The organism is Vibrio sp. R15-SG3-ISO1B (assembly GCF_059833835.1).
On the sequence record NZ_JCBDGG010000055.1, the window covers coordinates 57,672 to 115,342 of the forward strand.

51 protein-coding genes (2 of these 51 cut by a window edge) are annotated in these 57,671 nt (G+C 49.9%); 38 read left to right on the plus strand and 13 right to left on the minus strand.

Translation table 11 applies throughout. From position 1 onward, the window contains the following. The 10 genes from AC6R0S_RS17590 to deoD all read left to right on the plus strand — a co-directional run. A protein-coding gene (locus AC6R0S_RS17590) for an alanine/glycine:cation symporter family protein (RefSeq protein ID WP_500638455.1) crosses the window boundary here: on the plus strand, positions 1-18 show its 3' portion. The gene continues 1,416 nt to the left of window position 1, outside the view; 18 of the gene's 1,434 nt are visible here — the last part of the coding sequence; its start codon lies beyond the left edge, outside the window; its stop codon occupies positions 16-18. Positions 19-111: 93 nt separating this feature from the next. After that, positions 112-885, plus strand: coding sequence for a peroxide stress protein YaaA (yaaA, locus tag AC6R0S_RS17595; RefSeq protein WP_500633729.1), 774 nt, complete (start codon positions 112-114; stop codon positions 883-885). Between the two features lie 49 nt (positions 886-934). Next, positions 935-1,102: a DUF5363 family protein gene (locus AC6R0S_RS17600; RefSeq protein ID WP_500638456.1), complete on the plus strand. Its 168-nt coding sequence runs from the start codon at positions 935-937 to the stop codon at positions 1,100-1,102. Continuing rightward, on the plus strand, positions 1,102-1,875 hold the full coding sequence (locus AC6R0S_RS17605) for a TatD family hydrolase (protein WP_500638457.1): 774 nt from the start codon (positions 1,102-1,104) through the stop codon (positions 1,873-1,875). Before AC6R0S_RS17600 ends, AC6R0S_RS17605 begins: the two co-directional genes overlap by 1 nt. A 205-nt stretch (positions 1,876-2,080) precedes the next feature. Beyond that, entirely contained in the window at positions 2,081-3,343 is a 1,263-nt protein-coding gene (locus AC6R0S_RS17610; protein WP_334551393.1) for a NupC/NupG family nucleoside CNT transporter, read from the plus strand. A 265-nt stretch (positions 3,344-3,608) separates the two neighbouring features. Next, a complete protein-coding gene (locus AC6R0S_RS17615) occupies positions 3,609-3,776 on the plus strand; it encodes a XapX domain-containing protein (protein ID WP_500638458.1) in 168 nt (55 codons plus the stop codon). A gap of 266 nt (positions 3,777-4,042) precedes the next feature. Continuing rightward, complete coding sequence (deoC, locus tag AC6R0S_RS17620; RefSeq protein ID WP_500626996.1) at positions 4,043-4,819, plus strand: deoxyribose-phosphate aldolase; 777 nt, start codon at positions 4,043-4,045, stop codon at positions 4,817-4,819. A gap of 87 nt (positions 4,820-4,906) precedes the next feature. Beyond that, positions 4,907-6,235, plus strand: coding sequence for a thymidine phosphorylase (deoA, locus tag AC6R0S_RS17625; RefSeq protein WP_500631527.1), 1,329 nt, complete (start codon positions 4,907-4,909; stop codon positions 6,233-6,235). A 66-nt stretch (positions 6,236-6,301) separates the two neighbouring features. Beyond that, the gene (locus AC6R0S_RS17630; protein WP_500629208.1) at positions 6,302-7,522 is read left to right on the plus strand and encodes a phosphopentomutase; all 1,221 of its coding nucleotides are present in this window, start codon (positions 6,302-6,304) and stop codon (positions 7,520-7,522) included. A 96-nt stretch (positions 7,523-7,618) separates the two neighbouring features. After that, positions 7,619-8,338, plus strand: coding sequence for a purine-nucleoside phosphorylase (deoD, locus tag AC6R0S_RS17635; protein ID WP_334551387.1), 720 nt, complete (start codon positions 7,619-7,621; stop codon positions 8,336-8,338). A gap of 90 nt (positions 8,339-8,428) precedes the next feature. Here deoD and AC6R0S_RS17640 read toward each other — a convergent pair whose 3' ends face one another. Beyond that, entirely contained in the window at positions 8,429-9,034 is a 606-nt protein-coding gene (locus AC6R0S_RS17640) for a YtjB family periplasmic protein (RefSeq protein ID WP_500626999.1), read from the minus strand. Positions 9,035-9,135: 101 nt separating this feature from the next. On the opposite strand from AC6R0S_RS17640, the gene serB reads away from it, so the two are divergent. Then, positions 9,136-10,137: a phosphoserine phosphatase gene (gene serB, locus AC6R0S_RS17645; RefSeq protein WP_500638459.1), complete on the plus strand. Its 1,002-nt coding sequence runs from the start codon at positions 9,136-9,138 to the stop codon at positions 10,135-10,137. A gap of 107 nt (positions 10,138-10,244) precedes the next feature. On the opposite strand, the gene AC6R0S_RS17650 is transcribed toward serB, so the two are convergent. Beyond that, positions 10,245-10,685, minus strand: coding sequence for a CBS domain-containing protein (locus AC6R0S_RS17650; protein ID WP_334551382.1), 441 nt, complete (start codon positions 10,683-10,685; stop codon positions 10,245-10,247). Between the two features lie 337 nt (positions 10,686-11,022). Here AC6R0S_RS17650 and queA point away from each other — a divergent pair, with 337 nt between their 5' ends. The 10 genes from queA (at position 11,023) to AC6R0S_RS17700 (ending at position 21,012) form a co-directional block, all read left to right on the plus strand. Further along, positions 11,023-12,087, plus strand: a complete 1,065-nt coding sequence (gene queA, locus AC6R0S_RS17655; protein ID WP_500638460.1) for a tRNA preQ1(34) S-adenosylmethionine ribosyltransferase-isomerase QueA — start codon at positions 11,023-11,025, stop codon at positions 12,085-12,087. 55 nt (positions 12,088-12,142) lie between these two features. Then, positions 12,143-13,276, plus strand: a complete 1,134-nt coding sequence (gene tgt, locus AC6R0S_RS17660) for a tRNA guanosine(34) transglycosylase Tgt (protein ID WP_334551378.1) — start codon at positions 12,143-12,145, stop codon at positions 13,274-13,276. Positions 13,277-13,439: 163 nt separating this feature from the next. Then, entirely contained in the window at positions 13,440-13,769 is a 330-nt protein-coding gene (gene yajC / locus AC6R0S_RS17665) for a preprotein translocase subunit YajC (protein ID WP_334568317.1), read from the plus strand. Positions 13,770-13,789: 20 nt separating this feature from the next. After that, on the plus strand, positions 13,790-15,646 hold the full coding sequence (gene secD / locus AC6R0S_RS17670; protein ID WP_334551376.1) for a protein translocase subunit SecD: 1,857 nt from the start codon (positions 13,790-13,792) through the stop codon (positions 15,644-15,646). Between the two features lie 14 nt (positions 15,647-15,660). Then, the gene (secF, locus tag AC6R0S_RS17675; protein WP_500638461.1) at positions 15,661-16,608 is read left to right on the plus strand and encodes a protein translocase subunit SecF; all 948 of its coding nucleotides are present in this window, start codon (positions 15,661-15,663) and stop codon (positions 16,606-16,608) included. A 100-nt stretch (positions 16,609-16,708) separates the two neighbouring features. Continuing rightward, the gene (locus tag AC6R0S_RS17680; protein ID WP_500638462.1) at positions 16,709-17,203 is read left to right on the plus strand and encodes a hypothetical protein; all 495 of its coding nucleotides are present in this window, start codon (positions 16,709-16,711) and stop codon (positions 17,201-17,203) included. Positions 17,204-17,290: 87 nt separating this feature from the next. Beyond that, entirely contained in the window at positions 17,291-17,623 is a 333-nt protein-coding gene (locus AC6R0S_RS17685; protein ID WP_334551370.1) for a DUF1904 domain-containing protein, read from the plus strand. A 40-nt stretch (positions 17,624-17,663) separates the two neighbouring features. Next, positions 17,664-18,527: a penicillin-insensitive murein endopeptidase gene (gene mepA / locus AC6R0S_RS17690; protein ID WP_500638463.1), complete on the plus strand. Its 864-nt coding sequence runs from the start codon at positions 17,664-17,666 to the stop codon at positions 18,525-18,527. A 155-nt stretch (positions 18,528-18,682) separates the two neighbouring features. Further along, complete coding sequence (locus AC6R0S_RS17695; protein ID WP_500638464.1) at positions 18,683-20,020, plus strand: cytochrome ubiquinol oxidase subunit I; 1,338 nt, start codon at positions 18,683-18,685, stop codon at positions 20,018-20,020. After that, complete coding sequence (locus AC6R0S_RS17700; RefSeq protein WP_500633736.1) at positions 20,020-21,012, plus strand: cytochrome d ubiquinol oxidase subunit II; 993 nt, start codon at positions 20,020-20,022, stop codon at positions 21,010-21,012. The genes AC6R0S_RS17695 and AC6R0S_RS17700 overlap by 1 nt, the downstream gene beginning before the upstream one ends. A gap of 50 nt (positions 21,013-21,062) precedes the next feature. Here the strand turns inward: AC6R0S_RS17700 and AC6R0S_RS17705 are convergent, their stop codons facing one another. The 3 genes from AC6R0S_RS17705 to rdgC all read right to left on the minus strand — a co-directional run bounded on the left by AC6R0S_RS17705 (position 21,063) and on the right by rdgC (position 23,797). Continuing rightward, complete coding sequence (locus AC6R0S_RS17705) at positions 21,063-21,317, minus strand: YfhL family 4Fe-4S dicluster ferredoxin (protein ID WP_334551367.1); 255 nt, start codon at positions 21,315-21,317, stop codon at positions 21,063-21,065. A gap of 2 nt (positions 21,318-21,319) precedes the next feature. Further along, positions 21,320-22,720, minus strand: coding sequence for a prephenate-dependent tRNA uridine(34) hydroxylase TrhP (gene trhP / locus AC6R0S_RS17710; protein WP_334551365.1), 1,401 nt, complete (start codon positions 22,718-22,720; stop codon positions 21,320-21,322). A 162-nt stretch (positions 22,721-22,882) separates the two neighbouring features. Next, positions 22,883-23,797 (minus strand): recombination-associated protein RdgC, encoded by a 915-nt coding sequence (gene rdgC, locus AC6R0S_RS17715; protein ID WP_500638465.1) that lies wholly within the window; start codon positions 23,795-23,797, stop codon positions 22,883-22,885. Positions 23,798-24,029: 232 nt separating this feature from the next. Between rdgC and phoB the strand changes: the two genes are divergently transcribed. Genes phoB through AC6R0S_RS17730 form a run of 3 tightly spaced genes read left to right on the plus strand, consistent with a single transcriptional unit; the run spans position 24,030 to position 27,045 of the window. Next, positions 24,030-24,719 (plus strand): phosphate regulon transcriptional regulator PhoB, encoded by a 690-nt coding sequence (gene phoB / locus AC6R0S_RS17720; RefSeq protein WP_334551363.1) that lies wholly within the window; start codon positions 24,030-24,032, stop codon positions 24,717-24,719. Between the two features lie 47 nt (positions 24,720-24,766). Continuing rightward, positions 24,767-26,065, plus strand: coding sequence for a phosphate regulon sensor histidine kinase PhoR (gene phoR / locus AC6R0S_RS17725; protein ID WP_500638466.1), 1,299 nt, complete (start codon positions 24,767-24,769; stop codon positions 26,063-26,065). Further along, on the plus strand, positions 26,065-27,045 hold the full coding sequence (locus tag AC6R0S_RS17730) for a PstS family phosphate ABC transporter substrate-binding protein (RefSeq protein WP_500638467.1): 981 nt from the start codon (positions 26,065-26,067) through the stop codon (positions 27,043-27,045). The genes phoR and AC6R0S_RS17730 overlap by 1 nt, the downstream gene beginning before the upstream one ends. Before the next feature lie 89 nt (positions 27,046-27,134). Here the strand turns inward: AC6R0S_RS17730 and ppx are convergent, their stop codons facing one another. Both ppx and ppk1 read right to left on the minus strand, forming a co-directional pair. Continuing rightward, positions 27,135-28,634 carry an exopolyphosphatase gene (gene ppx, locus AC6R0S_RS17735; RefSeq protein WP_500631516.1) on the minus strand — a complete coding sequence of 500 codons (1,500 nt, stop codon included), beginning with the start codon at positions 28,632-28,634 and terminating at the stop codon, positions 27,135-27,137. Further along, positions 28,609-30,720: a polyphosphate kinase 1 gene (gene ppk1, locus AC6R0S_RS17740; RefSeq protein ID WP_500627008.1), complete on the minus strand. Its 2,112-nt coding sequence runs from the start codon at positions 30,718-30,720 to the stop codon at positions 28,609-28,611. The genes ppx and ppk1 overlap by 26 nt, the downstream gene beginning before the upstream one ends. 209 nt (positions 30,721-30,929) lie before the next feature. Between ppk1 and AC6R0S_RS17745 the strand changes: the two genes are divergently transcribed. From AC6R0S_RS17745 to phoU, 4 genes are read left to right on the plus strand one after another with little or no spacing between them, the layout of a single operon-like run. Continuing rightward, positions 30,930-33,143: an ABC transporter permease subunit gene (locus tag AC6R0S_RS17745; protein ID WP_500638468.1), complete on the plus strand. Its 2,214-nt coding sequence runs from the start codon at positions 30,930-30,932 to the stop codon at positions 33,141-33,143. Between the two features lie 29 nt (positions 33,144-33,172). After that, positions 33,173-34,837, plus strand: coding sequence for a phosphate ABC transporter permease PstA (pstA, locus tag AC6R0S_RS17750; RefSeq protein ID WP_500638469.1), 1,665 nt, complete (start codon positions 33,173-33,175; stop codon positions 34,835-34,837). A gap of 2 nt (positions 34,838-34,839) precedes the next feature. Further along, entirely contained in the window at positions 34,840-35,658 is an 819-nt protein-coding gene (pstB, locus tag AC6R0S_RS17755; protein WP_334551352.1) for a phosphate ABC transporter ATP-binding protein PstB, read from the plus strand. Positions 35,659-35,682: 24 nt separating this feature from the next. After that, entirely contained in the window at positions 35,683-36,396 is a 714-nt protein-coding gene (gene phoU, locus AC6R0S_RS17760) for a phosphate signaling complex protein PhoU (RefSeq protein ID WP_487901695.1), read from the plus strand. Here phoU and ppk2 read toward each other — a convergent pair. The 4 genes from ppk2 to AC6R0S_RS17780 form a co-directional block, all read right to left on the minus strand. Beyond that, positions 36,393-37,175, minus strand: a complete 783-nt coding sequence (gene ppk2, locus AC6R0S_RS17765) for a polyphosphate kinase 2 (protein WP_500629225.1) — start codon at positions 37,173-37,175, stop codon at positions 36,393-36,395. The genes phoU and ppk2 overlap by 4 nt on opposite strands. 36 nt (positions 37,176-37,211) lie before the next feature. Beyond that, the gene (locus tag AC6R0S_RS17770; protein WP_500631512.1) at positions 37,212-38,042 is read right to left on the minus strand and encodes a copper homeostasis protein CutC; all 831 of its coding nucleotides are present in this window, start codon (positions 38,040-38,042) and stop codon (positions 37,212-37,214) included. A gap of 202 nt (positions 38,043-38,244) precedes the next feature. Beyond that, entirely contained in the window at positions 38,245-38,550 is a 306-nt protein-coding gene (locus AC6R0S_RS17775) for a YebG family protein (protein WP_334551342.1), read from the minus strand. A gap of 103 nt (positions 38,551-38,653) precedes the next feature. Beyond that, positions 38,654-39,544, minus strand: a complete 891-nt coding sequence (locus AC6R0S_RS17780) for a LysR substrate-binding domain-containing protein (RefSeq protein WP_334551492.1) — start codon at positions 39,542-39,544, stop codon at positions 38,654-38,656. A 160-nt stretch (positions 39,545-39,704) separates the two neighbouring features. Between AC6R0S_RS17780 and recC the strand changes: the two genes are divergently transcribed. The 3 genes from recC (at position 39,705) to recD (ending at position 49,286) form a co-directional block, all read left to right on the plus strand. Beyond that, positions 39,705-43,163, plus strand: a complete 3,459-nt coding sequence (recC, locus tag AC6R0S_RS17785) for an exodeoxyribonuclease V subunit gamma (RefSeq protein WP_500638470.1) — start codon at positions 39,705-39,707, stop codon at positions 43,161-43,163. A 373-nt stretch (positions 43,164-43,536) separates the two neighbouring features. Further along, on the plus strand, positions 43,537-47,184 hold the full coding sequence (gene recB, locus AC6R0S_RS17790) for an exodeoxyribonuclease V subunit beta (RefSeq protein WP_500638471.1): 3,648 nt from the start codon (positions 43,537-43,539) through the stop codon (positions 47,182-47,184). A 2-nt stretch (positions 47,185-47,186) separates the two neighbouring features. Next, positions 47,187-49,286 carry an exodeoxyribonuclease V subunit alpha gene (gene recD / locus AC6R0S_RS17795; protein WP_500638472.1) on the plus strand — a complete coding sequence of 700 codons (2,100 nt, stop codon included), beginning with the start codon at positions 47,187-47,189 and terminating at the stop codon, positions 49,284-49,286. Positions 49,287-49,354: 68 nt separating this feature from the next. On the opposite strand, the gene AC6R0S_RS17800 is transcribed toward recD, so the two are convergent. Both AC6R0S_RS17800 and argA read right to left on the minus strand, forming a co-directional pair. Further along, positions 49,355-49,531, minus strand: a complete 177-nt coding sequence (locus tag AC6R0S_RS17800; protein WP_334551325.1) for a hypothetical protein — start codon at positions 49,529-49,531, stop codon at positions 49,355-49,357. A gap of 274 nt (positions 49,532-49,805) precedes the next feature. Continuing rightward, on the minus strand, positions 49,806-51,143 hold the full coding sequence (gene argA, locus AC6R0S_RS17805; RefSeq protein WP_500631507.1) for an amino-acid N-acetyltransferase: 1,338 nt from the start codon (positions 51,141-51,143) through the stop codon (positions 49,806-49,808). A gap of 190 nt (positions 51,144-51,333) precedes the next feature. Between argA and AC6R0S_RS17810 the strand changes: the two genes are divergently transcribed. The 7 genes from AC6R0S_RS17810 to ispG form a co-directional block, all read left to right on the plus strand. Beyond that, positions 51,334-51,750 carry a DUF2850 domain-containing protein gene (locus AC6R0S_RS17810; protein WP_334551322.1) on the plus strand — a complete coding sequence of 139 codons (417 nt, stop codon included), beginning with the start codon at positions 51,334-51,336 and terminating at the stop codon, positions 51,748-51,750. Positions 51,751-51,819: 69 nt separating this feature from the next. Next, positions 51,820-52,923: a murein transglycosylase A gene (gene mltA / locus AC6R0S_RS17815; protein ID WP_500638473.1), complete on the plus strand. Its 1,104-nt coding sequence runs from the start codon at positions 51,820-51,822 to the stop codon at positions 52,921-52,923. Between the two features lie 140 nt (positions 52,924-53,063). Then, on the plus strand, positions 53,064-53,870 hold the full coding sequence (gene tcdA / locus AC6R0S_RS17820; RefSeq protein WP_500631505.1) for a tRNA cyclic N6-threonylcarbamoyladenosine(37) synthase TcdA: 807 nt from the start codon (positions 53,064-53,066) through the stop codon (positions 53,868-53,870). 14 nt (positions 53,871-53,884) lie between these two features. Next, positions 53,885-54,316, plus strand: a complete 432-nt coding sequence (csdE, locus tag AC6R0S_RS17825) for a cysteine desulfurase sulfur acceptor subunit CsdE (RefSeq protein ID WP_500631504.1) — start codon at positions 53,885-53,887, stop codon at positions 54,314-54,316. 133 nt (positions 54,317-54,449) lie between these two features. Then, a complete protein-coding gene (gene rlmN / locus AC6R0S_RS17830) occupies positions 54,450-55,574 on the plus strand; it encodes a dual-specificity RNA methyltransferase RlmN (RefSeq protein WP_487901679.1) in 1,125 nt (374 codons plus the stop codon). A 345-nt stretch (positions 55,575-55,919) separates the two neighbouring features. After that, the gene (rodZ, locus tag AC6R0S_RS17835) at positions 55,920-56,927 is read left to right on the plus strand and encodes a cytoskeleton protein RodZ (protein WP_500633753.1); all 1,008 of its coding nucleotides are present in this window, start codon (positions 55,920-55,922) and stop codon (positions 56,925-56,927) included. Between the two features lie 8 nt (positions 56,928-56,935). After that, positions 56,936-57,671, plus strand: the 5' portion of a protein-coding gene (gene ispG / locus AC6R0S_RS17840; RefSeq protein ID WP_334551312.1) for a flavodoxin-dependent (E)-4-hydroxy-3-methylbut-2-enyl-diphosphate synthase. It continues 383 nt past the right edge of the window; 736 of the gene's 1,119 nt are visible here — the first part of the coding sequence; it begins with the start codon at positions 56,936-56,938; its stop codon lies beyond the right edge, outside the window.

The window sequence follows — 57,671 nt, forward strand, 5'->3', positions numbered from 1 at the left end:
CAAAAAGAAAAGAATTGATAGCTGAATACTATTGAAATGATTCATAAAGCCGTGCAGACATTGCACGGCTTTTTTTGTACCCTAAGGTAAACAATCAATAAGAGTAAAGTCATGTTAATCGTCGTTTCTCCAGCGAAAACCTTAGATTACGAATCACCCTTGGTGACCGAAACCTACACACAGCCTGAGTTAATTGACTACTCCAAGCAGTTGATTGAGGTGTGCCGTAAACTGACGCCAGCCGATGTGGCGAGTTTGATGAAGGTCAGTGACAAAATCGCCGATCTGAACGTTGGCCGCTTCCAAGAGTGGAGCGAGACATTCACACTCGACAATGCCCGCCAAGCGATTTTGGCGTTCAAAGGCGATGTCTATACAGGTCTTGATGCCCAGACACTCACAGAGGCGGATTTCGAGTACGCTCAGCGCCATTTACGTATGCTGTCTGGCCTTTATGGTCTGCTTAAGCCGCTTGACCTGATGCAACCATACCGTCTTGAAATGGGGACTAAGCTTGCCAATGAGAAAGGCACCAACTTGTATCAGTTCTGGGGGAATGTGATTACCGACAAGCTCAATCAAGCGATCACCGAACAAGGGGACAACGTCTTGGTCAACCTAGCCTCCAATGAGTATTTTAAGGCGGTTAAGCAAAAGAACTTGGATGCGCAGGTGATTACGCCGGTGTTTAAAGACTGCAAAAACGGCCAATATAAAGTGATCAGCTTTTATGCCAAAAAAGCGCGCGGCATGATGGCGCGTTTTATTATCGAAAACCGCATCGAGAGTGTCGCGGATTTGACCCAGTTCAACACGGCGGGGTACACCTTTGCTGAGGATGAGTCGAGCGCGACTGAGTTAGTCTTCAAACGTGAAGAGCAGTAGTGAAGGCGAGTGGTCATCGTTGCTAGCATCGGGCAGGGGAGTCATGCACATGTGGAAGAGATTAAAACATTGGCTTGAGCGCTACGACGCTTGGTGCCACTCGATGGGCCTTACTCCTGGGCAAAAGCGCAGTTGCGTGCCGTACCGATCTGAGGATGCAAGGCAGAGCGACGCTGCCACTTCGTCCTCATCACCCACTTCAAAGGCGCAGCAGTAATGCGCCTTTTTGATACTCACTGTCATCTCGATTTTGCCCCATTTAAGGCTCAATTGGGGGCAACATTGCAAGAAGCCAGTGAGCAAGGAGTCGAGCGTTTTCTTGTTCCTGCGATTGGCGAAAGCAATTGGAGCGATCTTATTGCGCTATCTCACCAGCACACGAGCTTGTACGTCAGTTTGGGGTGCCATCCCTATTTTGTTCACACCGACTCATTGATTGAGGTCAGTCGCCTAGAAGCTCAATGTGAGTCGGCAGGCTCAGTGTGTGTCGCGGTCGGAGAGTGCGGCTTAGACGCCATGATCGATGTCGACGCTCTGCGACAAGAAGCGGTGTTTGAGGCGCAGATCAGCGTGGCCAAGAACCTGCGGCGGCCCTTGATTCTTCACGGGCGAAAAACCTATCACCGCTTGTTGCAACTGCTTAAGCAGCACCGTTTTCACTACGGTGGGATTTTGCATGGGTTTTCCGGCAGCTATCAACAAGCGATGCAATTTGTTGAGCACGGTTTCTACATCGGTGTGGGCGGAGTGATTACCTACCCAAGAGCGAATAAGACGCGTCAAGCGGTGACGCAGGTGCCCATCGACCATCTTGTTTTGGAAACCGACGCGCCCGACATGCCGTTGTCAGGGTATCAAGGCCAAGCCAATCATCCTAAGCGTTTACCCCAAGTGTTAACGACATTGGCGCAACTGAAGCAGAGTTGTGAGCAAACGGTTGCGGAAAACGTTTGGAAAAACAGCTTTTTGGCACTGTCTATTTGTGAATGAATTCTAAATAAAATGTGCTTTTTATGATTCCTATGAACTTTAGTTGCGATCTTTGTCACACTTACGAGTGAACGAGTGGTGAATCTTATCAGAAACTGTGAACGCGGCATTACTTTATCGGTGGACGGATGAGTATAATTGCTCGTGCTTTTGAGCTCCATTTTGTAACACGCCAACAAATAACTTAATAAGGAAGTCATAAACTATGAGCCTGTTTATGAGCCTAGTCGGTATGGCAGTTTTGATCGCTATCGCGCTTCTACTGTCTGATAACCGCAAAGCTATCAATCTAAGAACTGTGGGTGGCGCTTTTGCTATCCAATTCATCATCGGTGGTTTCGTTCTGTACGTACCATGGGGTCGTGATCTTCTAGCTGGTTTCTCAGCTGGTGTACAAAACGTGATCGACTACGGTAAAGACGGTACTGGTTTCCTATTCGGCAGCCTAGTTAACTTCTCAGTTGACGGTATCGGTTTCATCTTTGCTTTCCAAGTACTACCGACGCTAATCTTCTTCTCTGCGCTAATTTCTGTACTTTACTACATCGGTGTGATGCAGTGGGTTATCAAGATTCTTGGTGGCGGTCTACAAAAAGCACTGGGTACATCACGTGCCGAGTCTATGTCTGCAGCAGCGAACATTTTCGTAGGTCAAACTGAGGCACCACTTGTGGTTCGTCCGTTTGTACCTAAAATGACTCAGTCTGAGCTATTTGCAGTGATGTGTGGTGGTCTAGCGTCTGTAGCAGGTGGTGTACTTGCTGGTTACGCTTCAATGGGTGTACCTCTAGAGTACCTTGTTGCTGCATCATTCATGGCAGCACCAGGTGGTCTACTGTTCGCTAAAATCATCAAACCTGAAACTGACACGCCAAATGACGATCTAGGCGCGGACATCGACGGTGGTGACGACAAGCCTGCTAACGTTATCGATGCAGCAGCTGGCGGTGCGTCTGTCGGTCTACAGCTTGCGCTTAACGTTGGTGCAATGCTACTTGCGTTCATCGGCCTTATTGCTCTTATCAACGGCATCCTAGGTGGCGTTGGCGGTTGGTTCGGTATGCCTGAACTGACACTAGAAATTCTTCTAGGTTACATCTTCTCACCACTTGCATTCCTAATTGGTGTGCCTTGGGAAGAAGCGACGCTAGCGGGTTCATTCATCGGTCAGAAACTGGTGGTGAACGAATTCGTTGCTTACCTAAACTTCGTTCCTTACGTTGGTGATGCAGCTCAAGTTGTACCAGCAACCGGTGAAGTGATGTCGACTAAGACAGCCGCTATCATCTCGTTCGCGCTATGTGGTTTCGCAAACCTTTCTTCAATTGCGATTCTACTAGGTGGTCTAGGTGGTCTAGCGCCAAACCGTCGTCACGACATCGCTCGTATGGGTGTGAAAGCGGTCGCAGCAGGTACTCTGTCTAACTTGATGGCAGCAACCATCGCTGGCTTCTTCCTATCTTTCTAATTTAAGAAGCGATAGATTATATAGACGCCGTTTTATAAGACCCCGTAGTTGCATAGCTTGCTATGTACTACGGGGTTTTTTCGTTGTTTAAAGGTCTGGAGTGTGTCCAGACAACAAGATTCATAACGTTTGTGCAGTGGATAAAACTCAGCAATCGTTAAGCCGGATCTTTTTTGAGATACAAACCGTTTGCGCTCTGTGTGCGACTACAGTTTTGCGATAAATATCTATACTGTATAGGTGTAAAGAAAATAGGCCTAAACTGATGAATGATGTGATTCTCGCGACCTTAGCGGGCTTTGTTGTCGGAATCCTGTTTTCCGCCATCAAGCTGCCCATTCCAGCACCTCCAGTATTACCGGGAGTGATGGGAATTGTGGGCGTTTATCTTGGTGGTGTAACCTTTCAATGGTTCATTGAGCGGTTTTTTTAGTTAACGCTAATTAATACAAGGAGTATGATTAGCGCGGCAACATCGGTTGCCTGAGGCGTCACAAAGCGCCTAGACACGTTAGACACCGCAATCGCAGATTGTTGTGCCATAGACCAAATTGGTACTGTGCGGTGACAAGGATAGCAATTGGTACATGTTCGCTGTATGTAGCAAGTCTTCAAGGAACCAAGTCCGTTCATTAATGATTACACCTTAATCATAGGGATTAAGGCGGTGAAATTTTTGAATATTGATCGGAGATAGAAATGAGCGATTTAAAAGCAGCTGCACTACGTGCACTAAAACTTATGGACCTAACTACGCTGAATGACGATGACACTGACGCGAAAGTTATTTCACTGTGTCATGATGCAAAATCAGCGGTAGGTAACACAGCTGCCATCTGTATTTACCCTCGCTTTATTCCTATTGCTAAGAAGACCCTTCGTGAGCAAGGCACACCTGACGTTCGTATCGCAACGGTAACGAACTTCCCACACGGCAATGACGATATCGAGATTGCGGTAGCGGAAACCAAAGCTGCTGTGGCTTATGGTGCTGATGAGGTCGATGTGGTGTTCCCATACCGCGCACTAATGGCGGGCAATGAGGAAGTGGGCTTCGAATTGGTGAAGCAATGTAAAGCAGCGTGTGGCGATATCTTGCTCAAAGTGATCATCGAAACTGGTGAGCTGAAAGAAGAAGCGCTAATCAAGAAAGCGTCAGAAATCTGCATCAAAGCAGGCGCTGATTTTATTAAAACCTCAACAGGCAAAGTGCCGGTGAACGCAACACCTGAATACGCTCGCATGATGCTCGAAGTGATTCGCGATATGGGTGTGGCTGAGACCGTTGGCTTCAAACCTGCAGGCGGCGTACGTACCGCAGAAGATGCTGCCGCGTACCTAGCGATGGCCGATGAGATCCTAGGCGACAACTGGGTCGATGCGCGTCACTACCGCTTTGGTGCGTCTAGCCTGCTGACAAACCTACTCAATACATTAGAAGTAACAGACGAAACGGCGGATCCAAGCGCTTACTAAGCGACGTCGGTTTGTTCGGTGGCGCGTTGTTGCGCCACCTTACCTCTTTACCTTATTACCACCGCATTCAATGCGTGGGAGGCTCTAATGTACTTACCACAAGAAATTATTCGTAAAAAACGTGACGGTGAAGTGCTCACCGCAGACGAAATTAACTTTTTTATCCAAGGCGTTGCAAACGACAGCGTATCTGAAGGTCAGATAGCGGCGTTTGCGATGGCGGTTTTCTTCAATGAAATGACCATGCCCGAGCGCATTGCACTGACTTGTGCGATGCGTGACTCTGGCATGGTGATCGACTGGAGCCACATGAACTTTGATGGCCCGATTGTCGATAAGCATTCCACCGGTGGTGTGGGTGATGTGACCTCGCTGATGTTAGGGCCAATGGTCGCTGCCTGTGGCGGTTTTGTTCCTATGATCTCGGGGCGAGGCCTCGGTCATACCGGTGGCACACTGGACAAACTGGAATCGATTCCCGGCTACAACATCACGCCAAGCAATGAGGTGTTTGGTCAAGTGACCAAAGAGGCAGGGGTGGCGATCATCGGTCAGACCGGCGATCTAGCGCCGGCTGATAAGCGCGTTTACGCGACGCGTGACATCACTGCGACGGTCGATAACATCTCCTTGATCACAGCCTCCATCCTGTCTAAGAAACTCGCAGCGGGTCTTGAGTCTTTGGTGATGGACGTGAAGGTTGGCTCGGGCGCCTTTATGCCAACGTATGAAGCGTCAGAAGAGTTGGCTAAGTCTATTGTCGCGGTGGCCAATGGTGCGGGCACCAAAACCACCGCAATTTTGACGGACATGAACCAGGTCCTCGCCTCGTCTGCTGGCAACGCCGTGGAAGTGCGCGAAGCGGTGCGCTTCCTAACGGGTGAATATCGCAATCCACGCCTTCTTGAAGTGACGCTGGCCTCTTGTGCAGAAATGCTGGTGCTCGGCAAATTAGCCGACGACACACAAGACGCGCGCGCTAAATTAATGAAAGTACTCGATAACGGTAAAGCGGCAGAGTGTTTTGGCAAAATGGTGGCAGGCCTGGGTGGCCCAGCGGATTTTGTTGAGAACTATGAGCAATACCTAGAAAAAGCGGACATCATTAAACCGGTTTACGCGCAAGAGTCCGGTGTCGTTTCGGCGATGGATACACGCGCGATTGGGATGGCGGTGGTTGCCATGGGCGGCGGACGCCGCGTGGCCAGCGACAAGATTGATTACGCCGTGGGCTTTGATCAATTCATTCGCCTCGGTGAGATCGCTAGCAGCGAACAACCTCTTGCCGTGATCCATGCACGCAATGAGGCTCAGTGGGAAGAGGCCGCGCAGGCGCTGCGCAGTGCAATCAAAATTGGTGGTGAATACACCCCAACCCCTGAGGTTTACCGTCAGATTCGCGCAGAAGACATTTAATCGACGACATCATTACATTAGGCCCATTCAGGCACACAGCGGCTGAGTGGGCGAAAGGAATACGCAATGAAAAGAGCATTTATTTTAGTCCTAGACTCATTCGGTATCGGCGCGACGGCGGATGCGGATAAGTTTGGCGATGTGGGCTCCGACACACTGGGTCATATTGCGGATCAGTGTGAGCAAGGCCTAGCGGACAACGAGCAACGCCAAGGTGCGTTGCGCTTGCCGAACCTGTCTAAGCTTGGCTTGGCGATGGCGCATAAAGAATCAACCGGGCGCTTTGCACCGGGGCTTGATGCTAACGCAGAGATTATCGGTGCCTACGGTCATGCGGCAGAGCTCTCTTCCGGTAAAGATACCCCATCGGGTCACTGGGAGATCGCAGGTGTGCCCGTTCTGTTTGATTGGGGCTACTTTAGCGACAAATCGAACAGCTTCCCGTCAGCGCTGACGGATCGCATTCTTGAGCGTGCGGGTTTAGATGGATTTCTTGGTAACTGCCATGCATCAGGCACGCAAGTGCTCGATGATCTTGGTGAAGAGCACATGAAAACCGGCAAACCTATCTTCTATACGTCGGCTGATTCGGTATTCCAAATCGCCTGTCATGAAGAGACGTTTGGTCTTGATAGATTGCTTGAGCTGTGCCAAATCGCTCGTGAAGAGCTTGAAGATTACAACATTGGTCGCGTTATTGCGCGTCCATTTATTGGCTCGGGTAAAGGTCAATTTGAGCGTACGGGTAATCGTCGCGATCTCTCTGTTGAGCCGCCATCTGCGACCGTGTTGCAAAAACTGGTTGAAGAGAAGCAAGGAGAAGTGGTCTCGATTGGTAAGATTGCCGACATCTACGCCAACTGTGGCATCACCAAAAAAGTGAAAGCCACGGGTATTCCTGCTTTGTTTGAAGCGACTCTTGAGCAAATCAAAGCCGCACAGGACAACACCATAGTGTTCACCAACTTCGTTGACTTTGATTCTGCCTACGGCCACCGCCGTGATGTTGCAGGTTATGCGGCGGCATTGGAATACTTTGATGGTCGCATCAACGAAGTGATGGCACTGATGCAGGAAGATGATGTGCTGATTCTGACGGCGGACCACGGCTGCGATCCCACTTGGCCAGGAACCGATCATACCCGTGAGCACATTCCTGTGATTGTCTACGGGCAAAAAGTGCCGGCTGGGTCATTGGGTCGCCGCGAGTCATTTGCCGATATCGGCCAAACGCTCGCGAGCTATTTTGGCACTTCGCCAATGGATTACGGTAAGAACTTCCTCTAAAAGAGGCGGTTTTTCCCTGACTCTCACGCAGAGGTTGCAAGCGATAGCTGCTCACCTCTGCTTTATTTCATTCGTTTCAACTAAGGACATTGAATTATGGCAACTCCACATATTAACGCAGAAATGGGGGCATTTGCTGACGTCGTATTGATGCCAGGTGACCCACTACGTGCAAAATACATCGCGGAAACCTTCCTCGATGATGTCGTTCAAGTGTGTGATGTGCGTAATATGTTCGGTTACACGGGCACGTATAAAGGCCGCAAAGTTTCAGTAATGGGACACGGCATGGGCATTCCTTCTTGCTCCATTTACGCCACTGAGCTTATCAAAGACTTCGGTGTGAAAAAGATCATTCGTGTGGGTAGCTGCGGCGCGGTGAGCACCGATATCAAAGTGCGCGACGTCGTGATCGGCATGGGAGCTTGTACCGATTCGAAAGTGAACCGCATCCGCTTCAAAGGTCATGACTTCGCAGCGATTGCAGATTACAAAATGGTGCGCGCGGCAGAAGAAGCTGCAAAGGCACGTGGTATTGACGTTAAAGTCGGTAACCTGTTCTCGGCTGAGTTGTTCTACACGCCAGATCCAGAGATGTTTGATGTGATGGATAAGTACGGCATCGTGGGTGTGGAAATGGAAGCGGCAGGCATCTACGGTGTGTGTGCCGAGTACGGCGCGAAAGCACTGACCATCTGTACCGTTTCTGACCACATCAAAACTGGCGAGCAAACCACATCCGATGAGCGTCAAACGACCTTCAATGACATGATGGTGGTCGCACTCGATTCTGTACTGATTGGCGATACTCTGTAAGTATTCTTGCTTTGTTGTACAAAGAGCCCCGCAATCGCGGGGCTCTTTTTTTGAATGCTTACTTGTGGCTTAGCGTGTGGGTGAGGAGGGTTAACTCATCTCTTTGAGCAGTAAATTCTCTTGTTTCACTTTTGGCTTTCTGCGGATGATGAGCGCAAGCAGGAGGCCGGCAATAAAGCTCATCGCAACCATGGTGACCATGTAGCGGTCACTTTTTCGGTAGTAGTGATCGGAAAACGCTGTTAAGCGCCCTGTTTCGAACGTGATGCGCACAAAGCCAATCACCACACCGTCGTTGTAGATAGGCTCGACCAGTTGCTGTTTGCCAATGCTGGCGGTTTGCAGTGGGGTGTCCAGCCCCAATGTTTCCCGCACCGATTTGGCTTGATCGCTGGCCGCAAGACGAATGCCTTCGGCATCATAAATGGTCGCATCATACACCAAACGGTCGTTGGCCAATTGGTTAGCCAGTGCCAACAGCCGCTCTTGGTCGTCGTTTAAAATCATATCGCTGGAAGAGAGTGAGGCTTGCGAGATCAAGATCTTGGTCAATGTCTCAAGCTGGTTGGCTTGGATTTCCTCATTACCCTGAGTAATTTTGACACTGTTGACACCAATCGTCACCACCATTGCAATCAAGGCTAAGATCGCGACGGCGCGAATGGCCATCCGAAATGAGAAGAGTGAGGTGTCCATGAAAGCCCCGCGAGTTTAATTCCACCAATCGGCATATTGATACTTGCACAGATAAATTGCAATAGGTTAACGTGTGGAGAGAAATTCTAGGGAAGTGATACATGGACACGTTCAACACCGATATACACGCTGCTCTCTCGGTCAGCAAACCGCTTTCAATTCGTAAGCACATCCCACTGTGCAATCGTATACCAGAAACCCGACACACCAGCCGCTTTGATATCAATAAAGCCAATTGGATTGTTTTCGGTCACTACTTAAGCGCCAATCTCTTTGAAGATATCGATTTTTACACCGGGCAGTACAATGCGATTGTCGAAGTGTGGAAAGTCGGTCAATACGAAGTAGCTTTAATGGCCGGCGAGCTCACCACTGAGCATGAAGAAATTCTCCAAGCGATTGAGCTGGATTACGCTCGCCTGAACGACATTCCAGAGCTGAGCAAACCCGGATTGGTGGTGATGGACATGGACTCCACCGCGATTCAAATTGAATGCATTGATGAAATCGCCAAACTAGCCGGAGTGGGCGAAGAGGTCGCCGAGGTGACCGAGCGCGCGATGCAAGGAGAACTGGATTTTGAACAGAGCCTTCGTCAGCGTGTCGGCAAGTTAAAAGGGGCCGACGAGTCCATTTTAGGCTCGGTACTCGCTGAGTTGCCACTGATGCCTGATTTACCCGAGCTGGTGGCGACCTTCAAAGCGTTTGGTTGGAAAACCGCTATTGCCTCTGGTGGCTTTACCTACTTCTCGGACTACTTGAAAGAGACGCTAGCGCTTGATCATGCTCAGTCAAACCAATTGGAGATTGTGCAGGGCAAGTTGACCGGCAATGTCCTTGGCGACATCGTCGGCGCACAAACCAAAGCGGACATCGTGGATAGGCTAGCCGAGCAGTATGATATCGAACCACACAACACCATAGCCATTGGTGATGGCGCGAACGATCTTGTGATGATGGAGCGGGCGGGGCTCGGTATTGCTTATCACGCCAAACCTAAAGTGGAGCAGCAAGCCCAGTGCGCGGTGCGTTATGTTGGCCTTGGTGGTGTGATCTGTATTCTTTCGGCGCTACTGGTGAAGCAAAAGCGCGTCAGTTTTTGACGGCTTGCCTCGGGCGCTCTTCAAGCCTAAGCCCGACCTTTAAAAAAGAGTGAGCCGCCAGTGCGTCTCACTCTTTTGTTTATCATCCCTATTTCATCGATATGGACTTATTCCATCTCCTCCGGCTCAGACTCTTCTTGCAGCTCAAGCAAATTGATGGCGATAGAAACAAAGTCACTGTCGGTAATGATGCCGACCAAGTGGCCTTTGTGCACCACGGGCAAGCAGCCCACTTTGTGTTTTTGCATGTAGACGGCGCTCTCTTTGAGCCCTGCTTGTGGATCAACCGTCATCACGCTGGTTTTCATCACTTCGTATAGCGGCGTTTGTAGCGTATAAGATTGGCTCTCTGGTAGGGCTTGTAAGCTTGATTCTTGGGCGGCTAACACATCGCGATGTGACACCACACCAAGCAGTTTTTTATTCGCATCGACAATGGGAATGTGGCGGATGTCCAGTGCGGTCATCATGTTCTTTGCGTCGCCAAGATTGTGAGAGCGGAGAAGCGTGTGTGGATTACGCGTCATCATGTCTTCGACCTTGATCATGGCTGCCTCCTGAGTTGTTATTTTTTACTCTTTAAATATAGTCACTTTCCGGCGTTGAATGTGAGAGCCCGACCTATTTTTATGCTCTTTGACGCAGCGAATTGATGCGGCGTGACAAGGTGCAAAACTTGCGCTTTTGCTTAACCTTATTCCGGCACGGATCGGAATAAATCCACTCTCTTTTCTTGCTATTGACCGTGCGGCGCATATACTAGTCGGCTGCGAAAAACTTGTCGTCTGTTTGTGACAGAATCAGAGCGAGCAAGCATTTGAATCTAACCCTGAATTGGGGCGCCTTCTTTGCGGCCTCATTCATGCACTGCGATAGACTAGTAATATGCAAGTATCCGATTTTCATTTTGACCTGCCTGATGAGCTGATTGCTCGCTACCCACAACCAGAGCGTACGGCGAGCCGTTTACTGCAATTGGATGGCAACAGCGGTGAATTGGTTGATGGCACATTTACCGATGTTCTCGACAAGATTCAGCCTGGCGACTTAGTGGTGTTTAACAATACTCGAGTGATTCCCGCGCGCCTCTTTGGGCGTAAAGCATCGGGCGGCAAACTTGAGGTGTTGGTTGAGCGAGTGCTCGACGAAACGCGCATTCTCGCCCATGTGCGCTGCTCAAAATCACCCAAGCCGGGCTCGACCATTTTTGTCGGCGACAATGATGAATTTTCTGCCCTGATGGTCGCGCGTCATGACGCCTTGTTCGAACTCGATTTTCAATCCGATCTCAATGTGCTCTCCATCTTAGAGCAGATAGGGCATATGCCGCTGCCACCTTACATTGATCGCCCAGACGAAGACTCAGACAAAGAGCGTTATCAAACGGTTTACAACCAAAAACCTGGCGCAGTTGCGGCGCCGACAGCAGGCTTGCACTTTGACCAGCCTCTACTGGATAAAATCGCTCAGAAAGGGGCAGAATTTGCTTACGTGACGTTGCACGTTGGGGCGGGGACATTCCAGCCAGTGAAGGTTGAGAACATCAATGACCACCACATGCACGCTGAATACGTCGAAGTACCACAAGAGGTGGTCGAGGCGATTGAAGCGACTCGGGCACGCGGCGGTCGAGTGATTGCGGTCGGTACCACGTCGGTACGCTCTTTAGAAAGTGCCGCGCAAGATGCGTTGAAAAAAGGCACGCCACTGGCGCCATTTTTCGGTGATACGGAAATCTTCATCTACCCTGGCTATGAGTACCAATTGGTGGATGCGCTTATCACCAATTTCCATCTCCCAGAGTCGACGCTCATCATGCTGGTGAGTGCATTTGCGGGCTACGACAATACGATGAACGCTTACCGCCACGCGGTGGAGAAGCAATATCGCTTTTTCTCTTACGGCGATGCCATGTTCATCTCCAAAAAGATTCAGAGCGCTAACGCGTAATTGGCGTTGGTGCGATATTAAACCGTCAGACTGTTTCTCTGACACTGGAGGCTTCGTGAAGTTAACATTTGAACTTAAGAAAAAAGATGGCGTTGCGCGCCGTGGTCAATTGACCTTTGAGCGCGGAACCGTGCAAACGCCAGCGTTTATGCCTGTGGGTACCTATGGTACGGTGAAAGGCATGACCCCTGAAGAAGTAAAAGGGATCGGCGCCGAGATCTTGCTTGGTAACACTTTCCATCTGTGGTTACGCCCGGGGCAAGAAGTGATGAAGCTGCATGGTGACCTGCATGACTTTATGAACTGGCAAGGGCCGATTTTGACTGACTCTGGTGGCTTCCAGGTCTTCAGTCTTGGCGATATTCGAAAGATCACCGAAGAGGGGGTTCACTTTCGTAACCCGGTGAACGGTGACAAAATTTTCATGGACGCTGAAAAGTCGATGGAAATTCAATACGATCTGGGCTCGGATATTGTGATGATCTTTGACGAGTGTACGCCATACCCAGCGACACACGATGAAGCGAAGAAGTCGATGGAAATGTCACTGCGTTGGGCGCAGCGTTCACGCGATCATTTTGATAAGCTCGAAAACCCGAACAGTCTATTTGGTATTGTTCAGGGCGGCGTGTACGAAGACTTGCGTGATGTGTCAGTGAAAGGTCTGACAGACATAGGCTTTGATGGTTACGCTGTGGGTGGTTTGGCCGTGGGTGAGCCAAAAGAAGACATGCACCGCATTCTTGAGCACACCTGTCCGCAACTGCCTGAAGACAAACCTCGTTACTTAATGGGGGTTGGCAAACCGGAAGATTTGGTAGAAGGTGTTCGCCGTGGCATCGACATGTTTGACTGTGTGATGCCAACGCGCAACGCTCGTAATGGCCACCTGTTTGTCACTGGCGGTGTGATCAAGATCCGTAATGCAAAACACAAAACGGATACGACGCCATTGGATCCACACTGTGACTGTTACACTTGCCAAAACTACTCGAAGTCCTATTTGCATCACCTAGAGCGCTGCAATGAGATTTTGGGCGCGCGTTTGAACACGATTCACAATTTGCGCTACTACCAACGCTTGATGGCAAGCATCCGAAAGGCGATTGATGAAGACCGCTTTGACGCGTTTGTGGAAGAGTTCTATGCACGTCGTGACCGCGAAGTGCCGCCACTGACGAAAGCATAACGATTGAAAGCCTTTGACCTATGGTCAGAGGCTTTTGCTAATAAAATAGGCAAACAGCGTGCATTTTTGAGAGGGTGATCTCTATTGTTTAATCTGACCCTTGAAAGTGTTTGGCTAAAGCCCAATTTGGATATCAATAAAATATAAATAGAGGATTATTTTAATGTTTATTTCTCAAGCTCACGCAGCCGCTGAAGGCGCACCAGCAGGTGGCGGTTTCGAAATGTTGATCATGCTAGGTATGTTCGCGGTTATCTTTTACTTCATGATCTACCGCCCACAGTCTAAGCGTGTGAAAGAGCACAAGAACCTAATGGCTTCTATGGGCAAAGGTGACGAAGTGCTGACGAGCGGTGGTCTAGTGGGTAAGATCACTAAGATTGCAGAAGACAACGATTACATCTCAATCGAACTTAACGCGAACAACGAAGTTGTGATCAAGAAAGACTTCGTGACTGCAGTGCTACCAAAAGGTACGCTGAAATCTCTATAAACAGCTAGAGGATCCTCGCTGTGCTTAACCGCTATCCGTTATGGAAGTATTTGATGGTGGTGCTAACCATCGCTATCGCTGCGTTGTACGCACTTCCGAATTTATACGGTGAAGATCCGGCAATTCAAGTGACAGGGGCGCGCGGCGCCTCTGTTGATCTGTCAACGCTGGACTCTGTCACTCAAGCTCTTGAAAAAGAGGGCTTATCTCATAAATCCATTGCTCTAGAAAATGGATCCATCCTTGTACGCTTTACGAGTACCGATACGCAAATCAGTGCGCGCGACGTCATCAGCGAAGCGCTCGGTAACGATACTATTGTCGCACTTAACCTTGCACCATCCACACCGGACTGGCTAGAAGCGATTGGCGCTGCGCCAATGAAGTTAGGTCTAGACTTGCGTGGTGGTGTTCACTTCCTGATGGAAGTGGATATGGACGCGGCGATGGAAAAACTCGTCGGCCAGCAAGAAGAAGCGTTTCGTAGTGAGCTTCGCGAAGAGAAAATTCGTTACCGCGCCATTCGCCCACTGGGCAAAGATGCGGTCGAAGTGCTGCTTCGTGATGGCGAGCAGCTAGCGCAAGCAAAACGTGTTCTCGAAGGTCTACACCCTGACATGTTGTTTGTGGAGTCAGGCAGCGAGAGCCGCTTTGCACTCAAAGCAACCTTTACCGAGCAACGCCTCACCGAAATTCGCAACTACGCGGTCGAGCAGAACATTACGATTTTGCGTAACCGTGTGAACGAACTAGGTGTTGCGGAGCCATTGGTTCAGCGTCAAGGTGCAAGCCGCATTGTGGTCGAGCTTCCCGGCGTACAAGACACCGCTCGCGCGAAAGAAATTCTCGGTGCGACGGCGACGCTTGAGTTCCGTGAAGTGGATGCGAGCGCTGACCTTGCTGCTGCTGCCAGTGGCCGCGCGCCAGCGGGCAGTGAAATCAAGCAAGATCGTGATGGTCGCCCTGTCGTGCTGAAAAAGCGTGTCATTCTTGGTGGTTCAAGCATCACGGATGCGAGCTCCAGCGTGGATGAGTACGGTCGCCCACAGGTGAACATCTCACTCGACAGTGAAGGTGGCAACAAGATGTCGGCGTTCTCGCGTCAAAATATCGGTAAGCTGATGGCAACGGTATTTGCAGAGTACAAAGACAGCGGTAAACGCACTCCTGAAGGCAAAGTGATTCTGTCTAAGCATGAAGAAGTGATCAACCAGGCGACCATTCAATCGGCACTTGGACGTAACTTCCGCATCACAGGTATCGATTCTGCCGCCGAAGCGCACAACCTTGCGTTGCTACTACGTGCGGGGGCTCTGATTGCGCCAATCTCGATTGTTGAAGAGCGTACCATTGGTCCATCAATGGGACAGCAGAACATCGATATGGGTGTCCAAGCGTGTATTTGGGGTATGGTCGCAGTCATGTTGTTTACCTTGCTCTACTACCGCAAGTTTGGCTTGATTGCCAACATGGCGCTGATGGCGAACTTGGTGCTTATTATCGGGGTAATGTCGATGATTCCAGGGGCAACCATGACGCTGCCAGGGATTGCCGGTATTGTCTTGACGGTCGGTATGGCGGTGGATGCCAACGTGCTGATTTTTGAGCGTATCCGAGAAGAGCTGCGTGATGGACGCAATCCACAACAAGCGATTCACCAAGGTTACGCCAACGCGTTCAGCACTATTGCGGATGCAAACATCACGACGCTGATCACCGCAATCATCTTGTTTGCCGTCGGTACTGGTGCCATCAAAGGTTTTGCGGTCACGCTGTCTATCGGTATTTTGACCTCCATGTTTACTGCTATCGTCGGTACCCGTTGTGTGGTTAACCTACTGTACGGCGGTAAGCGCATTAATAAACTGTCGATCTAGGGCTAGGAATACGTATGTTTCAGATTCTAAAAGCAGAGAAAACGATCGACTTTATGCGTTGGTCAAAGGCAGCGTTTGCGCTGTCTATTGTAATGATCGCTGCGGCGCTCTTCACGCTATCAACTAAATGGTTGAATTGGGGCTTAGACTTCACTGGCGGTACGCTGATTGAAGTGGGTTTTGAGCAACCGGCAAACCTTGAAGAGATTCGTGGTGCGCTTGATGCCAAAGGCTTCGGTGATGCTACGGTGCAAAACTTTGGTAGTGCCCGTGATGTCATGGTGCGTTTGCGTCCTCGTGATGACGCTTCAGGCGAAACCTTAGGCAACCAAATCATCAGTGCCATTAAAGAGGGCACGGGTGAAAACGTAAAGATGCGCCGTATCGAGTTTGTCGGCCCGAACGTGGGTGATGAGCTGACAGAAGCGGGCGGTCTGGCGATCTTGGTGTCGCTGATCTGTATCTTGATTTACGTCTCGGTGCGCTTTGAGTGGCGTTTGGCGGCGGGTGCGGTACTTGCTTTGGCGCACGACGTTATCATCACCTTGGGCATCTTCTCTTTGATGCAAATTGAGGTGGATCTTACCATTGTCGCGGCCTTGCTGACGGTAGTGGGTTACTCGCTCAACGATACGATTGTTGTCTTTGACCGTATCCGTGAAAACTTCCGCAAGATGCGTAAAGGCGAATCGGCTGAGGTCATGAACAACTCCATTACCCAAACGCTGAGTCGTACCTTGATCACTTCGGGTACGACTTTGTTTGTGGTTATCGCCTTGTTTACCCAAGGTGGTGCGATGATTCACGGTTTTGCCACTGCGCTATTGCTTGGTATCACAGTGGGTACCTACTCTTCTATCTATGTCGCTTCTGCGCTGGCATTGAAGCTGGGTATCACCCGAGAGCACCTGATGCCACCTCAAGTTGAAAAAGAGGGCGCTGAGTTTGATGAGATGCCTTAATGGCTCTCTTGCATTCTCCGTGCTCGCTACCTCTATTTGAGCTACTCCAAAGCCGCTGATGTCAGCGGCTTTTTTGTTCCTACTCACCGAAGGAAGAGTGATGAGAATTCGATTGTTGATAGTGATACTGGTGAGTCCACTGGCCTGCGCCAATACGCTGTTGATACCGATATTGAATGGCGATGCAATACGCCAAGAGATCCAGGAAACTTGGCTGGCGTGTGAGCGCGATACTTGGTGTGAGATGGCGCTGGACTATCATAAAGAGCACTATATTGCTGAAGCCACCTTAGACGGTGCAACGCTTTCAATCACATTACTGTCATCGTTTTCACCCCATCAATGGAGTCAGCTGCAGTTACATCTTCGCCAAGATGGTTTTGTGCTCAACCGCGTCACCATCGATGATCAGAGTTTAGATATCGAGACAGAACTCGCGCTTGCGTCAAACCAAGAGGTCGAAACCAAAATAGTGCGGCTTCTGGGGCAAGCCTCGCCTCGGTCTACCCAGCGCCTAGTCTATCAACATCGAGATTGGCGAGCGATGATCGTCAGTCAGGATGGGGTTCTTCGCGTGACGTTCGAGCCACGATAATGTTAGAGGTCGTCGCATGCAGGAATGCGATGGGCATTGCTCAATATCTTGTTATCATGGAGCAAACTCAACAATAGGATCTTATCTATGCCTCATCTACGTTTTCGAGCGGTGGAGCCGCAAACGGTTCAAACCTTATCCTCAACACTGCTTGATGAGCTCCAACCACACATGGATTGCCCCAAAGAGGATTTCACCTTTGAATACATCTATACCACGTTTTTTTATGATGGAGAGGTCAGCCAAGCGTATCCGTTTGTCGAAGTGTTGTGGTTTGATCGCGGCCAAGAGACCCAAGATGCGGTCGCAAGCATCATTACTCGTCAGGTTCGCGGCGTGCTTGGCGAAGAGGTCGATGTGGCGGTAATTTTCACGGCGCTTGAAGCCAGCGGCTATTATGATAATGGTGACCATTATTAAACGCTGAGTGGCAGCGGTAAATTGAGGGAAGGGATGAGTCATGAAAGCAGGGACGATTTGGCGACTTAGCGCCTTTCTACCTATCGCCTTGGTGATGAGCTTTGGCTCATCGATCAATGCTACGCCTTGGGAGGCCATTTCATCTCCGTCTCAATCTCAGCCGCAGGCGATAGGAAGCTACGCTAATGGCTGCTTAGCGGGGGCCAAGGCGCTACCGCTTGAAGGGGAAGGGTATCAAGTGCTGCGCAGCCAGCGCGCCCGATACTATGCTCACCCCAGTGCGATTCGCTACATCGAACATTTGGCTGAGCAAGCGCATCGAACGTTGAACACCTCACTCTTGATTGGCGATCTTTCTCTGCCACAAGGCGGTCGTTTTTCGTCGGGCCATTCAAGTCATCAAACAGGGCTCGATATCGACATTTGGCTTAGGTTGGTAGATGCGCCATTGAGTTCTCCTCAGTTGGCCAAACCTGAGCCTCTGAGCGTGGTCAACCTTGAGCAGTACCGCTTAGTGAAAGCGAGCTGGGATCGTCGTCATTTTGACTTGATCAAGCTTGCAGCCAGTGATGACGACGTCGCTCGAATTTTTGTTCACCCCGTTATCAAAGACACCTTGTGCCGCAGCGAAGAGAGCCAAGACAGAACATGGCTTCGCAAAGTTAGGCCTTGGTGGGGGCATCATTACCACATGCATGTTCGGCTTCGCTGCCCTGAGGGCAGTGATGCCTGTCAACCTCAAGCCGCGCCTCCAGCGGGAGATGGTTGCGGCGCAGAGCTTGCCAGTTGGAAACCACAGCCCAAACCTGCCATCAAAACGCCAACACCGAGCACGACAAGCAAAAAGAAAATGCCGAAAGTACCCCCCGGTCAATGTTTGGCATTACTAGCAGAACAGTCTTAAATCCTGTCATTCGTTTTCATGTTTTCTTCTAAAGAAGATAAAAACCGCGCTACTCGGGCGATATTCATGAATATCCGATCCAATACCCGCCGATATCCGTAAGAAATTTTCAGAATTTCGATTTAATTTGGGTTATTAGCTGTTGAGGTAGTGAGATGTTAGATACCCTCATGTTGTCGCGAATCCAGTTTGCGGCCAATATTAGTTTTCATATTTTATTCCCAACCATCACCATCGCTCTGGCATGGATGTTGGTGTTTTTCAAATGGCGTTACAACCGAACGCAAGCGCCAGTTTGGCTCGATGTCTATTACTTTTGGGTCAAGGTGTTTGCACTCACATTCGCACTCGGTGTTGTCTCAGGTATTACGATGAGTTTCCAGTTTGGCACTAATTGGCCGGGCTTTATGGAGCGAGTGGGTAATGTTGCAGGTCCTCTGCTGGGCTACGAAGTAATGACGGCCTTTTTTATGGAGGCGACCTTTCTTGGCGTGATGCTGTTTGGTCGAGGTCGTGTGCCCGACTGGTTTCATACTTTGGCCACCGTCTTGGTGGCGGTCGGCACGACCATGTCAGCATTTTGGATTCTGGTGCTGAATAGTTGGATGCACACGCCGGCTGGGTATGAAGTCATCGATGGTGTGGTGCATGTCACCAGTTGGAAGGACGTCATCTTCAACCCCTCTTTGCCTTATCGGTTTGCGCATACCCTATTGGCGTCTGGTTTGACCGCAAGCTTTTTGATAGCAGGCATCAGTGCCTATCAGCTTATTAAGCAACCTAGCCATCGTGCAGCCAAGCTTGGATTGAGAGTTTCACTGTTAGCGGCGGCGTTGTTCATTCCTGTTCAGATTTTTGTCGGTGACTTGCACGGCTTGAACACCTTAGAGCATCAACCGGCGAAGATTGCGGCGATGGAAGGAGTATGGGAAACAGAGCAAGGCGCTCCGCTGCTTCTGTTTGCTTGGCCAAATGAAGAGCTGCGTCAGAACGAGTTCGCGTTAGGGATCCCACATTTGGCGAGTTTGATTCTCACTCATTCGCTTGATGGGGAAATTGTCGGCCTCAATGACTTTGCACCCAATCACCCACCAGTGAAGCCGCTGTTTTTTGGCTTTCGGGTCATGGTTGGGGTCGGACTATTGATGCTAGCAGTAAGTTGGTTTGGTGGGTATCGCTTGCTCCGAGATCGAGACCTGCCGAGGCCCTACCTCTATGTCGTGGTCGCCATGACGTTTTCTGGGTGGATAGCGACGCTCGCAGGTTGGTATGTCACAGAGATAGGACGTCAACCTTGGCTTGTCACTGGTGTACTGAGAACGGCAGAAGCCGTCACACCATTGGCACCATCGAATGTGATGATCTCCTTGTCGATGTATCTTGTCGTTTATGCTGCTCTTCTTCTGGCGTACATCCACACCTTGTTTTATCTCGCTCGTAAGGACGTTGATGCTCACAAAGTTACGGCAACAGTACAACAAGGGGTACGCTAATGTTGAACTATTTACCAGAAGTTTATCTGTTGATCCTTGGCTTCACCGTATTTATGTATGCAGTGTTGGATGGCTATGATCTCGGCGTAGGTATGCTCCTTCCTAGCAACGATGAAGATCAGCGAGACAGAATGATTGCGTCGATTGGACCGTTCTGGGATGCCAATGAGACTTGGCTTGTATTGGCGGTTGGGATACTGTTGATAGCCTTCCCTAGTGCGCACAGTCTGATTTTTACCGAGCTCTATTTACCGACCGCCTTCATGCTGATTGCATTGATCATGCGAGGTGTCGCGTTTGATTTTCGAGCCAAGGCCAAAGCGGACTATAAGCAGCGGTGGGATAATTGTTTTAAATTGGGATCATTGCTCGCGGCACTGACCCAAGGATACATGGTGGGAAGGTACATCATGGGGTTCGAAGCATCGGCACAAGCTTACGGGTTTGCGTTTCTCAGTAGTCTTTGTGTTGCGTGCGCCTATGTATACATTGGCGGTGCTTGGTTGGTTCTCAAAACGGAAGGAAGATTGCAAGCCAGAGCTGCGCGTTGGTCACGCAGAGCGGGCTGGATTGCTGCGTTAGGGATAATCTCGGTCAGCATTGTTAACCCGCTAGTCAACCAACAGGTAGCGCAACGTTGGTTCAGCTTTCCGGAAATTCTGCTGCTTGCCCCGGTGCCTTTGGTGGTTTTGACGACAATCTACCTAGTTGACCGCTACTTACGTCGAGTTCCGACCAGTGATGATTGGGGCGCGCGTTGGCCTTTTATTGGTGCTGTGGTGATTTATGCGCTGAGCTTTTTAGGGCTAGCGTACAGTTTCTTTCCTCAAGTGGTACCTGGAATTATGGAGGCTCGCCAAGCGGCCTCTTCAGATGCGACGTTGATCATCGTCGGCTATGGTGTGGTTGTGGTGATGCCGATGATATTGCTCTACACCTTTGCGGTGTATCGCATATTTAAAGGCAAAGCCACAGAGCTCAGTTATAAATAACGCTGACTAACATAAAAAAACGCCGCTTCGATGAGCGGCGTTTTTTGGTATTAGGCTAACCCTTGAATGATGACGAACTTTTCGAGCAGTTCCTCTTCGGTCTCAATATGGTTTGGGTCCGTGATAATGCATTTGGTGATCGGACACACAGACTGACAGGTGGGTTTGTCGTAGTGCCCTTTACACTCTGTACAGAGATCAGGGTCGATCTCGAATATGCTGTCACCCATAGAGATAGCGCCGTTGGGGCACTCAGGGTCACACATATCGCAGTTAATGCACTTATCCGTGATCAGCAACGCCATGGTTATTTACCTGTTGGGTTACGGGTATCCTGACCAGCATTAAGGTTACGCATCAATAGACCAAATTCCAGATCCAAATCCTGTGGGACTGGAATGAAGACAAAGTGGCCATTGCCTTTTGCGTCATCGATAGACTCAGACTTGCGGTTTTCCATCGCTTCAAGCGTGAAGACTACATTACCTTTAGGTGTCATAAGCTCAAGGCTATCACCCACAACGAATTTGTTCTTCACTTCCACTTCTGCCATGTCACCGCGACGTTTACCGGTAAACTCACCGACAAACTGCTGAGAATCGGAAACAGAGTAGCCGTAGTCGTAGTTTTGGTAAGCATCGTGAGTGTGACGGCGAAGGAAGCCTTCGGTGTAACCACGGTGAGCTAAGCTTTCAAGCGTGCCCATTAGGCTCTCATCAAACGGACGACCAGCAACCGCATCATCGATCGCTTTACGGTAGACTTGCGCGGTGCGCGCACAGTAGTAGAAAGACTTAGTACGGCCTTCGATTTTCAGCGAGTGAACCCCCATCTTCGTTAGACGCTCAACGTGCTGAACCGCACGGAGATCTTTCGAGTTCATGATGTAAGTGCCGTGCTCATCTTCGTAAGCGGCCATCTTTTCTTCTGGACGGTGAGCTTCAGAGAGCAGCACCACTTCGTCGGTTGGTTTGCCACGACCAATCGTGGTTTCAGGGCGCTCGTCTTGAACTTCAACAGGCTGCGCCTGTGATGGATCAAACTTCTCAACGATGTCGCCAGTGTCGTTTTCTTTGCCTTGCTCAACTTTGTATTCCCAACGACATGCGTTCGTACATGTGCCTTGGTTTGGGTCACGTTTGTTGATGTAGCCAGAAAGCAGACAGCGACCAGAATACGCCATGCAAAGTGCACCGTGAACAAAGACTTCGAGCTCTGTTTCAGGGCAGTGTTCACGGATCTCTTCGATCTCTTCTAGAGAAAGCTCACGAGAAACAATCACGCGTTCAACACCGTTGGCAGCCCAGAATTTTACCGTCGCCCAGTTCACCGCGTTCGCTTGTACTGATAAGTGGATTGGCATATCAGGGAAGGCTTCACGTACCATCATAATCAGACCAGGGTCAGACATGATTAAGGCGTCTGGGCCCATTTCGACCACAGGTTTAAGGTCGCGGATAAAGGTTTTTAGCTTTGAGTTGTGCGGCTGGATGTTGCACACCACGTAGAGTTTTTTACCTAGCGCATGCGCTTCATCGATACCGATTTTTAGGTTTTCGTGGTTGAACTCGTTGTTACGAACGCGCAGGCTGTAACGAGGTTGGCCCGCGTAAACGGCATCAGCGCCGTAGGCAAAGGCATAACGCATGTTTTTCAAGCTGCCTGCCGGTGACAGTAGCTCAGGAACAAAAGCTTTCTCAGTGGTCATAGTCATTTCTCTTCAATCTGATCTCAAGTCAGGCCGATTCCACCATATGGAATCAGGGGCGCAAATTTTACGTCAAATACGCTGTGGTGACTAGGAAAACATAAGAGAGGTTAATGAAACGCCTTCTAAGCGAAGGCGTTGAAGAGACTTTGGGGCAGAAGATTACGCGTTCGGGTGCGGTAGTCCGCCAAGCATGCGGTAGAGATCCGGTAAGAAAGTGCTCATTTCGCCGCACATCAGTGAAAAGTCGGCATCAAAGCGCGCCGCTTGATCTTCACGAGGAATATCTTCGTTCTGATCTCTCAGTTCATCTGAAAACTTGAGGCGTTTGATGCTGCCGTCGTCGGCCAAAATAAACTCCAAGCGCTCTTGCCACCACAAGGCGAGTTTGGTGACTTGCTTATCCGCTTCAATGTGGCTACGAATTTCATCACTGGTAAGCTCTTGCTTCTTACAACGGATAATACCGCCTTCTTCCAGTACCGATTTTAGTTCGGCCTCGTCAAGCATTTGTAGGCCTGCTGGGAGATCGCCGCTCTTTACCCATTCTGTCATTGTAAGTTCGAGCGGTTTTTCCGGGATGGCAGGCACGATGGGTAAGCTTCCCATGGTTTTACGCAGTAGAGCTAAGACATCTTCGGCTTTTTTGTAGCTGCTCGCATCCACCAAAATAAAGCCTTCGCTCGGCAAAATCAGCACATAGGTGTGGTTGCTGCGGCTAAAGGCACGCGGTAGCAAATCCATCACGATGTCGTCTTTTAAGGTCTCTTTTTCTTTCTTTTTCAGTGGTCGACCTTCTTGCGCTTCCATGGCATCCACTTTAGCGTTCAGTGACTCTTTGATCACGGAAGCGGGCAACATTTTCTCTTCTTTCTTGGCGCAGATAAGAATGCGGTTTTCGGAAACGTGCGTCATCATGTCGCCGTGTTTCCCCATGGCGGTGACCCAACCGAATTTTTGTTTGTCTTGGCTGCCACATGGCGTAAAACGAAACTCTTGGAGCTGTTTTTCTAATTGGTCTGCATTGAACTCAATATCGCGGTTAAAGCGATAAACCAGACAGTTTTTAAACCACATATGATCTCTCTAGTGCTACAAGTAAGTCGGCAATAATAAGGAATTTCAACCAGATTGTCCTAGCCGAAATGCAAAATATGAAGATGAATCCAGAATAAAAGTTATATGAAAATTTGTTTTCAAAGGTCACAAAAGTGTCATAATTGCTAGTAATAATGCCTATGCATCAAGAGGCGGCAGGCTGCCCGCCCTAATCATTGAGTAAACTCAACGAACATAAGGTTAAATGATTATGTCTAGAAGGATTCTGGTTGTTGAAGACGAGGCACCAATTCGTGAAATGCTGTGTTTTGTTCTTGAACAAAAAGGTTACCAAGCAGTAGAAGCAGAAGATTACGATACTGCAGTAACCAAATTGGCTGAACCCTTCCCAGATCTAGTTCTGCTAGATTGGATGCTCCCTGGCGGCAGCGGTATTAATTTCATCAAACACATGAAGCGTGAAGAGCTGACACGCAACATTCCGGTAGTGATGCTAACAGCGCGTGGTGAAGAAGAAGACAAGGTTCGTGGCCTTGAAGTGGGTGCGGATGATTACATCACCAAGCCATTTTCACCGAAAGAGCTGGTGGCGAGGCTTAAAGCGGTGATTCGCCGCGTGACGCCCACTGCGCTGGAAGATGTGATTGATGTTCAAGGACTCAAATTGGATCCCGTTTCTCACCGTGTGACAGCGAACGATGAGCCTGTCGATATGGGGCCAACGGAATTCAAAATGTTGCACTTCTTTATGACTCACCAAGAGCGTGTCTACAGCCGCGAGCAGTTGCTCAATAACGTCTGGGGAACCAACGTGTACGTGGAAGATCGTACGGTTGACGTTCATATCCGTCGTTTACGCAAAGCACTCGAAGCCGCCGGGCACGATAAGTTGATCCAAACAGTGCGCGGTGCAGGTTATCGCTTCTCCACCAAAGCATAATCACATTAAACGTGTGAGGTCATAAGGAAAGCAAAACGGAGAGGTAAGTGGTAGAACGGTTAACTTGGAAAAAGCTGGCCTGGGAGCTGGCTTTTTTTTACACCCCTTGGGTACTCATTGGTTGGGTATTTGGCTATCTGCCGTGGCTGTTGTTAGCCGCGACGGCGATTCAGTTGCTGTGGCATCTGCACAATCAAATACGTTTATCTGCTTGGCTGTGGGACGAAAAGCGCCTGACGCCACCGTCGGGGTCTGGTAACTGGGAGTCGCTATTTAATGGCATTTACCGCTTGCAGCAGCGTCAGCGAAAAAAGCGCAAAGAGCTGACCAATCTTATCCGCCGTTTCCGCAACGGCGCTGAATCCTTACCCGATGCGGTCGTGGTGTTTCGCAGTGAGGGCAACATTGTCTGGTGCAACAAACTCGCCCAGCATCTGCTTGGATTTCGTTGGCCAGACGATTCGGGCCAGCCGATATCGAATCTAATTCGTACCCCTGATTTCATCAAATATCTCAATAAGCAAGATTTCTCTGTCCCTCTGGAAATGCGTTCACCGTTGAACGTCGAGCGAATGCTCGAGCTACGTATTGTGCCTTATACCGAAGGGGAGCACTTGATGGTGGTGCGTGACGTCACTCAGCTCAAGCAGCTTGAGGGGATGCGCCGCAACTTCTTCGCCAACGTGTCTCATGAACTTCGTACGCCGATGACCGTGCTGCAAGGGTATCTGGAAATGACGGAAGACCCAGACATGGTGGTCGGCCCCATGTGGAGTAAAGCACACGGCGTAATGACCGAGCAGCTAAACCGCATGAACAGTTTGGTCAATCAGTTGTTGACTCTCTCTAAGATCGAAGCGGCGCCCATGCATGAGCTTGAAGATGTTGTGAACGTCCCCGTGATGCTTGATGTGCTTGAGAAAGAAGCGGCGAGTCTCAGTGGCGAGCAAAACCATCAGCTCCACTTTGATGTTAATGACACGTTACGAGTGCTTGGTGATGAAGATCAACTGCGCAGCGCTATTTCTAATCTGGTCTACAATGCCGTGAAATACACCCCAGCTGGTGCGACGGTCAATGTGCGTTGGTATGAAACGACACAAGGGGCGAGGCTTGAAGTGGAAGACAGCGGTGACGGGATCGAGAAACAGCATATTCACCGTTTAACCGAGCGTTTTTACCGAGTGGATAAGGCACGCTCGCGTGATACCGGCGGAAGTGGACTCGGTCTTGCCATCGTTAAACATGCGTTAACTCACCACGATTCGCATCTTGAAATTGAGTCGCAAGTCGGTGTGGGCAGTAAGTTCTCCTTCTTGTTGCCAAAACGTTTGGTGGTGAAGTAATGGGGCGCCAAAAAGCGTGGCCAATCATCATTACGATTGGCGTGGCGGTATTGGGGCTATTGACTGGCCCTGCTCGAGCGACAGGATTGCAAGAGTATCAAAAAGTACGCGGCGTTAGCGGAAGCCTGAGCAGTGTTGGCTCTGATACGCTTGCCGGTATGACCACCTTATGGATGGAAGAGTTTACGCTGATTTACCCCAGTATTAACGGTCAAGTCCAGGCGTCTGGCTCTTCCACCGCTCCCCCAGCATTAACTGAGCGAACGGCGCAATTTGGCCCGATGAGCCGCGAAATGCGCAACCGTGAAATTGAGGCTTTTGAGCGCGAGCACGGTTACAAACCCACAGAGTTACGCGTCGCTATCGACGCGATTGGCGTCTTTGTCCACCGCGACAATCCGATTGAAGGGCTTAATTTTTCTCAGCTTGATCGTATTTTTTCCGCGACATTACGTTGTGGCGGTACGGAGAGTATCGAGTTTTGGACACAACTAGGACTCGACTACCAATGGGCAAAGCGTGCGATTCAAATGTTTGGTCGCAACTCGGTCTCCGGTACGTACGGCTATTTTAAAAACAACGCCTTATGCGGCGGTGACTTTAAAAATAACGTTAATGAGCAGCCGGGCTCGGCATCGGTCGTCCAATCGGTAGCCTCGGCGATCAATACGATTGGCTACTCTGGCGTGGGCTATCAAGTCTCAGGTGTGAAGCTGCTGCCGATTGCCAAAGAGGGTGAAGATTACATTGCGCCGAGTTATCAAAATATTTTGACTGGTCGCTATCCTTTGTCGCGCTACCTGTATGTGTACGTCAACAAGCATCCTGACAAACCGCTGCCTCATATCGAGCGAGAGTTCATTCGCTTTATTTACTCCAAACAGGGGCAAGCTTTGGTGAGCAAAGATGGTTATGTCCCTCTATCGCCTGAAATCGCGCAGCAGGAACTAGAAAAAGTCGGCCTTTCTCTACGTAATTAAACTGACGAAGACGTTGTCATCATAAGGTTAAACAAACGCCGCGTTCACTTGTAACGCGGCGTTTTTTCGTTTGATGATAGAGGCTGAGTCTAAAAGGTCAGTTCCCAGCCCACATTGTTCCAGTATTCTTGCTCGCAAAGCAGATCGGCATGGAGTAGTTTGTTGTGTTCCAACCACTGGGCTTCATCACAGTTCAAGGTCCAACTGTCGCCATCGACTTTCAGTGTCAGGGCTGGCAGAGGGTCATCGTTACGCTGACCGTTGAGCAAGATGGCGAGGCGCAGAATACGAATTAAACTGATGACGTGCTTTTTCTTAAACAGCGAAAACTCTTCCATTTCATTGAGCTTTAACGCTTTGCGCTGAAAGCGCGCTAACATGGCGAGAATGGTTTGCTGCTCTCGGTTAAAGCCGGGCATGTAGGTATGCTTGAGAATGTAAGCCGAATGGCGGTGGAAGGCTTGTAAGCTGATGCTAAGCCCTACTTCATGCAATAACGCGCTCCATTCGAGCAAATCAAACAGCTCAGAGTGTTTGTTAATGCCAAGCGCTTGGTGGGTTTGATCCAAAAACTCGCGGGCATGGCCTTTGACTTTGGCCGCATGCTCTAGATCGACCAGATGTTTACTGGCAAGGTTTTCCGTGGTGCGCATGCGGATGTCGGAGCGCTTAAAGCGCGATTCCATTTCGTAGAGTAAGCCTTCTCGCAGTGCGCCCTCTGAAAAGTGCATTTCGTTGATTTTGAAATCTTTGAAAATGGCGGCAAGGATCGCCACACCCGCCGCAAACACAGGCTGACGTTCCGGTGTGAGGCCGGTGAGGTTGATGTCATCAATCGTCTCCCACTCACAAAGCCTATCGATGACCTTATCGAGTCGTTTGCTGTCGATAATACCATCTTCAAAGCCCATTCCGACCAGTACATCACGAATGGCCTTAATGGTCCCTGAGGAGCCAAACGCGACTTCCCAACCTTTTTTGCGATATTGATGGGCAATGGACTCCAACTTTTGCTCCGCCGCTAAGGTCGCTTTGGCAAAGTTCTTCTTCGACAGTTTGTTGTTTTTGAAATAGTGCTTGGTAAAGCTGACGCACCCCATCTGTTTACTGTTAACTAAATGCGGTTCGAAGCCTTGCCCTATGATCATTTCGGTACTGCCACCGCCAATGTCTACCACCAATTTGGAGTCAGACGCCGGTTGCGTGTGGGCAACCCCCAGATAAATTAGGCGTGCTTCTTCAATGCCGGGGATGATCTCGATGGGAAAGGGCAGCACGTCACGGGCTCGCTGCAAAAAGATATGCGCGTTGTTGGCTTGACGTAGGGTGTGCGTTGCGGCGATACGCACATTGCTCTCCTCAAACCCTTGCAGTCGCTCAGCGAAGATGGTCAAACATTCTAAGCCACGTTCAATGGCGGCGTTGTCTAAATTTTTTTGTGCATCTAACCCAGCTGCGAGACGGACTCGCTGCTTGTGTCGACTTACCAGTTGCAAGTCTTGGTCTACAACTTTGGCGACCACCATGTGGAAGCTGTTTGAGCCAAGGTCAATCGCGGCAACATCACGAATTTCCGGTGTTTGGGTCATGAGTGATTGAAAGCTCTTTCTGTTTCTTTGTCTGTTTTTCTACATTCTTAAGATAGTCGTAAATGGCAATCTGTGAGCGAATTTTCTTTCGGTTTCCGCGTGGCACATAGGTATTGCTCATCTCTTTGTCTATCCACCTCGCCTTTACTGTATCGGTAAAGTGGATGTTGATGATATCGATAATGCGCTGTTTAAGACGTTCGTCACGCACTGGAGCACCGACTTCGATCCGATAGTCGATATTCCGTGTCATCCAATCTGCCGACGAGATATACACTTTGGGGTCACCATCATTGTGCGTGATAAGAACACGCGGGTGTTCCAAGAATCGGTCGACAATGCTGATGATTTTGATGTTGTCGCTTACGCCATCAATACCCGGTACCAAGGAGCACATGCCACGAATGATCATCTTTATCTCTACGCCAGCGCTGCTCGCGCCGTAGAGTTTATTTGCCAGTCCGCGATCGACTAGGTTATTGACTTTAAGAGTAATGGCGGCCTTTTTCCCCTCTTTCGCATTGGCAATTTCTGCGTCGATGAGGCGATAGAGCTGCTTGCGAGAGTTTTGTGGTGAGACAATTAGGTGATTGAAGCGCACCGGACGATACGGGTTCTCAATGTAGCCAAACACATTGCGCACTTCGTTGGTGAGCTCAGGGTCTGCGGTGAGAAGCGAGAAGTCCGTATAGATACGGGCGGTTTTTTCATGGAAGTTGCCGGTGCCGATGTGCGCATAGCGGACGATGTCGTCATCTTCGCGGCGTGTAATCAAGAGCAATTTAGAGTGGATTTTTAATCCGGGCGCGCCAAAAATGACATGCACGCCAGCTTCGGTCAGAATTCGTGACCACTCAATGTTGGCTTCTTCATCAAATCGAGCCTGAAGCTCTACGATTACCGTAACACTTTTGCCATTGTGCACCGCGTCAATAATGGAGTTCATCAGGCGTGAATCTTTGGCAACGCGATAAATATTGATTTTGATGCTCAGTACTTTCGGGTCGAACGATGCCTGCCTCACCATTTCGCTGATGTGCTCAAAGGTGTGATAGGGGTAATAGAGTAAGATATCTTGCGCTTTGATGGCATCAAAGGCGTTGGCATACCCGTCGAAATCAGCACATTTCATCGGCGGTAAGGGTTTGTTTTCAAGGTAGTCTCGGCCCACATTGGGAAAACCAATAAAGTCTTTAAAGTTGTGGTAGCGACCACCTGGGATCAAACTGTCGTAGTTGGAGATTTTCAGCTTATCGCACAAAAAGCTCAGCATTTCGGTGGGCATGTCACGCTCATAGACAAAGCGAACCGGCATCGCGGTTAAGCGCTGACTGACCCCTTCAGACATTTGCTCAAGAAGGCTGTGCTCGACTTCGTGACTGAGGTCGTATTCGGCGTCACGCGTCATTTTCATCGCGTAGCCGTTTAGCTCGTCATACTCAAAAAAGCCACTGAAGAGTTCATCCAAACAGTATCGGATGATGTTATCGAGAAGAATGATGGTTTTGCGCCGTTTGCCTTTCTGTTCTGGCACCATGACAAAGCGAGGCAAGTGGTCGGTGGGGATCTCTATCAAGGCATATTGATTGTGTTCGCCTTTGCGTAAGTCGACAGCGATGTAGGCGTATTCATCTTTTAGGAATTGCAGCACATCGATGTCGTCACGCATCAAAAGCGGGGTGATATGCGGAACCACTTCATTGCGAAAATATTTTTTTATCCACTTTTGTTGTGCGTCACTGAGCTGAGTTTCGTTGACTAAAAAAATCCGCCGACGCGCCATTTCGCGGATCAGCTCAGAGTAGAGCTCATCAAATTTATCATTCAGTTTGAGCGCTTTGCTCTGCATTTTACTCAGCAGGTGTTTGGGGTTGTCACTGCCTCCACGCTCTTGATTGATTAAAATTCGACGTTTGACATCGGAAAATCGAACTTTATAAAACTCGTCCAAGTTGTTGGAAAATATACCTAAAAATCGAATTCTTTCGATGAGTGGCACTTCTTTATCTGCCGCTTCTTGGAGTACGCGTTCATTAAACGACAGCCAACTTAGCTCTTTTTCGATATATAGTTTTTCAGCACTCATAACCCAACCTTTTCAACGTGCCTTCTCTAAGGGGCGCTATAGAGTAAGGACTTAATAAGACCAAACTGGTAGCCAAGCTAAGATCTTTATATGACATTTTTATTGCAGGTTTTTATTACACTACTTTCAGTTGCTTAATGTGAGCTGTAATATAATTGTCACCTAATGGAAATATTATACACTTGGGTCAATTTAGGTAAGTGGGACAGATGGTTAAAGGCGATTTTTCGTTACGAGAACGTGACAGAAAACGACTTATTAAAGATAGAATCGTAAAACTGGCTGTCTCTGCGGGGGGCGTCGGCGTGCTTGCGGCGCTGGTGCTGATCTTTGTTTATCTGGCCATGATGGTCTTGCCTCTGTTTTCTGACGCCAAGATCACGCCCAATTTGGCGACTAAAACGATAGATGAGCACTCTATCGTTGCGCTGGGCGTCGATGACTATGGTCACTCCGCTTATACCTTATCTTCTCTTGGTACACTCAAGTTTTGGGCGCTCAATGATGAGCGCCGCTCCGCGATTTATCACTATGACTTAGGGGCGCAGCACACCTTGTTTGCCTCTGGTCTTGGTGTAAACCCTTGGCATGCGATGGCGACGCCATCAGGGCAAGTGACGCTCTTTCGCCCTGAATTAAGCAGCAGGTTGGCAAACGGTGAGCGAGTACTCACCCCGAGTGTCGATGTGGTTACGCCGCCGCTGGATTTGCTCATGGGTGAATCAGTCACTGACGCTCAGTTGCGCGCATTTGCTTTTGCAGACCGCGATGCCTTCACGCACGATACTTTCACTTTGGTCGGTTACTATGACGACAATCGCATCCGTGTCCGTTGGTTAGATTCCAATGAGGAACGCCAAGAATTTGAGTTCCCACAGCCTTTTATCGATTTAGATCAGCTATTGCTCACCCCCAATGGTGACACGCTATATTTGCGCAGCGCATCTGAGTTGGTCATTGCCACCAAACAGCGTCAGGGGTTCTTGGTCCGTGAAGTGGTCGATTTAAGTGCAGGCAACGTCAAACATGCGGTGAGTGAGGTGCAGCTGTTAGCGGGCGCTTACTCTTTGTTAGTGAGCCACCAAGACGGCAAAGTGTCGCAGTGGTTTGATGTGCTCAAAGAGGGGGAGCGTCACTTGATGCCGATTCGAGAGTTTCAACTCGCACCGCAGTTACAATTGCTGCTGCCTGATACCTATCGCAAAGGGTTCTACAGTTTTTATACCAATGGCACGGTTCAAAGCCACTACACCACCAGTGAAAAGTTGGTCTTGTTTAACCGAGCCTTTGATAAAGCACCCACCTTAGCCGCGATGTCCAACAATGAGCAATATTTGTTGACCCAAAGTGGCGACCAGTTGTCTGTCTCGCATCTCGATAATCCATACCCCGAAATCTCGTTGTCCTCTCTGTGGCAAAAAGTGTGGTATGAAGGCTACCCAGAGCCAGAGTTTGTCTGGCAAACCACCTCAGCCAATGATGAGTTTGAAGCCAAATTCAGCTTGGTGCCGATCGCGTTTGGCACCATCAAAGCGGCATTGTTCGCCATGATGTTCGCGGTACCGATAGCGGTATTGGGCGCCATTTATACCGCTTATTTTATGACGCCAGCGATGCGCCGAGTCGTCAAGCCCTCTATCGAACTGATGGAGGCGCTACCGACGGTCATCATCGGCTTTCTGGCGGGCTTGTGGGTTGCACCGATTGTTGAGAACTATCTCGCGTCTGTGGTGGTGCTGTTGATCGCTTTGCCGCTGTCTACCGTAGTGGCCGGGGCGCTGTGGCAAAGTCTACCCAAAATGTGGAAGCGTCACTTTGCCAATGGCTGGCATGCGGTGATTCTTATGCCGGTGATCATCTTGCTGACGGTGGTGGTGCTTTCTCACACTAGCGGTTTAGAAGAGTGGTTGTTTGATGGCGATGTGCGTGCGTATTTGGCGCAGCACGGGATTGGTTTTGATCAGCGCAATGCTTTAGTGGTCGGGTTTGCGATGGGGTTTGCGGTGATCCCGACCATCTTTACCATTGCAGAAGACGCCATCTTCTCGGTACCGAAACACTTATCGGATGGGTCATTGGCCTTGGGTGCGACGCAGTGGCAAACCTTAGTACACGTGGTGTTGCTTACCGCCAGCCCGGGTATTTTTTCGGCCGTCATGATGGGGCTTGGCCGCGCCGTTGGTGAGACGATGATCGTGCTGATGGCCACCGGTAACACCCCGATCCTTGATTGGAACATATTGGAAGGAATGCGCACATTATCCGCGACGATCGCGGTTGAGATGCCGGAGTCGGAAGTGGGCAGTTCCCACTACCGATTGCTATTCCTAGCCGCGTTAATTTTGCTGATGTTTACTTTTGCAGTGAACTCGATAGCGGAGTGGGTGCGTCAGAGGTTAAGAGAGAAGTATCGTGCGTTGTAAGCGAGTCAAAACCGCTCAGGCGGTGAGCCATGATTAGTATAAAACCGGGTTATCAATGGCTGAAATCCGGCTCTCCTTGGATTTGGCTCACCGGCGGTGCGGTCAGCGTGAGCTTACTCTCGGTACTGGGCTTATTGCTGCTGATTGGTTGGAAAGGTCTCTCGTTTTTCTGGCCCTCTCCACTCTATCAATGGCAGACCTCTCAAGGTGAGGTGCTGGTGGGGCAACTCTACGCCACTGAATCGGTGCCCATTAATCATTTACAAGAGATGGCTATTGAATTGTCAGATGAGGTGGAAGAGCGAGGGTTGGTTGAGCGCTTGAGTATTAAAGTCGCCAACCGCGATCTCTATTCTGCCGATTTTGTGTCTGTACTTGAAACTGAGGTGTTAGATCGCACGACCCCTTCCGGGTGGGCGGTGATTGAGCGCACGCGCGGCGGTGATTTTTTTGGTCGACCCATCGCTTATCGACAAGCCGATGGCGAGATGAGCCAAAATGTGGATGTGGCGATTGGTCGTGGACTGGCGTTCGCGGAAGAGGTGCGGGGCAACATAGAGAATCTAGTCGAGAAGCAGATCAAAGTGCTCAGTGCGCAGGCAGATAAGCTACGCTTGGAGTATCGAAAGCGAGAACTCAACGGAAATTTGGACGATGCCTTTTTGCTGCGTTATCAGCTGCAATCCCAAGGTTTTAGCCAGCAGTTGATGGCGATGGAAGCGAGGCTTGATGATTGGCGTGATGAGCTTGATCTTCAAGGACTGGTCGTGGTGGATATGCAAGGTACACAGGTGACGATTCCACTGCGTGAGATGTTAGATGTGTGGTATCCCAATGATATGTCTCTGCTCGAAAAATTTGGCCAGTGGTCGGTGCAAGCTTGGAAGTTTCTGACCGATGATCCCAGAGAGTCCAACTCGGAAGGGGGGGTATTTCCGGCTATGTTTGGTACCGTGTTGCTGGTGATCATCATGTCGATTGTTGTTATGCCACTGGGCGTGATTGCGGCAGTCTACTTACATGAGTATGCGCACAACAACGTGTTTACTCGAGTGATTCGTGTGGCGGTGATCAACTTGGCTGGGGTGCCTTCGATCGTTTATGGTGTCTTTGGGTTAGGCTTTTTCGTCTACACCTTAGGTGGCTCGATTGATGCACTCTTCTATTCTGAAAAACTGCCCAGTCCGACGTTTGGAACGCCAGGGCTACTTTGGTCAGCGCTCACCTTGGCAGTATTGACCTTGCCTGTGGTCATCGTGGCCACTGAAGAGGGCTTAAGCCGCATCCCGAACTCGGTGCGTCACGGCTCTTTGGCATTAGGCGCGACGCAGTTTGAGACCATGTGGCGCATTGTTCTTCCGATGGCAAGCCCTGCGATTATTACCGGATTGATTCTTGCTGTTGCTCGCGCCGCGGGAGAAGTGGCGCCGCTGATGTTGGTCGGAGCGGTGAAGTTGGCCTCCAGTTTGCCCGTTGACAGCCAGTTTCCCTTTTTGCACCTTGAGCGTAAGTTTATGCATTTGGGCTTTCATATCTACGATGTCGGTTTTCAGACCACCAATATCGAAAGCGCGCGTCCCTTAGTGTACGCCACCTCTTTTTTATTGGTCACGGTCATCATCGGGCTCAACTTAACCGCCATCAGTATTCGCAATAATTTACGCGAAAAATATCGAACCTTTGGACAAGATTAAGCATGTTTTCAGTGAACCAAACCTTAGGCTACCGAGCGCCGCTAGATGTGCGTAACCTAAGCGATGAACAAACGGCGATCGAGATTGATGGCCTCAACTTGTTTTATCGTCACAAGCAAGCGCTGAGTGATATTTCAATGCGCATTCCTAAAGGTCAGGTGACGGCGTTCATCGGTCCATCGGGGTGTGGAAAGTCGACCTTGCTGCGCTGCATTAATCGTATGAACGACTTGGTCGAAGGCTGCCGCGTCGAAGGCAAAGTGAAACTGCATAAAAAAAACGTCTACCATCCGGGTGTCGATGTTGCGACGTTGCGCCGCCGAGTTGGAATGGTGTTTCAGCGTCCTAACCCTTTTCCCAAATCCATTTATGAAAACGTGGTGTATGGCTTGCGTCTGCAAGGCGTCAAAAACAGCCGAATTCTTGATGATGCGGTTGAACGTTCGCTTCGCGCCGCAGCATTATGGGACGAAGTGAAAGATCGCTTGCACGAAAATGCGTTTGGATTATCGGGTGGTCAGCAGCAGCGTTTGGTGATTGCGCGCGCGATTGCCATAGAGCCAGAGGTCCTTTTGCTCGATGAACCGACATCGGCACTTGATCCTATCTCCACTTTGACCATAGAGGAGCTGATCAATGACCTCAAAACCAAATATACTGTGGTAATTGTCACGCACAACATGCAGCAGGCGGCGCGGGTTAGCGATCACACCGCATTTATTCATATGGGGAAACTGATTGAGTATTCCGATACCGACTCAATCTTTACCTCACCGATGAAAAAGCAAACCGAAGATTACATCACCGGACGTTACGGATAATCAAAGAGGAGTCACACACAGTTTATGAATTTTGGTCGTCATATTTCAGGTCAGTTTAATGTCGAACTAGAGTCGATTCGTACCCACGTACTTACCATGGGAGGCTTAGTTGAGCAGCAGCTCTCTTTTGCTATGCAAGCGCTGCATAAAGAGGACATCGAATTGGCGCGAAAAGTAGTACGTGACGATCACAAAGTGAACGCGATGGAGGTGTCGATTGATGAGGCGTGTACTCGGATTATCGCCAAGCGTCAGCCGACCGCAAAAGATCTTCGCCTGATTATGGCCATCATCAAAACCATTACCGATCTGGAGCGTATTGGCGACGTTGCCACCAAGATGGCTTACGTTGCGATTGAAAGCCCATCCTCCAAAGAGCGCCAATTTCAAGTTTCCCTCGAGCCTTTGTGTCGCCAAGCGATTACCATGCTTCATCAAGTGTTGGACGCGTTCGCTCGTATGGATGTCGATGCCGCCGCAGAAGTGTACAAGCTGGATGATAAGTTAGATGCCGAGTACGAAGCCGTGATTCGTCAGTTGATGACTTACATGATGGAAGACCCGAAAAACATCCCCAACATCCTGCAAGTGATGTGGTCTGCCCGGGCAATTGAACGTGTGGGTGACCGCTGCCAAAACATTTGTGAATACATCATTTACTTTGTCAAAGGCAAAGATGTTCGCCACTTGGGCGAACAAAGCATTGATGATGCGTTGAATTCTGGACCTAAGCGTTAATACTTCTCTGGGACAAACGTCTGGTCGTCCATCGGCTTACGAATATAGCCTTCTTTGTTGATGTCCGGTAAGACGATCTCTGGATAAGAGATTTCTTGATAGTCAATTTGGCTTAAGAGATGGCTGATGCAATTGAGGCGCGCGCGTTTTTTATCATCTGAAGGAACGACCCACCACGGCGATTGTTTGGTGTCTGTGTAGGCAAACATCTTATCCTTCGCTTCTGAATATTCCGCCCAGCGGTTGCGGGACTCAAGATCCATAGGCGAGAATTTCCAACGTTTGATGGGGGTATTGATACGACCAAGAAAGCGCTTTTCTTGTTCTTCGTCTGAGACGGAAAACCAGTACTTAATCAAGATGATGCCTGAGCGCTGCAACATGCGCTCGAATTCCGGACAAGAGTGGAGAAACTCTTCGTATTGCGCTTCGCTACAAAAGCCCATCACTTTTTCAACACCAGCGCGGTTATACCAACTGCGGTCAAACAGTACTATTTCGCCAGCGCTGGGTAAATGCGCGACATAGCGCTGAAAATACCACTGCGTTTTCTCTTTTTCTGTTGGGGCAGGGAGCGCTGTGACACGACACACGCGCGGATTGAGTTTTTCGGTGATGCGCTTAATCACGCCCCCTTTCCCAGCCGCGTCTCTGCCTTCAAAGATCACCACGACTTTCAAACCTTCTTGCTTTACCCACTCTTGCAACTTGACCAGTTCAATCTGCAAGCGTTCCAGTTCACTTTCGTAAAAGGCTTTATCAAGTTTGTTCTTCGCCATGGTGCATCCTTTTAAGCTTTTATTATTATCAATATGTTAGCACTTATTCGGGACAATAGTGTTTGAATGGGCACATTTTACCGCTTTGACCACTTGGGCAATCGCATCTGGATCCGTGACTGGGATCTGATAGTCATCAATCTCGCCCATCGCCGCTTGAGAGTGTGAGCGCATTAAGCTTGGACGCAGGGTTTTTCCTGATAGGTGCAGCTCGGTCACGCCGGTCTGGTTGATGAGCTCGTGCGCGTTGCTGGCATTCACTCCCGCTCCCGCCATAATCACAATGCGCTCGCGCGCTTGGGTCACTAACTGTTTTAGCACCGAAACACCTTCAGGGGCTGTCAACGCAAGGCCAGAGGTTAAGACTCGCTCACAGCCTAACGAGATGATGGTTTCCAAGGCTTCACCGGGTTCTTGGCATTGATCAAACGCGCGATGGAAGGTCACACCCAACTGATGGGCGTGCGCGCGTTCGACGAGTTGTGAGGTCATGTGGGTGTCCACTTTCCCATCGGCAGTCAGAGCGCCAATTACGACGCCTTGTAGGCCACTTTGCGCGGCGGTGTCGATGTCGTGCAACATGCACTCTAAATCCTGTTCGCTGAAAATAAAGTCGCCTTGGCGAGGACGAATCATGGCGTAAATAGGGATGCCTTTTGCGTTTGAATCTAAGTCTCTCTGGATACTTTCTTTCTGGGCAATATCTCTCAGGGCACGGTAACGGCCCGCCAGGCGCATCAATCCGGCACTGGGGGTGAGGCCGCCAAGCGCTAACGCGCTGCACAACTCAATTCGTGTCGCACCGCCCTTGAGGGCGTGATGAAGAGATTCAATGTGATCGATACAGACTTCAATGTGTGTGGTCATAGGCTCTGTTACCAAAGGGATTTACTTTATTGTAGCGAGAGAACGTGTTGGGTATTAGGGTAAAGTGCTGCAAGGATACTTTCCTTGTTTATGGGGGCCTTGTTTCTGGGGATGCCCTGTTGGTGAGCATGGTATTTATGAGGATGTATAAAAAACAAAGCCCCTGCAATCGCAGAGGCTTGGTAACGATAAAGAGAGGGCATTACGCCGCGTCGTCTTGTTCTTCTGGGGTGTTTTCCGTGTCTACGGCCACCACTTTTTTCTTCTTCGGAGTGGGCTTGCGCTTTGCCCCTAATGCATAGAGCACTTCTTCTTTATTTTGCGCTAGGAACATCGCCAAATCTTCTTGCTTGGCTTCATCTTCCATCAGTTCACTTTTACCTAGAAGCTCGAAAAGCTCGTCCGCCATATCGAGCATTTTGTCATAGGCGTCCGCTTCCGCTTTAGAGGTAAAAGTCATTTTCTCTTCTCCGTTGCGTTCTACCACGTACTTGACGATTACAGCCATGGTTGGTCCTCTAACTTAAATTGATAGGTTTTATTACTGGCTGTTTATACAGGTTTGAGTTACTTAAGTCTAGGTGTGCGTGCGCGCTATGAGAGACAGATGCTTAATTTTTCCACTGCTGACAAAAGGCAATAAAGGATTTGAGTAGCGGGCTTTGATATTTTTCTTTGTGCACCAATAACCAAAAGCGGCGTGTCATATCGAGGGGCAGCGGCAACTCAATCACTCGGCCATCATTGATCGCCGGTTGTGCCGATAAGCGCGATAGACAGCCTAAACCTAAGTCAGCGGCGACACTGTTGATCAGGGCTTCGGTGGTATTGAGTTCAAATGATTCCTGCCATCGTTCTAATCGCGGCGCGATAACGCGCAGAAAGAACTCGCGAGAGCCAGACCCCGCCTCGCGCAGTACCCAGCGGCTGTGTTCCAGCTCATCCATTGCTACTCGTTCGTGACGTGCGAGCGGTGATGAGGGCGAACAAATAACGCACATCTCGTCGCGACTAAATGGGGTAGAGTTTAGAGCCGGATGAAGCGTTTTACCCTCAATCAAGGCGATATCCAGTTCATAGTCGACCAGCTTTTCACAGATCAAAGCGGAGTTGGAGATCAATAAGCTTTGCTGCTCATGGCCAGTTGCGTCACGAAAGGAGCGCAGGAGAAACGGTGCTACTTGATTGCCGATGGTATCGCTAGCGCCAATTCTCAGTTCGCCGCTTAACCCTTGAGTGTCATCAAACAGATGTTCAATATCTCTGGCTCGTTCTAACAGTTCATCGGCCATCGGCAGTAGTTTGATGCCCTCTTGATTGATCAGCAGACGGTTATTCACACGATCAAACAACGAGTGTCCGAGCTGTTTTTCAAGCTCTGACAAGGTCATGCTAACCGCCGCTTTGGAGAGATACAGCGCGTCAGCAGCGTGGGTGAGAGTGTCATGCCGAGTGACAGCAAGGAACACCTTCAGTTGTTTCAGTGTGAGGTTTACAGCCATAATATTGATTCGATAAATAGAAGCGATAATGGCTATCATTGGCGAAATTAGACTATCGTGCAAGTCGAATGAAACCCGACTTCGTCAGCTTGTAAACGTCACTATATTCACTGACTTATGCTAATCTCACCCTATCGTCCTCTTATCGTGTGAGCGCCTTGTGTTTACTGTCTATCATTCCAATCAAGTCGATGTGTTGAAATCTTTGTTGGTGGAGCTCATTCGCCATCAGCCGCTTGAGAACCCGTTTGAATCCGAGCAGATTTTGGTTCAGAGCCCCGGCATGTCTCAATGGCTGAAAATGGAACTGGCGAAAGCGTTCGGTGTGGCTGCAAATATAGAGTTTCCTCTTCCCGCGACCTTTATCTGGAACTTGTTTACCCAGGTCTTGCCCGATGTGCCGACTCGCAGTGCGTTTAATAAAGAGGCGATGACATGGAAGTTGATGCAAGTGTTGCCATCTCAGCTAGAAAGGGACGAATTTGAACCGTTACGCCGTTACTTGGCTGACGATCGAGACAGCAGTAAATGCTATCAATTGGCAGAAAAAATTGCCGACATCTTTGATGGGTATCTGGTTTATCGACCTGAGTGGATCGCCAGTTGGGAGGCGGGGCTAGGTGTCGCTGAAATACACGATGAACACCCTTGGCAACCCATCCTTTGGCAAGCGCTCTACGATCAGACTCTGGCGCTAGGGCAATCGCCTTACCATCGTGCCAACCTCTATCAAGAATTTATCGAAGCGCTTGAACATCGAACGGGTGGTTTTGACCATCTGCCCAAACGCTTGTTTGTGTTTGGTATCACTTCTTTACCACCTCGCTATATGGATGCGCTTAAAGCGATCGGTGAGCACATTGATGTCCACCTCATGTTCACCAACCCGTGTCGCTACTATTGGGGGGAGGTCCGTGACCGTAAATTCTTAGCAAAATTGGCGGCGAAGCGGCGCAAACATCTGGTGTGGCAAGAGGATCACTCAGAGTGGCAAGGCGAGAGCGAACCGCTCAAAGGTAGCCTTGAAGAGAATATAGTAGATGAGCTGCACACCGATGTGGTGGGGAACAGCTTGCTGGCCTCAATGGGCAAATTGGGGCGCGACAACATGTATCTGCTTTCTCAGTTGGAATCCCATGAGATTGAAGCCTTTGTGGATATCGAGCGAGACTCATTGCTGCACGAATTGCAGGCCGATATCCTCAATCTTGAAGAGCATCAAGATGATACGTTGCTCGACACGAGCCACCATAAACGTCGCGTTTCGCTGCAAGACCGCTCACTGACCTTACATGCTTGTCATAGCCCAATGCGAGAAGTGGAAGTGCTGCACGATCAACTGTTGGCAATGTTTGAAGCGGATCCGTCGCTCAAACCGCGTGATGTGATTGTGATGGTGGCGGACATCAATGCCTACAGTCCGGCCATTCAAGCGGTGTTTGGCAATGCGCCGGGTGAACGATTCATCCCTTTTTCTATCTCGGATCGCAGTGCCAACCAAGAAAGCCCGATCTTGAACGCTTTCTTATTATTGACCATGCTGCCGCAATCGCGCTGTTTGGCCTCGGAGCTGCTTGAGCTGCTGGAAACACCAGCGATCTTGGCGCGATTTGGTCTCGACGATAACGAGTTTATTCGCGCAAAACAGTGGGTAGAGCAATCGGGGATTCGCTGGGGACTCGACGGCCACACCGCACAAGAATTTGATTTGCCTAAAACAGGCCAAAATACATGGCAATTTGGTATTAACCGCATGTTGCTGGGCTATGCGATGCCTGCATCGGCAGGGCTGCTGAACACCGAACAAGGCGAACTGGCGCCGTTCAACGAAGTTCAAGGCCTTGGCGCCGAACTGGCGGGCAAACTGGCTCACTATATTGAAACCGTTGCTCACTATCGCGCTAAGTTAGCGCAGAGCCAGGGGGTGGATCAGTGGCGCGAAGTGCTGACTCAACTGTTGGATGATTTCTTTTTGGTGGATTTGGATGGTGAAGCGGCGCTCAAATCCATTCGTGATACGTTGGCGATGCTCAAAGAGCAGCTGAATGATGCCGCGTTCAGTGCGCCGCTCTCTGCTGCGATTGTGACGCAGTATTTGCGTGACAAACTCTCTGGTACGCGGGTAAGTCAGCGCTTTCTTGCCGGCCAAGTCAACTTCTGTACCCTCATGCCGATGCGCTCCATTCCATTTAAGACTGTGTGTCTATTGGGGATGAATGAAGGCGTTTACCCTAGGTCTGTGCCGCCGGAAGGGTTTGATTTGATGAATGGTCGCGCCAAGCATGGCGACCGTTCGCGCCGTGATGATGACCGCTACCTTTTCTTAGAGGCGCTGTTATCGGCGCAGGATACGCTCTACATCAGTTATGTCGGGCGCTCAATTCAAGACAACACGCCGCGCATGCCATCGGTGTTGGTCTCTGAGTTAATGGAATACTGCCATCAAAACTACTGTTTGGAAGGCGATTCAGATTTAGGCTGTGATGAGTCCGGCTCGCGCCTTGTTCACCACTTGAGCACGTCTCATCCCATGGTGCCGTTCAGCGCTGAGGCGTTTCTTGGCGAGCGGGCAAGTTACGCTCAAGAGTGGTTACCTGCCGCCTTGCGCCAGGGGCAAAAAAGTGGTGATTTTCAGCGTCAGTTGAGTGACTACTTACTCGGCGCGCATTTTCCACTCGAGTTGGATTTAGTCGAGCTGCAACGCTTTTGGCGCCTGCCTGTTCAGTACTTTTTCAACCGCCGTTTAAAGGTGACGTTTGAGCCGCCGCAACCTGTGATGAACGATGAAGAGCCCTTTGTGCTGGGCGGACTGGAAAGCTATCAGTTGCGCGATGAGCTGCTTACGACACTGCTGACCGCTCACACATTAGCTGATCGCGATCCTAGTCGCTTGATGGCGCAATGTGTGGCGAAGCATCGCGCCGAAGGGCGTTTGCCTATTGGCGCCTTTGGTGACATTGAGTTTGAAACCAACCGAGTGCAAAGTGAAGAGTTAGCGAAAACCTTGCACGGATTGTGTCAAGCGCCTTGTGAGGATCATGAAGTCACTCTCACGTTGGATGTGCTTGGCGATGGCAAACCCGTACAGCTGGTCGGCTGGTTGACTCAAGTGTACCAATCTGGGCTAGTGCGTTTTCGTACTGGGCGGATTCGATCTCAAGACTATCTCTCCGCTTGGCTTGATCATTTGGCCATGGCCGCCAGTGGTCGTGCGCTGCGCACTCACCTGATCGGCTATGACAAAAAAGAAGGGGCGCAGCATCTAATCTACCCTGCACTAGAGTCTCGTGAGCAAGCGTACGCACTACTCAATGAGCTGGTGGGTTTTTACTACCAAGGCATGAGTGAGCCTTTACCTTATTTCCCTCGTACCGCTTTAGCGGCGATAGAAGCGGGCTTTAGTCGCGGAAAGTGGGTGGAGGATGAAGACAAATCGCTGAAAAAAATGGCCGATACGTTCAATGATGGCTACATGTCGAGTGGCGAAGGCAACGACAGTTACATTCGTCGTATTTGGCCGCAATGGGATGAGGAACTGGCCGCTCGAGTGCGTACATTGGCTGCTCGCGTCATTCAAGCACCTCGTCTCGCTGCACAAGATGCTGCCGATGTGTCTTAAAGGGTCAGTGAAGATGAAGAGCAAAAATAGCAGAAGGTAAAGTGGCCGCCAGAAAATCATTATAGTGTAGGGCGTTCGCTGTACGGCCACAGGTCAGAGGGACCATGATTTGTTGGGTTGATGGGCAGACACACTGCCTCAACTCATGCTGCGGATACTAACGACTCACTCTATAGGCTGCTGTGAGTAAGATCGCAGAACTACCCGTATTTTTATGGGGTTAACAGATAAAATAGCGTTTTATTAACCGGATCACATTGAGTATTAGCACTAATATTGTCGAGCTGAATCGTGATAGGTGAAACATCCATGAATTCATACAATGTGCGATTGAGCCAATGTGTGAACTCGTACAGTTAAAGGGCAGAATTTTATGACCGCATCGTCTCGTTCCACTCTTTCTAGTGGTGGTGATATCACACCGACCGCACTCGATACGATGACCTTTCCATTGCATGGTGCTCGGCTGATTGAAGCCTCAGCTGGAACAGGAAAAACCTTTACCATTGCAGGGCTTTATTTGCGCTTGTTGCTCGGGCATGGCGACGAGCAGACTCGGCACGCGCATCCGCTCACTGTGGATCAGATTTTGGTGGTGACCTTTACTGAGGCTGCCACGGCGGAGCTGCGCGATAGGATTAGGGCGCGTATTCATGACGCGCGCCTTGCTTTTGCTCGTGGCCAAAGCAGCGACCCAGTGATCGAGCCTTTGCTTGAAGCGGTGACGGATCACGCTCAAGCTGCGCAAATATTGCTGCAAGCGGAAAGGCAGATGGATGAAGCCGCCGTCTACACGATTCATGGTTTCTGCCAGCGGATGCTGACGCAAAATGCGTTTGAGTCAGGCAGTCGATTTAGCAATGAATTTGTCACTGATGAAAGCCATTTAAAAGCGCAAGTGGTCGCAGATTATTGGCGGCGTAATTTCTATCCATTACCCCCGCAACTGGCAGGTGAAATTCGCCGAATTTGGCGGGCGCCGAATGAGCTGTTAGCCGCGATTTCGAACTATTTGACTGGTGCACCTTTGGCGTTAAGCGTGCCTGCAATGCAGGGCAGCTTAGCGGATCTGCATGAGCGTAATCTGGCTCAAATTGATGAACTTAAGGCACTTTGGCGAGCGCATCAAGACGAGGTGCTGGCGATCATCAACGAGTCAGACGTCAATAAGCGCAGTTACAGTAAAAAATCGCTACCGACCTGGATAGAGAGTGTTTCTGCCTGGGCAGCCCAAGCGACGACAAACTATGAGATACCTACGGCGCTGGAGAAGTTTGCGCAAAACGCACTGCTTGAAAAAACACCGAAAGGCAAAGCACCTGAGCACCCGTTATTTGCACGTATTGAAGCGCACCTCGCTCACCCGGTGGATCTGAAGGCGCCGATGTTGGCTCATGCGATAGAGCATTGCCGCGCAATGCTGGCAGCGGCCAAAGCTCAGAAGCAGTGGCTCTCGTTTGATGACTTGTTGACTCAGCTTTCTGCGGCGATCGACCTTGATGATACTGAGCTACTGCGTGAGCGCATTCGCACTCTCTATCCCGTTGCAATGATCGACGAATTCCAAGATACCGACCCGCTGCAATACAGTATTTTCAGTCGTATTTACCTTGATCGCCCTGAGTGCGGTCTGTTTATGATTGGCGACCCGAAACAGGCGATTTACGCGTTTCGTGGCGCGGATATTTTTACCTACATTAAAGCGCGCCAACAGGTGACGTCGCATTTCACTTTAGGCACGAACTGGCGCTCAAGCGCAGATATGGTGGCAGCGGTCAATCAAGTGTTTTCAGTGCCGAAAAGCCCGTTTATCTACGATCAAGATATTCCTTTTTATCCCGTCAACGCCTCTCCGGGTTCTGAGCGCAAAGGTTGGACGTTAAGCGGCACACGACAACCAGCGTTGACGTATTGGTTACAAGAAGCTGAAGAGAAACCGCTGGCCAAAGGTGAGTACCTTGAGGCGATGGCGAGTGCGACGGCCAACCAGATCCAGACAATTCTTCAGGCTGCGGCTAATAATGAGGCCATGTTGGTAGGCGCGAAAGGCGAGCAGGCGATTGAGGCCGGTGATATTGCTGTGTTGGTGCGCACTGGGAATGAAGGTCGGATGATCAAACAAGCGCTGGCCGATCAAGGCATTGCCAGTGTCTATCTCTCCAATCGAGACAGTGTGTTCAGTTCTGTTGTTGCAAGCGATGTGCAGCGTCTATTGCAAGCGGTGCTGACGCCCGAGTACGACAGAGCGTTAAGAGCGTGCTTAGCCAGCGAACTGTTCGCCCTTGATGCTGCAACACTTGATAGCTTGAACAACGATGAAAACGAGTGGGAAAACGCGATCGATGAGTTTAAAGGTTACCGCCAACTTTGGCAGCAACGCGGCGTATTGCCGATGTTGCGCAGCGTGATCAGCAAGCGTCATATTGCAGAGCGCCTGCTAGAAGAGCAAAACGGTGAGCGAACCTTGACGGATCTGATGCACATGGGTGAGTTATTGCAACAGATGAGTGGTGAACTCGACAGCGATCATGGCTTGTTGCGTTGGTTGGCGCAATCCATCAGCGATGCGGAGCAAGGGCTTGGTGGCAGTGATGAGCAAATTCAGCGCTTGGAATCGGAGCGTAATCTGGTGCAGATCGTCACCATCCACAAATCGAAAGGGTTGGAGTACGACTTAGTCTTTCTGCCGTTTGCATTGAGCTATCGTGAAGCGAGCGAGGCGAAGTATTACGATGCTGAGCAAGATGTGACCATGCTCGATATTACTGGGCAAAGCGCGGCTTTGGCGCTTGCGGATAACGAACGTCTTGCAGAAGATCTGCGTCTGATTTACGTGGCATTGACGCGTGCGGTATATGGCTGTTTTGTCGGCGCCGCACCACTGCGTAATGGTCGCTCGACCAAAGAGCCGACGGGCGTACACAAAAGTGCGATGGGTTATTTACTGCAAGATGGCCAAGAGGGGGGCATCTCAGATTTGACTAAGGCGATTTGCCGGCAAAGTGAGGCGTTGGCTTGTGTTGCTGTGGCGGACCTGCCAAATTCGCACGCTCAGCCGCTGATGATTCCTCCACCAGAGATGCCGCCACTTGGCGCCAAAGCATTTACCACACCACTGGACCGCTATTGGCGCATCACCAGTTATTCCGGTCTCGTTAAACAATCGTCTAGTCATGCGGCGCAAGGGTTTGAGGATGTACTGCGCCTTGATGTGGACTCGGCGCAGGATCACGACGAAGCGTCACTCACTGAACCAGAAAAGTCGATTTTCACCTTTCCCCGCGGTGCAAGGCCGGGCACTTTCTTACATACGTTATTTGAAGACGTTGAATTTACCGAGTCTGCCCATAGCGATCACAATCGCGCCATCATCGAATCGCTATTGCAAGCCGAGCAGTTGGATGAGAGCTGGCTTCCTGTATTGCAATCGTTGGTCGATACTGTGTTGGCGACGCCCTTAGATGGCGATGCACTGCGACTGAATGAAAAAGGGCCATCTCAGCGTTTGGTAGAGATGGAGTTTTTACTACCCATTACCGTTTTGGACGCGCCATCCCTGAATCGAGTGATCACGCGTCACGATACCCTGTCCGCGCGCGCCGGTGAGCTCGGGTTCCAAACAGTGCGCGGCATGTTAAAAGGGTTCATCGATTTGGTGTTTGAGCACCAAGGTCGCTACTACGTACTGGATTGGAAGTCGAACCACCTTGGCAGTGATGTCAGCGATTACCATGGTGAGGCGCTTAACCAAGCGATGGCCGATCATCGCTACGATCTCCAGTATCAGATTTATGCCTTAGCCCTACACCGTTTCTTGCGCAGCCGCTTAGCGAATTACGACTATCAACACCATTTTGGCGGTGTCTATTATCTCTTTTTACGCGGTATGGATGGCCAGAGCGAACACGGCATTTTTTCGGCGAAACCGAGCTTAGCCATGTTGGAGGATTTAGATCGATTGATAGAGGGTAAGCCGATTGAAACCAAATTTAACCCAGCGGGCCAAGGGGAGTTGATCTAGACATGGCGCTACTTGTTTCACAGCTGCAACTCTTGGCAGCAAAAGGCATGATTCGCCAGTTGGACTACCAATTTGCGCGTTTTATCCATCAGCAGTCTAACGATGACCACCTGGCGTTTATCGCTGGGTTGACCAGTGCAGAGCAGGCGAAAGGCAATATCTGTTTACCCCTTTTTGACGCCAATGGTCAAAAGGCGGATCTGGCACACAAGCTCGGTTTGTATGGCGAGGCAGCGCTGAATCTCAATCAGATCTTACATACATTTGATTGGGCTGCCCATTTAGTGAATTCGTCGTGGGTGGGGAGTGCGGGTGAGCCGCTTCCTTTGATGTTCGATGGTGAGCGACTCTACTTGCACCGTTTCTGGCATTATGAAACGACCTTATCCGAACGCTTATTGAGCTTTGGGTTACCGATGATCCTAAAGCCTGATGAGCAAGCGAAGTTGACCGAACTTCTTGATCATCTATTTGCGCGAAATTATCGCTATCTTTTTGACAATATTAGAAAAAGTCAGTCGGTAACCCCCGTCATAATTCAGCAATTAGTGTGTGACCATTTGGATGTGGTTACGCCTGATGAGCTCGATTGGGTTGCCATAGGCCAAATACTCCAGCAGGCCAAAACCGTGGCCGAGTTGTCTGCTTTAGATAAGCTCGTCCCCCAAGCGGTATGCGTCAGTTGGCAAAAGGTGGCGGCGGCGGTGGCGCTCACTCGTCGATTTGCTGTGATTTCTGGTGGACCCGGTACAGGCAAAACGACCACTGTGACCAAGTTACTCGCCGCCTTGATTGAGCAAGCAAAACAAGATCGCATCCATGGTCATGTGCCAACCATCAAATTGGTGGCGCCGACAGGAAAGGCCGCCGCGCGCCTGACTGAATCTATCGGCCAAGCGGTGGAGCAATTGGCGGTGAGTCCAGAGTTGAAAGCGGCCATACCGACACAAGCTAGCACCATTCACCGTTTGCTTGGCGCGATTCCAGACAGCGCCGAGTTTCGCCATCATCACGATAACCCTCTGCATTTGGACATTTTGGTCGTCGATGAGGCGTCGATGGTCGATCTCTCTATGATGCATAAGCTGGTGGATGCGATGCCCAAGCAGGCTCGGCTGATTTTACTCGGCGATAAAGATCAGCTTTCGTCAGTGGAAGCGGGCGCGGTATTGGGCGACATCTGCTCTTTCCATCAAGAGGGGTATAGCGCCTTGCAGGGCAAACTAGTCGCCCAACTGACAGGGTTTGATTCACTCGCGCATGAAGCAAGCGCCAGCCAATCAGGGATGGCGGACAGTCTCTGTATGCTGCAAAAGAGTTATCGATTTGATGCGCGCTCCGGGATTGGTCAATTGGCCAAAGCCATCAACTTGGGAGACGTAAGCAAGGTGGAGCAAGTTTGGCGGCAAGGGTTTGAGGATATAGCCAAATACCCTATCGACACAGAGCACTATCAACAGCTGATAAAATCTCTGGTGGAAGAGTATCGCGGCTACCTTGCTCTGTTAAATGAGGTGAATCAGGCGCAGGAAGATCTCAATACGCTCGCTCGCAACGCGTTATCGGCATTTGCACGTTGTCGTTTGTTGTGCGCCGTTCGAGAAGGGGACTTTGGTGTGCAAGGGCTCAATGCCCGTATTGAGCGCGCTTTGGCTGCGCGCAAGCTGATTCAGGTACAAGATGAGCTATGGTACCACGGTAGGCCCGTGATGGTGACGCGCAACGATCACGCGTTAGGCCTCTACAATGGTGACATCGGTTTGTGCATTCGTGATCCTGACGAAGAAGGGCACAAGCTGAAAGTCTTTTTTGAACTGCCAGATGGCAGCGTAAAGGCGGTGTTACCGAGCCGTGTGCCCGAACATGAAACCGCCTATGCGATGACGATTCACAAATCGCAGGGCAGTGAATTTGATCATACCTTGATGATTTTGCCACCGGAGTTTAGCCCTATCTTAACTCGAGAGCTCATTTATACTGGCGTCACTCGCGCTAAATCACGTTTAAGTCTGTATGTGGATGAGTCGGTGATGGCAAGAGGAATAAAAGTGCGAACGGTTCGGGCCAGTGGTTTGACACAGCGCTTGAAGGAAAAAGAGTAAGGTGAGAGAAGGGATGAGCAATCGTCCCTGATTGCTGGCTGCGCTTGGGCAGCGTCGAGCGCCGTCGGTTACAGCGCTTGCGTAAATGAGATGCTGCGAATCGCGTATTTTTCTTGGTAATTGAGGATAAACGCCTTCAACCCTTCTGTGACTGGGAAGACACAATGTACGTCGAGCCCGGCTAACAGTTCGTTGTCTGCCATATCCCAAAAACTTTGAATCGAGTTACAGATGATGGTTTTCATCAAGTTATATGCTCTTAGTATCGTGTTTATCTACTTCAAGCAATCCGTGCGACTTACGCCGAGTTCTCTCAGGTCGTAAGTGAAGGTAAGTCCATAGAGCCCCTGAATCGGGAGCGCAAATATTAACCAATTCAATATATTAAATAAAGTGCTTATCGATAAAAATCGATAGCTCGGTGGCTAACCTATTAAAATGGCTAATAATTTAGTTTTGAAAATCTTGGCAACTGCCGTTTTCCCCTTCATTCCTAATGAGAAAAACGGCAGTAAAAAATCAAAGTTTGATGCTTAATATCTTTGATTTGCGTTGATAGTTGTACAAATTCTGTTTTTGAGATGGTAGGCACTCAACGCCCATTTCGAAGAAACCTTGCTCCCTAAACCAGTGCAAACTGTGAGTGGTTAATACAAAAATCTTCTCAATTCCTTGTGCTTTGGATTGCAGTTTCATGTGGTTAAGTAACAGCAGGCCGCGGTTACCATCACGATATTCTGGATGAATCGCGACACAGGCCATCTCGGCCATTTTTTCCTGCGGGTAGGGGTAAAGCGCCGCACAGCCGATGATCAAGCCGTCTTTTTCTATGATGGTGAACTGATGAATCTCTTGCTCCAGTTGTTCACGAGAGCGTCTGACCAGTATGCCTTGCTCTTCCAGTGGCCTAATCAGCTCGAGTATCCCACCGATGTCATTGATGTCAGCCATTCGCACTTGCTCAGCGCTGGCATGAACGATCTGGGTACCGATACCATCAAGCGAGAAGAGTTCCTGAATCAGCGCGCCATCCACCTTATAACTGACCAAATGACTGCGTGGCACTCCAGCGCGGCAGGCTTTGGTGGCGGCACGCAAAAAACGCAGTGTCCCAGAGGTGTCGTCGCTGCTAGGGTTGGCTTCCGTTTCCAGTGAGGACAAAATGGCCTCGGCATCTTTAGGAAACAGCTCTGCCACGACATTGTCATTGGCATCAATGACCCCTTGCTCAGAACAAAAACCGATCAGCTTATCGGCTTTGAGCTTGATGGCGACTTGTGTAGCCAACTCTTCCGAGAGTAGGTTAAATGACTCGCCAGTCACTGAACTGGCGATCGGGCCAAGCAGCACAATGGAGCCATGGTCGAGCATGCGATTGATGCCTTCGACATCAATACGCCGAATGCGGCCACTGTGACAGTAGTCCACACCATCATCGACGCCCAACGGTTGGGCAATAATAAAGTTGCCGCTGACGACGTTGAGCTGTGTTCCCGCCATCGGCGTGTTGCTCATGCTCATGGAAAACTGCGCCGTGATGGCCAGTTGCAGTTGACCGGCGGCTTGCATCACGTAGCTCAAATGGGTTTCTTGCGTCACTCGTACTCCCTTGTGATAGGGGGTTTCGCTGTGATTGTGCTGCAAAATGTCGTTAATTTGTGGCCTTGCTCCATGGACGACGACGATTTTCACGCCCAGGCTATGAAGAAGAGCAAGATCACTGATAATATTCGGAAAATTTGCATCTGCGACGGCCTCGCCTCCGAGCATCACTACCATGGTTTTACCGCGGTGAGCATTGACGTAAGGTGCCGATTGTCTGAACCCTTTCACAAGGGCGGTATTTCGAATTTTCACAGAAGCGTCCAAAGTTACAAGTGAATGAGTATGTGGAAATATTGCAATTTTATTCTTGTTTCGGCAAGTGCTTTTCTTATCTCGAGCGGATTTTCTTGAGATGGAAAGCAAACAGTGACCTTGGCTAGACTCGCCAAAGTGCGCATTTTGGTCTAAGACTTACTATTAAGAGCAAGTTTGGAACCCATTCATGAAGAGTAACATCGACGCAAACGGCGCGATAAAAAACAAACTGAAAGAGCGCAGCTTCTTTTTGATGGCTGCCGGACTTGCGTTAGTGGTTGCGCTGCTGGGCACGCAGCTCTATCAATATTACTTACAGGTCACTTATCCTAAGTCTTTCCTTTACGGTACTTGGATTGAGCAAAATGTCGCGGGGTATGCGACGGATCGTTTCGTCCTCAATGAAAATGGTGTCGTGATCAACGGGCGGGTCGTGGATACCAATTTTGCCTTTGATGGTCAGTTCTTTGAATACCGTTTCGGTGATGACACCAAGCGCTTTCAGATCCTCAATCAAGAGTTCTCTGAAATGAAGTTGATTTCACAGCCTCATTATCAACCTATCTATCGTCTTGACGCCAAATACCAGCATAACATTCGCTAACGCTTTTTCGTTGCTATCGGCCAGGCACTTTGCCATGCTTAACGCCAACGACAATAAGGGAAAACCAACGTGCTCAAAAAAATCTTACCTCTGCTTGCGGCCGGTGTTTTGTTTGGCTGTGCTCAGTCAACCGATCGCGCTCAGCAGTATCTCGATGGCGAGTTGACCAATGTGCTCAATTCAGCCGATATAGTGGTGTCCGACAAACCACGAGATTTCACCGAATTTCATCGTCAGGCGGAGCAAGTGGTCATCAACTCACCAAGTATGGCTTCGCTCTATCAACCGCTTTATGACACGCTCAACGAGTGGGTTTTACTCAGTGGCGAGCCGACAGAGCTTGGCCAATACGGCATTCAGGCAGCGCAATTAGGGGGCGGGGATAAGCAGGGTAACGTGCTATTTACCGGGTATTTTTCACCAGTGATGGAACTTCGTCATCAACCGAATGATGTCTTTAAGTACCCAGTGTATGGCAAACCTGAGTGCAGCCAAGACTGCCCAACTCGCGCGCAAATCTATGCAGGCGCTTTGGAAGGACAAGGGCTCGAACTTGGGTATGCCGCGAATCTCATTGACCCCTTTTTGATGGAAGTTCAGGGCAGCGGTTTTGTCCATTTTGAAGATGACGACACGCTGGAGTATTTTGCCTACGGCGGTAAAAACAACAAAGCGTATGTGAGCATAGGTCGAGTTCTGATTGACCGCGGACTCGTGGCTCGCGAAAACATGTCGATGAAAGCGATCAAAGAGTGGGTGATGGCCAACGATGAAGCCACGGTGCGTGAGCTGTTAGAGCAAAACCCATCGTTTGTTTTCTTTGAGCCCCGCGCCGATGCGCCGGTGACCGGTTCGGCGGGTATCCCGTTATTGGCAATGGCGTCGGTGGCAGGGGATCGCTCCCTCTTTCCAATGGGTACGCCTATTTTAGCTGAAGTACCACTGCTCAACCCTGACGGCAGCTGGAGTGGTGCCCATCAACTTCGCTTGTTGATCGTACTCGATACTGGTGGCGCAGTGAAACAGAATCACCTTGATCTGTACCACGGCATGGGGCCGAGAGCCGGTATTGAGGCGGGCCATTACAAACACTTTGGCCGGGTGTGGAAACTCGGATTAGAAGGCAGCGCGACTGAAGCGCCTTGGGCCATGCCGCCAGAGAAGCGCGATTAGTGGCCGCTGGTTAGGGGGATCTTTCCCTTCGGCTAGTTAAGCGTTGGCTTGGCCAATTCTAGACATTTGAAACAAGAGTGCGTATAAATCGCACTCTTTCTATTTACTCATCACCAAATTTGTAGCGGAGAAGCCTTGCCATGCGCCAACTTGATACCCCCGCCTCGGACAGCTATAACCAACGTTTTGGCGGTACACGCCGACTCTACGGACAGAGTGAAGTGGAGATCCTGCGCGCTGCGCACGTGTGTGTTATCGGAATAGGCGGCGTTGGCTCTTGGGCTGTAGAGGCGTTGGCTCGCACAGGGATTGGTGAGTTGACCTTGATTGACATGGATGATGTCTGTGTGACCAACATTAATCGCCAGATTCATGCGATGTCAGGCACTGTTGGGCAGAGCAAAATTGAGGTCATGGCTGAGCGCGTCAAACTCATCAATCCAGAATGCAAAGTCAATTTAATTGATGACTTCATTACGCCAGACAATCAGCATGAGTACCTCAGCAAAGAGTTTGATTATGTGTTAGATGCGATTGATAGCGTCAAAGCAAAAGCGGCGTTGCTCGCCTACTGTCGCAGCAACAAAATCAAAGTGATTACGACGGGCGGTGCGGGTGGCCAGGTTGACCCGACTCAAATTCAAGTCGCAGACTTAACCAAGACCATTCAAGATCCGCTAGCGAAAAAGATCAAAGATACCTTGCGCCGACACCATAATTTCCCCAAAAATCCGCAGCGTAAGTTTGGCATCGATTGCGTCTTTTCCACTGAGCAGTTGAAGTACCCGCAAGCCGATGGCAGCGTGTGTGGGGTGAAGTCAACGGCAGAAGGGCCAAAGCGAATGGATTGCGCCAGTGGCTTTGGCGCCGCCACGGTGGTGACGGCCACTTTTGGTTTTGTGGCGGTCTCGCGTATTGTGGAAAAATTGATTCAGAAATATCGCTAATGAGTGGAAATGAAATGAGTGAAGCACCCTCCTCAGTGTTTGGCCAGACGATAACGGCGGACGATGTCATTCGAACTATGTCAGGATTAAAAGGCTGGGAAGATCGCTACCGACAAGTGATTCAGTGGGGTAAGCTACTCCCCGTGGTGCCTGATGCGCTGAAAAGTGAACAAGTGACGGTGTCAGGCTGTGAGAGCCAAGTGTGGCTGGTCTGCGAGCAGCACGACGGCGTGTGGACCTTTTGTGCCGATTCTGACGCTCGTATTGTACGTGGTTTAATTGCCCTCGTGATGGCGGCTTACAACCACAAAACAGCGCAGCAAATCCAACATTTTGATATGGATGAGTACTTTGAAAAGCTTGGACTTATCGCGCATCTAAGTCCTTCGCGCGGCAATGGGCTGAAAGCGATTGTGGAGCAAATTAAGCAAATCACCGCGGCGTAAATAGCATGTTCAATTAATAAACAAAGTGGAATTAACGCCTTAGGAAATACAGGGCTTTACAACGCTTGTTGTCGCTGAATAAAGGCTGTACAATTCGCGCCCTTAAATAATGTTCTGTCGTTTGTGAGGTTACATGAGCACTGAAAAAATCAATCTACTCGACTTCGATCGCAAGGGCTTGCGTGAATTTTTCGCTGAAGAATTAGGTGAAAAAGCATTTCGCGCCGATCAAGTTATGAAGTGGATCTACCATTTTGGTGTCGATGACTTCGACAACATGACCAACATTAACAAAAAGTTACGCGAGAAACTGCACGCGCGCTGTGAGATCAAAGCGCCGGTAGTCGCTGAGGCGCAACACTCTTCTGATGGCACCATCAAGTGGGCAATGAAGGTGGGCGATCAAGATGTCGAGACGGTCTACATTCCTGAAGACGATCGCGCGACCTTGTGTGTCTCTTCTCAGGTGGGCTGTGCACTGGAATGTAAGTTCTGCTCGACGGCTCAACAAGGGTTCAACCGCAACCTCAAAGTCTCAGAAATCATTGGTCAGGTATGGAGAGCTGCCCGTGAGATCGGCTTAGAAAAAGAGACCGGTCGTCGCCCGATTACCAACGTCGTGATGATGGGCATGGGTGAACCTCTGCTGAACATGAAAAACCTCATTCCAGCCTTAGAGATTATGCTAGATGATCTCGGTTTTGGTTTGTCTAAACGTCGTGTTACTGTCTCCACATCGGGTGTCGTCTCTGGCCTTGATCAGATGACAGGTAAGATTGATGTGGCGTTGGCGATCTCTTTGCACGCGCCGAACGATAAATTGCGCAGCGAAATCATGCCGATTAACGACCGATGGGATATCGAGGATTTTCTTGCGTCTGTGCGCCGCTACATTGCTTCTTCCAATGCCAACCGTGGCAAGGTGACCGTAGAGTACGTGCTATTGGATCACGTTAACGACGATATGGACCATGCGCGTGAATTGGCAGAGCTGATGAAAGATACACCATGTAAAATCAACCTGATTCCATTTAACCCGTATCCGGGCTCGCCTTATAAGAAGCCAAGCAACTCTCGCATTGATCGCTTCCAGAAAACCTTAATGCAGTACGATCACACCGTGACCGTGCGTAAGACGCGTGGGGATGATATTGATGCGGCGTGCGGACAGTTGGTCGGCGATGTCATTGACCGCACCAAACGTACTGCCATGTTAAAAGCGGCCAAAGGTGAAACCATCGAGGTGAAAGCCGTTTAACCGCATATTGAATACTTAAATGTACATGAATCCGGAGGCCAGAGCTTTGCTCTGGCTTTTTTATCGACAATTTGTAATCAGATGTTGCGTCTTAATGTCAATTTAAGGAAAAACCTTGAGCTGGCTGTGAATTATCACCTTTTGTCATGTTGTTTCATCTCTGATATAGATTAGAATTGAAAGTTAATGCTTTTGGTGGCTTCCTCACACTTTTGATGGCGTATATTGCCTCTTTGATGAGTTAGCTGCCCGGATACTTCGCCAATTCTGCCCCATTGCTACCAATAATGAATAACGAAAAGCACGCGCGGAAGAGGCCCTGCACTTAAAAGAGATGAATTCATAATGACTGCCGAACACGAAACGACAGAAACGACAGAAACCAATCAACCACAAGAACATATTGAAGCGGGTACACTACTTAAGCAAAAGCGCGAGCAGTTAGGATTAACGCAAAAGCAGATTGCCGATAGGCTTCGTCTTCGCCTCTCCATCATCGAAAACTTGGAAAAAAATGACTTCGAATCTGACCAAGTCGCTACCTTTACCCGCGGTTACCTTCGTTCGTACGCAAAGGCAGTGGGGCTAAAAGAGTCAGTCGTATTGGCTGCGCTCGATCACAGCGGCACCGCTCAGCATAAAGAGCAATCGATGCAGAGCTTTTCACGTAAAACCAAGCGAGAGAAGCACGACAGCCGCATTATGATTCTGACGTGGGGTATTTTTGCCGTGATTGCCGGGATCTCTTCCTTATGGTGGTGGCAAAATCAGCAGGATGACATGTTGGATTTGGGCCAATCTTCGGCGCAGGAAACCACGCAGCAGAGTGCAGACCCAAGCAGCAGTGATACCTTGGACTTTGTTTCGCTTGATGAGGCGATGCCAGATGAGCCTTCGCAAGAGACTCAAGAAACGATGGAACCTATCCTTAGTGAAGATTCCGATGTGAGCAGTATTGAGACGATCGAAAACACGCAAACTGAGATGTCGTCAGAGACTGAAATCATCCGTGAAGAGAGTGCGCTAGAGTCCCCAGCTGAAACAGTGACCGCATCAGACTCAACAGAACAAGCTGATGCGCCGCAAGAGAGCACAACGGATACGGCGGTTGCAGTGACGAACCGTCTAGAGATGAGCTTTAGCGATGATTGCTGGGTTCAGGTGAAAGACGCTAGTGGTAAAACCCTCGTGACCGGCATCAAAAAAGGTGGCGAGTCGGTTGAGTTGGATGGTCAGTCTCCTTACAGCGTGATTTTAGGTGCACCAGAAAACGTTTCAATGACATTAGCGAGTGAACCTGTCGACCTTTCTGGGTATACTTCAGGCAAAGTAGCAAGATTCACCTTACCTTAGACATTACTATGCAACACGAATCTCCTATCAAACGTCGCCCCTCGACTCGTATCTATGTGGGCGACGTACCTATTGGTGACGGTGCGCCGATTGCGGTGCAGTCGATGACCAACACTCGTACTACAGACGTTGACGCCACCGTGGCGCAAATTCGAGCCCTTGAAAATGTGGGTGCGGATATCGTCCGCGTCTCGGTGCCGACAATGGATGCTGCCGAGGCTTTCAAGCAGATCAAGCAGCAAGTGTCGATTCCGCTGGTGGCGGATATTCACTTTGACTACCGCATCGCACTCAAGGTTGCAGAATACGGCGTCGATTGTTTGCGTATCAACCCAGGTAACATCGGTAAAGAAGATCGCATTCGTGCGGTCGTCGATTGTGCAAGGGATAAAAACATTCCAATTCGTATCGGCGTGAACGGTGGTTCTCTGGAAAAAGATATCCAGATGAAATATGGCGAGCCGACCCCAGAAGCCTTGGTGGAATCGGCGATGCGTCATGTTGATATCTTAGATCGCCTCAACTTTGATCAGTTTAAAGTGAGTGTCAAAGCATCCGATGTTTTCCTTGCGGTGGATTCCTACCGACTGTTGGCGAAAAAAATCGATCAGCCACTACACCTTGGTATTACTGAGGCAGGCGGCGCGCGTGCGGGTTCAGTCAAATCTGCGGTTGGACTCGGCATGCTGCTGGCAGAAGGGATTGGCGATACGCTGCGCATCTCGCTTGCGGCGAACCCAGTTG

Excerpts from the sequence above, each read along its gene's own strand:
- AC6R0S_RS17700 (WP_500633736.1), top strand. The coding sequence starts at position 20,020 with ATGTTGAACTATTTACCAGAAGTTTATCTGTTGATCCTTGGCTTCACC.
- ppx (WP_500631516.1), bottom strand. The coding sequence starts at position 28,634 with ATGACCCAAACACCGGAAATTCGTGATGTTGCCGCGATTGACCTTGGC.
- pstB (WP_334551352.1), top strand. The coding sequence starts at position 34,840 with ATGTTTTCAGTGAACCAAACCTTAGGCTACCGAGCGCCGCTAGATGTG.
- AC6R0S_RS17775 (WP_334551342.1), bottom strand. The coding sequence starts at position 38,550 with ATGGCTGTAATCGTCAAGTACGTGGTAGAACGCAACGGAGAAGAGAAA.
- csdE (WP_500631504.1), top strand. The coding sequence starts at position 53,885 with ATGAGTGAAGCACCCTCCTCAGTGTTTGGCCAGACGATAACGGCGGAC.
- serB (WP_500638459.1), top strand. The coding sequence starts at position 9,136 with ATGGACACGTTCAACACCGATATACACGCTGCTCTCTCGGTCAGCAAA.
- deoA (WP_500631527.1), top strand. The coding sequence starts at position 4,907 with ATGTACTTACCACAAGAAATTATTCGTAAAAAACGTGACGGTGAAGTG.
- AC6R0S_RS17800 (WP_334551325.1), bottom strand. The coding sequence starts at position 49,531 with ATGAAAACCATCATCTGTAACTCGATTCAAAGTTTTTGGGATATGGCA.
- mepA (WP_500638463.1), top strand. The coding sequence starts at position 17,664 with ATGAAAGCAGGGACGATTTGGCGACTTAGCGCCTTTCTACCTATCGCC.
- yajC (WP_334568317.1), top strand. The coding sequence starts at position 13,440 with ATGTTTATTTCTCAAGCTCACGCAGCCGCTGAAGGCGCACCAGCAGGT.
- deoC (WP_500626996.1), top strand. The coding sequence starts at position 4,043 with ATGAGCGATTTAAAAGCAGCTGCACTACGTGCACTAAAACTTATGGAC.
- AC6R0S_RS17780 (WP_334551492.1), bottom strand. The coding sequence starts at position 39,544 with ATGGCTGTAAACCTCACACTGAAACAACTGAAGGTGTTCCTTGCTGTC.
- AC6R0S_RS17705 (WP_334551367.1), bottom strand. The coding sequence starts at position 21,317 with ATGGCGTTGCTGATCACGGATAAGTGCATTAACTGCGATATGTGTGAC.
- phoU (WP_487901695.1), top strand. The coding sequence starts at position 35,683 with ATGAATTTTGGTCGTCATATTTCAGGTCAGTTTAATGTCGAACTAGAG.
- AC6R0S_RS17730 (WP_500638467.1), top strand. The coding sequence starts at position 26,065 with ATGGGGCGCCAAAAAGCGTGGCCAATCATCATTACGATTGGCGTGGCG.
- AC6R0S_RS17680 (WP_500638462.1), top strand. The coding sequence starts at position 16,709 with ATGAGAATTCGATTGTTGATAGTGATACTGGTGAGTCCACTGGCCTGC.
- phoB (WP_334551363.1), top strand. The coding sequence starts at position 24,030 with ATGTCTAGAAGGATTCTGGTTGTTGAAGACGAGGCACCAATTCGTGAA.
- AC6R0S_RS17745 (WP_500638468.1), top strand. The coding sequence starts at position 30,930 with ATGGTTAAAGGCGATTTTTCGTTACGAGAACGTGACAGAAAACGACTT.
- rodZ (WP_500633753.1), top strand. The coding sequence starts at position 55,920 with ATGACTGCCGAACACGAAACGACAGAAACGACAGAAACCAATCAACCA.
- AC6R0S_RS17605 (WP_500638457.1), top strand. The coding sequence starts at position 1,102 with ATGCGCCTTTTTGATACTCACTGTCATCTCGATTTTGCCCCATTTAAG.
- pstA (WP_500638469.1), top strand. The coding sequence starts at position 33,173 with ATGATTAGTATAAAACCGGGTTATCAATGGCTGAAATCCGGCTCTCCT.
- tcdA (WP_500631505.1), top strand. The coding sequence starts at position 53,064 with ATGCGCCAACTTGATACCCCCGCCTCGGACAGCTATAACCAACGTTTT.
- AC6R0S_RS17695 (WP_500638464.1), top strand. The coding sequence starts at position 18,683 with ATGTTAGATACCCTCATGTTGTCGCGAATCCAGTTTGCGGCCAATATT.
- AC6R0S_RS17640 (WP_500626999.1), bottom strand. The coding sequence starts at position 9,034 with ATGGACACCTCACTCTTCTCATTTCGGATGGCCATTCGCGCCGTCGCG.
- AC6R0S_RS17610 (WP_334551393.1), top strand. The coding sequence starts at position 2,081 with ATGAGCCTGTTTATGAGCCTAGTCGGTATGGCAGTTTTGATCGCTATC.
- deoD (WP_334551387.1), top strand. The coding sequence starts at position 7,619 with ATGGCAACTCCACATATTAACGCAGAAATGGGGGCATTTGCTGACGTC.
- trhP (WP_334551365.1), bottom strand. The coding sequence starts at position 22,720 with ATGACCACTGAGAAAGCTTTTGTTCCTGAGCTACTGTCACCGGCAGGC.
- rdgC (WP_500638465.1), bottom strand. The coding sequence starts at position 23,797 with ATGTGGTTTAAAAACTGTCTGGTTTATCGCTTTAACCGCGATATTGAG.
- recB (WP_500638471.1), top strand. The coding sequence starts at position 43,537 with ATGACCGCATCGTCTCGTTCCACTCTTTCTAGTGGTGGTGATATCACA.
- recD (WP_500638472.1), top strand. The coding sequence starts at position 47,187 with ATGGCGCTACTTGTTTCACAGCTGCAACTCTTGGCAGCAAAAGGCATG.
- ppk2 (WP_500629225.1), bottom strand. The coding sequence starts at position 37,175 with ATGGCGAAGAACAAACTTGATAAAGCCTTTTACGAAAGTGAACTGGAA.
- AC6R0S_RS17630 (WP_500629208.1), top strand. The coding sequence starts at position 6,302 with ATGAAAAGAGCATTTATTTTAGTCCTAGACTCATTCGGTATCGGCGCG.
- AC6R0S_RS17650 (WP_334551382.1), bottom strand. The coding sequence starts at position 10,685 with ATGATCAAGGTCGAAGACATGATGACGCGTAATCCACACACGCTTCTC.
- AC6R0S_RS17615 (WP_500638458.1), top strand. The coding sequence starts at position 3,609 with ATGAATGATGTGATTCTCGCGACCTTAGCGGGCTTTGTTGTCGGAATC.
- AC6R0S_RS17770 (WP_500631512.1), bottom strand. The coding sequence starts at position 38,042 with ATGACCACACACATTGAAGTCTGTATCGATCACATTGAATCTCTTCAT.
- AC6R0S_RS17600 (WP_500638456.1), top strand. The coding sequence starts at position 935 with ATGTGGAAGAGATTAAAACATTGGCTTGAGCGCTACGACGCTTGGTGC.
- ppk1 (WP_500627008.1), bottom strand. The coding sequence starts at position 30,720 with ATGAGTGCTGAAAAACTATATATCGAAAAAGAGCTAAGTTGGCTGTCG.
- rlmN (WP_487901679.1), top strand. The coding sequence starts at position 54,450 with ATGAGCACTGAAAAAATCAATCTACTCGACTTCGATCGCAAGGGCTTG.
- queA (WP_500638460.1), top strand. The coding sequence starts at position 11,023 with ATGCAAGTATCCGATTTTCATTTTGACCTGCCTGATGAGCTGATTGCT.
- AC6R0S_RS17685 (WP_334551370.1), top strand. The coding sequence starts at position 17,291 with ATGCCTCATCTACGTTTTCGAGCGGTGGAGCCGCAAACGGTTCAAACC.
- secF (WP_500638461.1), top strand. The coding sequence starts at position 15,661 with ATGTTTCAGATTCTAAAAGCAGAGAAAACGATCGACTTTATGCGTTGG.
- AC6R0S_RS17810 (WP_334551322.1), top strand. The coding sequence starts at position 51,334 with ATGAAGAGTAACATCGACGCAAACGGCGCGATAAAAAACAAACTGAAA.
- yaaA (WP_500633729.1), top strand. The coding sequence starts at position 112 with ATGTTAATCGTCGTTTCTCCAGCGAAAACCTTAGATTACGAATCACCC.